The organism is Microbacterium sp. Nx66, from assembly GCF_904066215.1.
Lineage (GTDB): Bacteria > Actinomycetota > Actinomycetes > Actinomycetales > Microbacteriaceae > Microbacterium > Microbacterium meiriae.
This window is the reverse complement of record NZ_LR880474.1, coordinates 2312150-2368018: the sequence shown is the minus strand read 5'-3', so window position 1 is coordinate 2368018 and position 55869 is coordinate 2312150. Positions and strand designations below refer to the sequence as shown.

The window sequence follows — 55869 nt, the reverse complement described above, 5'->3', positions numbered from 1 at the left end:
CGACGACGACGCCACGCTCGCCCCGGACGTCACCGTGCTCCCGAACACGCAGATCCTGCGCGCGACGACGATCGCCGCGGGAGCGACGATCGGCCCGGACACCACGCTCGTCGACTGCGAGGTGGGGGAGGACGCGGTCGTCCGCCGCACCGACGCGACCCTGGCCGTGATCGGTGCCGAGGCGACCGTCGGCCCGTTCTCGTACCTCCGCGCCGGTACCGTGCTCGGCCCGAAGGGCAAGATCGGCGCCTACGTCGAGACGAAGAACGCCGAGATCGGCGAGGGCAGCAAGGTCCCGCACCTGTCGTACGTCGGTGATGCGACCATCGGCCGCGGGGTGAACCTCGGGGCGAGCACCATCACCGCCAACTACGACGACGTCAACAAGCACCGCACGGAGATCGGCGACGAGGTGCACACGGGCTCGCACACGGTGCTGGTCGCGCCCGTTAGGCTTGGTCCTGGTGCGAAGACCGGCGCCGGCGCCGTCGTCCGCAAGGACGTCCCGGCCGGTGCTCTGGCCATGAGCGTGGCCCCCCAGCGCAACATCGAGGGGTGGGTCGAGAAGAACAGAGCAGGGACGGGCGCGGCGGATGCCGCGGCCCGGGAGAATTCGGCGGAATAGGCGGAGCATGGCCCGGAAGAAGAAGACGGTCGACCTGGATCGCGACAACGGCGTGGCCCCCGGCCTCGTCGCCAAGACGAAGAAGCGTCTGGTCATCGCGGGTGGTCGATCGCATCCCGAGCTGACCGCGGCCGTCGCCGCCTCGCTCGGCACCGAGATCGCTCCGGTCGAGCACCGCACCTTCGCCTCCGGCGAGATCTACGCCCGCTTCGAGGTCTCGATCCGCGGCTGCGACCTCTTCCTCGTGCAGACGTTCGGCGAGCCGGTCAACGAGTGGCTCATGGAGACGCTCATCATGATCGACGCCGCCAAGCGCGCCTCGGCCAAGCGGATCACCGTCGTCGCCCCCTACTATCCGTATTCGCGTCAGGACAAGAAGGGCCGCGGCCGCGAGCCCATCAGCGCCCGCCTCGTCGCCGATCTGCTCAAGACGGCCGGCGCCGACCGCGTCATGAGCGTCGACCTGCACGCCGCCCAGATCCAGGGCTTCTTCGACGGCCCCGTCGACCACCTCTTCGCCAAGCCGGTGCTCCTCGACCACTTCGAGCGCACACTCACCCCGGAGGACCGCGAGATCCTCACGGTGGTGTCCCCGGACATGGGACGCGTCCGCGTGGCCGACACCTGGTCGGACAGCCTCGGGGCGCCGCTCGCGATCATCCACAAGCGCCGCGACCCGAAGGTCGCCAACCAGGTCTCGGTGCACGAGATCGTCGGCACCGTCGAGGGGCGCACCTGCCTCCTCGTCGACGACATGATCGACACCGGCGGCACGATCGTCAAGGCGGCGCAGGCGCTCAAGGCGAACGGCGCGCACCGCGTGATCGTCGCCGCGACCCACGCGATCTTCAGCGACCCGGCGTCCGAGCGGCTGCAGGACGCGGCCATCGACGAGGTCGTCGTCACGGACACCATCCCGCTCTCGGAATCGCGCCGCTGGGAGACGCTGACCGTGCTGCCGATCGCGCCGCTGCTGGCCCGCGCGATCCACGAGGTCTTCGAGGACGGCTCCGTCACGAGCATGTTCGGCGGGGACGCGTAACGCATCGGGACGGCACAGCCCGTGCATAGCCGGGCTGCTTACGGTCGAGTCATCGACGGAAGAGTCGACCGACGCCGACCACGGAGGACCCCATGATCCGCACGACCGTTCCCACCTCTGTCCGCACCGGCACTGCCCTCCTCGGGGTCGCAGGGCTGTTCGTCCTCGCCGGATGCTCGTCGACCGGCGACGCCGCAGACACCTCGACCGGCACCGACGAGACCGCGGGGTCGAGCTCCTCGTCCTCGTCGAGCGGGGGTGACGCCTCCGGCACCTACACCGACGGCACGTACACCGCCGACGGCTCGTACCAGACCCCGGAGACGGTGGAGGAGATCACCGTCACGCTCACGCTCGCCGACGGCGTCGTGACGGAGGTCGAGGTGTCGGGCGACCCGAAGGCCCCGGAGACCGAGCGGTACCAGGGCGAGTTCATCGACGGGATCGCCGACGAGGTCGTGGGGAAGCCGATCGACGAGCTGAACGTCAGCCGCGTCGCCGGGTCGTCGCTCACGAGCGGCGGCTTCAACGACGCCGTGGCCTCCATCAAGGAGCAGGCCGCCGCCTAGGCGCGAGGCGTCCTCATGGGGGAGTGGCGATTCGAGGCGATCGGCACCGGGTGGGAGATCGAGACCGGCGCCCCGCTCACGGATGACGTCCGCGCGGCCGTGACAGTGGAGATCGAGCGGTTCGATCGCGCCTGGTCCCGGTTCCGCGACGACTCCGATGTGGCCCGGCTCGGACGGTCGGGCGGCTCGCTGTCCTCGCCGGACGCGGGGCCGATGCTCGACGCCTATCGCGATCTCGATGCCGCCACGGCCGGTGCCGTGAACCCCCTGGTCGCCGACAGCCTGGAGGCCCTGGGCTATGACGCCGCGTATTCGCTGCGGGCCGGGGAGCCCCGCCCCGCTCCCGCGTCCTGGACATCCCTGCTGACCTGGTCGGCGGACACGGTCGAGGCGCACGATCCCGCCCTCCTCGACGTGGGCGCCCTCGGCAAGGGACGTCTCGTCGACCGCGTGATGGCGGTGCTGGCCGACATCCCCGGTGATGTTGTCGTGGATGCCGGTGGGGACATCCGCGTGCGGGGTGCCGGCGTGCGCATCGCGCTCGAGCACCCGTTCGATGCGCGGAAGGCGATCGGCGTCGTCGAGGTCGCTGACGGAGCGTTGTGCGCATCGGCCGTCAACCGAAGGGCCTGGGGCGAGGGCCTCCACCACGTGCTCGATGCGCGGACAGGACAGCCCGTCCGCACCTGGGCGGCGACGTGGGCACTGGCCCCGGAGGCGATGAGGGCAGATGCCGTGGCCACCGCGCTGTTCTTCGACGGCGGCCCGGAGCTGGCCACCCGCTGGGGCGTCGAATGGGTGCGCATGACCACCGACGGCCGTGTGCAGCGCTCGCCGGGCTGCCAGGCCGAGCTCTTCACCGCAGCTCGTGCGCGAGCCGCCGGAACCGTGGGAGACAGGACACCATGACCACTGCCTTCGCCGCCGCCCGCCAGCGCGTCCTCGCCGTCCTCGGCGCGCTGTCGATGTACCGCCTCGTGCTGTTCGCGCTGACGGCACTCGCGCTCATCGCCCTCGTGCTCTCCCTGCTCGGGGTGATCGTCTCTCCGACCCCGGTCGAGCTGCTGGCCTCCTTCGCGGTGCTGGCGGTGGCGATCGCCGCCGTGGACGCGGTCGCCCAGCGCCTGCTTCGCCTTCCGTGGCGCGTCGAGTCGTCCCTCGTCACCGCCCTCATCCTCTTGTTCGTGCTGCGTCCTGGTATCGAGCCGCCGGCCCTGCTCGGCCTCGCGATCGCCGGCGCGGTGGCGAGCGCGTCCAAGTACCTCATCGCCTGGCGGGGACGACACATCTTCAATCCGGCCGCGTTCGGCGCCGCGGTGGTGTCGATCCTCGGAGCGTTCGGCGCGTTCAGCTGGCTCGGCACCTCGTCGTCGTGGTGGGTCGGCACACCGGTTCTCGTGATCCCTGTCGTCCTCCTCGGGCTGGCCGTGCTGTGGCGCACGGAGAAGGTCGGCGTCGTCCTCCTGTTCCTCGTCGTCGCCGTGGCCACGTCGATCGTGCGGCAGGCGGTGCAGGCCGGGCAGTTCGACGTCTCCTTCGATCTCACGACGGCACTGTCGTTCGCAGTGCTCCAGTCGCCGTTCCTCTTCCTCGGCGCGTTCATGCTGTCGGAGCCGTTGACGCTGCCGCCGCGGCGTCGTCAGCAGCTCGTCGTCGCCGTCGTGGTCGGGCTCCTCGCGGGGTGGCCGATCTCGGTGGGGGGCCTCTTCACGCTCGGGCAGGAGCGCGCCCTGCTCATCGGCAACCTCGTGGCCTTCGCGTTCGCCCTCCGCGGTTCGGTGCGCCTCGTCCTCGAGCGCCGCGACTTCGTGACGCCGACCGCGCAGGAGCTCACGTTCCGGGCGAAGGGCCGCGTGCGGTTCCTGCCCGGGCAGTACCTCGAGCTCGATGTCCCGCATCGGCGCCCTGACGCGCGGGGGACGCGCCGCGAGTTCAGCATCGTGTCCGCCCCCGCCGACCTCCCGACACTCCGCATCGCCTACAAGAACGGCGACCAGCAGCATCCGTCGAGCTACAAGCGCGCTCTCGCGGCGGCCGCGCCCGGCGCGACCTTCGCGGTGACGGGCACCTGGGGCGATTTCATCCTGCCGCGTGGCGAGCAACCGGTACTCATGGTGGCGGCCGGCATCGGTGTGACACCGTTCGTCTCGCAGCTTCGGCAGCTCCAGGCGACGGGGCAGCGGCGTGACATCGTTCTCGTCTATGTGGCGTCCTCGGCGGAGGAGCTCGCCTTCCGGGACGAGCTGGCCGCGACGGGTGTGCGCACGGTCGTGTTCACCCGCGACGAGCCGGCCGACCTTCCTCCGCACTGGACGTGGGGGCAGGGGGCGCGCCTGGACGCGGGGACCCTGGAGAGCGCGGTGGACGACCTCTCGGCGCGGCACGCGTTCATCTCCGGCCCGCCGCGGCTCATCGCCGACCTCGCGCCCGCGCTGCAGAAGGCCCGTTCCCTCACCACGGACGCCTTCGCCGGCTACTGACCCGGATCGTCTTCCCTTCCCTCGGCCTGGGATTTGCGACGCCTGCACGACCCCGCGACACCCGCACGACGGAATCCCCGGTCTCGTCGTGCATCCGCCCCCGGATCGTGCAGGCGGCCCGGCCACGACAGAACGCGGACGGACGGATCGGTCGTGCGGACGGGACAGGATCGTGCGGGTGAGCACGGGCTCGGCTCGACCTCGGACACCGGCCGGGGGGCACCCGCAGGACCTGGCCACGGGTGCACGACGGGATGGACGGATCGGTCGTGCGGACGGGGTCGGGTCGTGCAGGTGGGCGCGACAGAAGTCGGAACCCCCGGGTCAGTCGGGCGGGGTCTCGCCGGGGGGAGTCATCGGGATACGGACCGTGAAGGTCGTGTCGCCGGGCTCGCTCTCGACCGAGATGCGGCCGTGATGACCCTCCACGATGGCCTTGACGATCGCGAGACCGAGCCCGGTGCCGCCGGTCTGCCGGGCGCGGGAGCTGTCCCCGCGGGCGAACCGGGCGAAGAGCTCGTCGCGGAGGGCGGGATCGATCCCCGGGCCGTCGTCGTGCACGCGCAGCACGGCCTCGTCGCCCTCCCGAGCCACGCTCAACGTCACCGTGGTCCCCGCGGGGGTGTGCGTCCGGGCGTTGGCGAGCAGGTTCGCGACGACCTGATGCAGGCGCCCCGCATCACCGACGACGGTCACCGGCTCGTCCGGCACCTCGATGTTCCAGTGATGGTCGGCCGCCGTCGGCCGCGCATCCGAGAGGCCCTCGAGGGCGAGCTGGGCGAGGTCGACCGTGCCGTACACGAGCTCACGGCCCTCGTCGAGGCGGGCGAGGAGCAGGAGGTCCTCCACGAGTCGCGTCATCCGCAGCGACTGCGCCTGGATGCGCTCCAAGGAGGAGGTCGTGCCCTCGATGACCGCGTCTTCCTTCGTCGCCTCCGGCGCCTGACGCAGTGCCCGCAGCGAGAGCTCCGAGTAGCCGCGGATCGAGGCCAGAGGCGTACGCAGCTCATGGCTCGCGTCGGCGACGAACCGGCGCATCTGCTCCTCGTTCTTCTGTCGCGCCGAGAGGGACGTGTCCACGTGGTCGAGCAGCTTGTTGAGCGCGGCGCCGACGAGCCCGGTCTCCGTCCGCGGATCGGCCTCGCTCGCCGGCACGCGCTCGGTGATGCTGACCTCGCCGCGGTCGAGCTGCTGATTGGCGACCCTCGTCGCGGTCGCTGCGACCGCGCGCAGCGGCCGCAGCCCCACGCGGATCGTGACCGCCGTGGTGAGGGCGAGGAGGATCAGGCCGCCCGCCGTGGCGAGCAGGATCACGGTGAGGAGCTGCGTGAGCTGATTCTGGACATCGTCGCGGGGGAGGCCCGTTACGACGACGACGCCGTTGCTCGCGGTGGTCGCGACGACCCGATACGAGCCGAGGCCGTCGAAGGAGACCGTGGCGGGGGTGCCGAGCGCGACCGTGCCGTAGAGCTGCTGCAGCTGATCGGGGGTGAGCGGCTGCGGCGCGCTGTTCAGCGCCCCGCGGCTGTCCTCGAAGGCGACGCCGCTCGGTCCCGCGATGGGGCTGCCGAGCGACAGCAGCAGCCCGGGCATGGGGTCCAGGCGATACAGGATGTTGTCGACAGTGGCCTCGGACGGCGCGATCCCCTCCACGATCCGATCCCTGATCGTCGCGGCGTAGCTCTTCACCTTGTTGTCGAGCTGGTCCTCCAGCGTGCTGCCGAGGGTGGCGCTGGTGATGACGGCGACGATGACGAGGATCAGCGACACGAACCCGATCACCGCGGTCATCAGCCGCGTCTGCAGGCTCATGGGCCGTCGCGTCACCGTCGCTCCGCTCACTGCGGGGCCTTGATCATGTAGCCGACGCCGCGCACAGTGTGCAGGAGGGGCGTGCGGCCGGCGTCGATCTTCTTCCGGAGATAGGAGATGTAGAGCTCCACGACCGACGACTTGCCACCGAAGTCGTAGCTCCAGACGCGGTCCAGGATCTGCGCCTTGGACAGCACCCGGCGCTCGTTGCGCATGAGGTACCGCAGCAGCTCGAACTCGGTCGCGGTCAGCTCGATCTCCACGCCGTCCCGGACGACCTCGTGGCTGTCCTCGTTGAGCGTGAGATCGGCGACCCGGAGGATCGACTGCCCGTCGTCGGCGCTGGCGTGCCCGGTGCGCCGGATGATCGCACGGAGCCGGGCGATCACCTCCTCCAGGCTGAACGGCTTGGTCACATAGTCGTCGCCCCCGGCGGTGAGCCCGGCGACGCGGTCGCCCACGGCGTCCTTCGCCGTCAGGAAGAGGACGGGGACGAGGTTGCCCGCTTCGCGGAGCCGCTTGAGCACGGCCATCCCGTCGAGGTCGGGCATCATGATGTCGAGCACGAGGGCGTCCGGCTCGAACTCCTTCGCGACCTGGAGCGCCTCGAGGCCGGAGGACGCGGTGCGCACCTCCCAGCCCTCCATGCGCAGGGCCATGGCGAGCAGATCGGTGAGCATCTGCTCGTCGTCCACGGCGAGGATGCGCAGAGGGGAGCCGTCGGGGCGGCGCAGTTCGGGCAGGTCGCTGGTCATGCCTCTATTCTGCGGAACTTCCTATGTGATTTCTATGGAACGGGCTATGGGTTCTCTGGGAGATGTCCGCCTCATAGAACCCTCATCATCCGTCCCTCGGATCCGCATAACGGTCGTCCCTAGCGTCGGTTCCGCGCCGCGATCGTCGCGGCGGGAGGAGAGACATGTACGGACGATATCTGCGGCGCGAACTCGCGTGCCGCAAGAAGCAGACGGCGATCGTGGCCATCGGGCTCGCGATCGCGATCGGACTGGTGATCGTGGTGAACGCCCTGACGACCGGTGTGCGCGACGCCCAGACCCAGTCGCTGGCAGCGGTCTACGGAGTGGGGACGGATCTCACCGTCACCGGCGCCGCCGCGGAACCGGGCGACGGGACGGGCCCGCGGTTCGACTTCGACGAGGACGCGGGGGAGAGCGACGGCGAGACCACGACCCTGGAGCAGTCGACCCTGCGCACGGACTTCGGCCGGACGACGCTCGATGCCGCGGTGCTGGACACGGTGGCCGGTACCGACGGCGTCGCCGCCGCGACCGGTGCGCTGAGCCTGACGAACTCGACCTTCTCCGGTGAGCTGCCGAGCGGCGGCTTCGGCGGGCAGGACGGCGCGGAGGGCGGCGAGGCGCCTGCGGAGGGCCAGGCTCCTCCGCAGGGCGGCGGTGGCGGTGGCGGTGGCGGTGCGTTCGGCATCGACTCGTTCACCGTCCTCGGCATCGACCCGTCCGCGACGGAGGTCGGCCCGCTGGCCTCCGCCGAGATCGGCGAGGGGCGTGGGCTGGACGCCGACGACAACGGAGCCCTCGTCGCGCTGGTGGACAGCACGTACGCCGCGAGCGAAGACATCGCCGTCGGCGACACCCTGGACGTCGCGGGTTCCGACGTCGAGGTCGTCGGCCTCCTCACCTCGGCGTCGGATGCCGCAGACACCGCGGCGGACGTCTACCTCCCGCTCGACACCGCGCAGGAGCTGGCCGGCGTGGAGGACGTGATCTCCACGGTGTACGTGCAGGCGGATTCGGCGGCGTCCCTCGACGAGGTGCAGACGGCCTTGGCGGAGGAGCTTCCCGACGCCACCGTCTCCTCCCAGTCCGAGCTCGCTGCGACCGTGTCCGGCTCGCTCTCGAACGCGACGGCGCTCGTCACGAATCTCGGCACCTGGCTGTCGATCATCGTCCTCGCCGTCGCCGTGCTGCTCTCGGTGCTCCTCACCCTCTCCGGCGTCGGCCGTCGCACCCGTGAGTTCGGCACCCTGAAGGCGATGGGGTGGTCGAACGGCCGCGTCGTGCGTCAGGTCGCCGGGGAGTCGATGGTGCAGGGACTCCTCGGAGGAGCGGCAGGTCTCGTGCTCGGCCTCGCCGGGATCCTGATCATCACCGTCGCGCAGCCGAGCGTAGCCGCCGGCTCCGCGGCCGTCGGCGGAGGCCCGGAGGGAGGAGGCGGCTTCGGTGGCCCCGGTGGCATGGCCCCGGGCGCGGAGACCGCCACCGACATCGTGCTGCAGGCACCGCTGACCCCCTGGGTGCTCGTCGCCGCCGTGGGCCTCGCGGTGCTGGGCGGGCTCGTCGCCGGCGCCTTCGGAGGCTGGCGGGCGGCGCGACTGAGCCCGGCAGAGGCCCTGCGGTCCGTCGCATGAGCGGCGTCGCGAACCACACAGGAGAGAAGGAGACCGAGATGACCACGATGACGGATTCCGAGGCCCGCGTTCCGGCCTCGTCGGCGGCGACCCCGCTGTACCGGGCGACGGGTGTCACGCGCACCTATACGCGGAGGGGACGGACGGTGACCGCGCTCACCGGCGTCGACCTGGAGATCATGCCCGGCGCCTTCGTCACGATCCAGGGGCCGACCGGAGGAGGCAAGTCGACGCTGCTGCAGCTGCTGGGGGCGCTCGACACCCCGACTGCTGGGACGTTGCAGCTGGACGGCCGTGAACTGTCGTCGGCGTCGCCGTCGGAGCTGGGACGGATCCGCGCGCAGGAGATCGGATTCGTCTTCCAGGGGTTCAACCTGATCCCGACGCTGACGGCGGTGGAGAACGTCGACATGGCCCTGGAGCCGCTCGGCATCGACCCGGCGGAACGACGCACGCGGGTCGCCGCCGCTCTCGCCCACGTCGGCCTGGCGGACCGCGGAGACCATCGTCCCGCAGAGTTGTCCGGCGGGCAGCAGCAGCGTGTCGCGATCGCGCGGGCGATCGTCAAACGCCCCCGAGTGCTGCTCGCGGACGAGCCGACGGGCAACCTCGACGAGAGCATGCGCGACGAGATCCTCGACCTCCTCGAACGGCTGTGCGCGGAGGGCATCACCATGGTCGTGGTCACGCACGACTCCGCGGTGGCGCGGCGGGCGACGAAACGGCTGCGTCTGACGCAGGGGACGGTGAGGGACATCACCCGGTAGTCGGCGGCGCGGGGGAGGGGCGGACGGCGAGCCGCCCCTCTTCCGCGATGTCCGACCCCGGGTCTACCGTGTGCTCATGGTCGACCACGTCGAATCCGCACAGCCCACCGTCCACCGTCCCTCCACCGTCTCCGAGGTCGCCGCGCTCGTCCGCGCCGCCGCGCAGGAGGCGGTCCCCCTGACCGTCGTCTCCGGCGGCCACGGGCCCTGGTCCCACGCCCCCGCTCCCGGTCTGCGCCTCGAACTCGGGGCGCTCTCCTCGATCGAGGTCGACAGCACCGCCGTGCGCATCGGCGGCGGTGCCGTGTGGGGCGACGTCGCGAAGACTCTCGCCGGCCACGGCCTCGCCCTGAGCTCCGGCGACACGGCCAGCGTCGGCGTCGGCGGTCTCACCCTCGGCGGCGGCATCGGCTGGATGGTGCGCGCCTGGGGTCTCGCCGTCGATCAGCTCGTCGGCGCCCAGGTCGTCACCGCGAGCGGAGACGTGGTGGAGGTCTCGGCCACGCAGCATCCCGACCTGTTCTGGGCGCTGCGCGGCGGTGGCGGCAACTTCGGCATCGTCACCCGTTTCGACTTCGAAGCGCATCGCCTGCCGGGGATCGCGCTGGCCGAGTCCGTCGTCGAGGGCGACGCGACGGCCGTGCTCCGGGCCGCGCGCGAAGTCCTCCGCGACGCCCCGCGCGAGCTGACCGTCACATATATGGACGTGCCGCCCATGGACCCGAGCGCTCCGGCCGGTGCCCGGCTGACCGCCGTGTGGGCCGGGCCCGACCCGGAGGCGCTGCGCGTGGAGCTCGCGCCGATCACCGCCCTCGACGGTGTCACGACGGAGATCACCGAACCCGCCTATCGGGAGATCCTGATGGAGATGCCGCAGCCCGAGGGCGGCGAGGCTCCCGCCCCTCCCGGGTTCCTCGGCGGGAACGGTCTCGTCGCCGACCTCGACGACGAGACGATCGATCGGCTGGTGGCCTATCGGCGGGAGTACCCCGCCTCGGTCGTCTTCCTCCGGTCCCTCGGCGGGGCGTTCGGCGACGTTCCGCAGGAGGAGACGGCCTTCCCGGCGCGCACCGCGACCTGGTTCGTCATGGCCGGTGCCTTCGATGTCCCGGGGATGCTCGACGAGGAGGGGCGGGCGAAGGCCGCCGCCGACGCGCAGCGGATCGTCGCGGGCCGCCTCGCCGAGTACAGCAACTTCGTCGACCGGGAGCGACCGGACGAGGTGTCCGGGATGTACGACGGCGACGGCTACGCGCGTCTGCGGGCGGTGAAGGCGCAGTGGGACCCGCAGAACGTGTTCCGCCGCAACCACAACATCCTCGTGTGACGCACGAAGGGCCGAGCACCGTACGGTGCCCGGCCCTTCGCAGACCCGAGGTCAGTGCGTGTCTTCGGCCTCGATCTCGGAGCGGTCGCCCGACCACAGCGTGTGGAAGGTGCCCTCCTTGTCGATGCGCTTGTAGGTGTGCGCGCCGAAGAAGTCGCGCTGACCCTGCACGAGAGCAGCCGGGAGGCGGTCGGCGCGGATGCCGTCGTAGTACGACAGCGACGACGAGAACGCCGGAGCCGGGATGCCGGACTGCGCCGCCGTGACCACCACGCGACGCCATGCCGCCTGGCCGCGGGTGAGTGCCTCGGCGAAGTACGGAGCCGTCATCAGCACGGGCAGGTCGGGGGTCTCCGCGTAGGCGTCGGCGATCCGGTTCAGGAACTGCGCACGGATGATGCAGCCGCCGCGCCAGATCTTCGAGATCGCACCGAGGTCGATGTTCCAGCCGTACTCGGCGGCGCCGGCACGGATCTCGTCGAAGCCCTGCGAGTACGCGACGATCTTGGAGGCATAGAGCGCCAGGCGGACGTCCTCGACGAAAGCGTCGACCTCGTCGGCCGGGACCGTGAACTCCTCGTCCGGACCGGGAAGCGCCGCGGCGACCGCGCGCTGCTCGGGGTGGGAGGAGAGGGACCGGGCGAACGTCGCCTCGGCGATGCCCGAGACCGGGACGCCGAGCGAGAGCGCGGTCTGCACCGTCCAGGCGCCGGTGCCCTTCGCGCCGGCCTGGTCCAGGATGACGTCGACCAGCGGCTTACCGGTCGCCGCGTCGACCTGGCGCAGCACCTCGGCCGTGATCTCGATGAGGTACGACTCCAGCTCTCCGCGGTTCCACTCGGCGAAGATCTCGGCGATCTCTGCGGGGGTCTTGCCGGTGCCGCGACGGATGAGGTCGTAGGCCTCGGCGATGAGCTGCATGTCCGCGTACTCGATGCCGTTGTGCACCATCTTGACGAAGTGGCCGGCGCCGTCGTGGCCGACGTGCGTCACGCAGGGCTCGCCCTCGGCGACTGCGGCGATGGACTTCAGGATCGGCCCGAGCGTGATCCAGGACTCGTCCGAGCCGCCCGGCATGATCGAGGGGCCGGTGAGGGCGCCCTCCTCGCCGCCGGAGATACCCGCGCCGACGAAGTTGATGCCGGTCTCGCGGACCGCCTTCTCGCGGCGGATGGTGTCGGGGAAGTAGGCGTTGCCGCCGTCGACGATGATGTCGCCCGGCTCGAAGACCTCCACGAGGGAGTCGATCACGGCGTCGGTCGGCGCTCCGGCCTTGACCATGATGATCGCGGTGCGCGGCTTCTGCAGCGAGTCGGCGAACTCCTGGTACGTCTTCGCGGGGATGAAGCCCGCCTCGGGATGCTCGTCGAGGAGGGTCTGGGTCTTCTCGTAGCTGCGGTTGAAGATCGCCACGGTGTTGCCCTCGCGGCTCGCGAGGTTGCGGGCGAGGTTCGACCCCATGACGGCGAGTCCGACGACTCCGATGTTCGCTGATGCTTCGGGCACGGAAGGCTCCTCGATCGTGAAGAAGGGTTGTCTTCAGCGTATCGCTGTGCGCCGGATGGAGGCGCACCCGATGACGCATCACCGTCATCGTCCGCGACGTCGGGCGGTCCGGAGGCTCCGGACCTCTACGCTGAAGGGAGCACAGGAGCTGGAGGGAGTCGGTCGTGACGGAGTCCGAGAAGAAGGTCCGCGCCGTCGTCGCGGTGCCGTTGACGGAGGAGCTGTGCGGGCTCATCGAGGAGCTCGAGCCGCGGCTCGAGGTCATCCAGGATGCATCGCTCGTGCCTCCCATGCGCGGTCCGGCCGACTGGTCGGGCGACCCCGACTTCACCCGCACGCCGGAGCAGCAGCGCGCGTTCGAGGCCCTCGTCGACTCCGCTGACGTGCTCTTCGGCATCCCCGACGTCGACCCCGACGCACTTGCTCGGACGGTCTCTGCGAACCCGCGGCTGCGGTGGGTCATGACCACGGCGGCGGGCGGCGGCAGCACGGTCAAGGCCGCGGAACTCGACCGCGCCGACCTCGACCGCATCGTCTTCACCACCAGCGCCGGCGTCCACGGCGGCACGCTCGCCGAGTTCGCCCTCTTCGCGGTGCTCGCCGGGGCGAAGGACCTTCCGCGCCTGCGGATCGATCAGGATCAGCGCATCTGGCCCGAGCGGTGGGAGATGCGCCAGGTCGACGAGATGACCGTGCTCGTGGTGGGACTCGGCGGCATCGGCGCGGAGTGCGCCCGCCGTTTCCACGCTCTCGGCGCTCGGGTGTGGGGGACCACTCGCTCCGGTCGTCCGGTCGAGGGCGTCGATCGCCTCATCGCGCTGGACGACCTCGTGGACGCGGTGGGGGAGGTCGACGCGATCGTCGTCACGCTTCCGGGCACGGAGCAGACCAGACATCTCATCGGCGAGGAGGTTCTGCGGGCAGTGAAGCCCGGGGTCATCCTCACCAACGTCGGGCGCGGGAGCGTGGTCGATGAGACGGCGCTGCTCTCCGCCCTCGACGACGGCCGCGTCGGCTTCGCCGGGCTGGATGTCTTCGAGCAGGAGCCGCTGCCCGCCGAGTCCCCGCTGTGGGCGCACCCGCGCGTGCTCGTCAGCCCGCACACCGCGGCGCTCAGCTCGAAGGAGGAGGAGCGCATCGCGCGGCGGTTCGCCGAGAACGCCACCCGGCTGCTCGACGGTCGGGAGCTGCGCGCAGTGGTCGACACGGTCGAGTTCTACTGAATCGGGATGCAGCAGGCATGAGCGTGCGCATCGTCGTGATGGGGCCGAGCGGATCCGGGAAATCGACGGTCGGTGCGGCGCTGGCGGAGAGCCTCGAGGCGCGCTTCATGGACGGTGACGATCTGCATCCGCTGACCAACGTCGAGAAGATGGCAGCGGGGATCGCCCTCGATGACGAGGACCGGATGCCCTGGCTGCGGGTGGTCGGACGGACGCTCGCCGCCGAGACGCACATCGTCGTCGCCTGTTCCGCGCTGCGGCGGCGCTACCGGGATGCCATCAGGGCGGAGGCGCCGGACGCCTTCTTCGTCGAGCTCGGCGTGGCACGGGAGACGCTCGCCCGGCGACTGGGTGGACGGCCCGACCACTTCATGCCGGCCTCGCTGCTCGATTCCCAGCTCGACGCGTGGGAACCGCTGACGGGTGACGAGCCCGGCGTCCGGGTCGATGCCGCGCTCCCGCTGGTGCAGGAGGTGGCGGCGATCCGGAAGGCGCTCGCCGCGGAGACGGGAACGCCGGGGGAGCCTCAGTCCTTGCGGTAGCCCGAGCGGCCGAGCGAGAAGAGAGCCGCACCCGTGGCGACGGCCGCGCACACCGACATGGCGCCGATCAGCCAGAGGAGGACGTGGGAGAGGAAGGCGCCGTCGAGCATGGGGGTACTCCGAATTTCTGCAGTGGGGACCGGTGTCCTCAGCCTATCGGGTCATCCGGTACCATGGAGGCGTACCTCGGCGAGGGACGCTTCTGCGCGTGCGCGGGCGTCCGTGATCGACGCGGCGAAGCAAGCCCGGTGGCTTTCCTCACGCGTCCGCGTTCGAGTCCACAATTCCAAGACCACCGCGCGGCGCCTTCGCTGCGTGCCCCGAAGGAGAACCTCATGTCTGAAGACACCACGGTCCACGCCGAGCTGCGCAGCAGCTTCGGCAAGGGCTTCGCCCGTCGTCTGCGCGCCGCCGGCAAGATCCCCGCGGTCATCTACGGCCACGGCACCGAGCCCGTGCACGTCGCGCTGCCCGGCCACCAGGTCTCCCTGATCATCCGTCGCGCCAACGCGCTGCTCGACCTCGACATCGAGGGCACCTCGCAGCTCGCGCTCGTCAAGGACGTGCAGAAGGACCCGGTGCACCAGATCATCGAGCACATCGACCTCCTGGTCGTGAAGAAGGGCGAGAAGGTCGCCATCGACGTCCCCGTCGTCGTCACCGGTGAGTCGGCCCCCGGCACCATCGTCAACCTCGATGCCACGACCATCCAGGTCGAGGCGGAGGCCACCCACATCCCCGAGAACATCGAGGTCTCGGTCGAGGGTCTCGAGGAGGGCGCGCACATCACCGCCGCCGACGTCACCCTCCCGAAGGGCTCGACGCTCCTCACCGACGCCGAGGTCCTCGTGGTCGCGATCTCCGTCCCGGCCGCTCCGGTCGAGGACGAGGAGACCGAGGGCGAGTCCGCCGAGGGTGCCGCCGAGGCGTCCGAGGAGGCCGCCGCGGAGTGATCTCCGCCTGCTTCATCACGGAGGGGACGCGATCGGATCGCGTCCCCTCCGTCGTATCCTGACCGGGGTGACGGCTCCGGCGAGAGAGGACGAGGAATGGCAGCCACCTGGCTCGTGGTCGGTCTCGGCAATCCGGGACCCCGCTATGAGGCGACCCGCCACAACATCGGCCAGATGGTCGTCGATGAGCTCGCGGCACGCCGCGGAGAGAGCTTCCGGGAGCACAAGGGGGGCGCGCGCGTCGTCGAGACCTGGCTCCGGCCCGGTGCCGACAAGCTCGTGCTCGCCAAGCCGAACACGTTCATGAACGTCTCGGGAACCCCTGTCGCAGCGCTCGCCCGGTTCTACTCCGTCCCTCTCGACCACGTGGTCGTCGTGCACGACGAGCTCGACATCCCGTTCGACACGGTCAAGCTCAAGACCGGAGGAGGGCACGGCGGGCACAACGGCGTGCGTGACATCGCGCGGGCCCTCACGAGCCCGGACTTCCCGCGGGTGCGGGTCGGCATCGGCCGACCGGCGGGGCGCCAGGATCCTGCCGACTGGGTGCTCTCCCCGTTCGGCAAGGACGAGCGTGCGAACCTTCCCCTGCTCGTGGGTGACGCCGCGGACGCCGTCGAGCTCCTCGTCGGGGAAGGCCTGCTCGCCGCGCAGCAGAAGCATCACGCACCGCGCTGACCGGCGCCCCGCGGGGTCAGGTGGTGAAGGTGGCGTATCCCGCGGCGCCGCCGACGGCGAAGGCCGTGAACACGGCGACGAAGAAGATGACTGCGCCGAGGACGGCGACGATCAGCGCGGCGATGCCCGCTCCACGTCCCTGCTTCCGGCGGATCGCGATGATGCCCAGCACGATCGCGGCGATGCCGAGAACCGTGCCGGCCCAGAACGACAGCTCCGTCCACAGCACCTGATCACGCGCGGGGGACAGGAACCCGAGATCTCCCGAGGAGCCGCTGATGCCCTGCGGGATGCGGCGGCCCACCTCGAACGCGCTGACGCCGCCGATGATCGGCATGACGACGGCCGCGAGGATCGAGAGGCCGAGGGCGAGCAGGCCGAGGAACCCCGAGGGCTTCGGCGCGGCATCCGGCGCGGTGTACGTGCCGGACGGTGCTGCGTAGCCGCCCACGGGCACCTGATACGCCCCCGGAGGCGCAGCCGGGGGTGCCGGCTGGCCGTATCCGCCGGCGGGCGGGTACGGTGCCGGAGCCCTCGGCGGTACGGACGCGTACGCGGGCGGCGGGATCGCACCGGAGACCGAGTCCTGCGGGACCGAGGGCGCCGGAGGGGCGGGCGGAACGGCGCCGGACGGAGGGGGCAGCTGCGGATCGGTCACGATGTCATCCTAGGGTGGCGCGCGGCTCAGACCCGGCGCAGCAGTCCGACGCGGTCGTACACGTCGGACAGCGTCCGATCGGCGACGGCATCGGCGCGGGCGGCGTTCTCGGCGAGGATCCGGTCGAGCTCGGCCGGGTCGTCGAGGAGTTCGAGAGCACGGTCGCGCACCGGAGCGAACTCCTCCACGACGACCTCGGCGAGGCCCTTCTTGAAGTCGCCGTATCCGCGACCCGCGTACTCGTCCTCGATCGCGGGGATCTGGCGTCCGGTCAGCGCGGCGTAGATGGTCAGGAGGTTCGAGACGCCCGGCTTGGCCTCGCGATCGAACCGCACGGTGCCCTCGTTGTCGGTCACCGCGCGCATGATCTTCTTCGCCGACTTCGCCGGGTCGTCCAGCATCCACAGCACGCCGGCATCGCTCTCGGCCGACTTCGACATCTTGGCCGTCGGATTCTGCAGGTCGTAGATGCGCGCCGTCTCCTTCTGGATGACCGGGACCGGCACCGTGAAGGTCTCGCCGAACCGCGAGTTGAAGCGCTCCGCGAGGTCGCGGGTGAGCTCGACGTGCTGCTTCTGGTCGTCGCCGACCGGCACGACGTCCGTCTGGTAGAGCAGGATGTCGGCGGCCATGAGCACGGGGTAGGTGAAGAGGCCGACGCTGGTCGCATCGGCGCCGTAGCGGGCCGACTTGTCCTTGAACTGGGTCATCCGTCCGGCCTCGCCGAAGCCGGTGATCGTGCTGAGGATCCAGGCGAGCTCGGCGTGCGCACGCACGTGCGACTGCACGTACAGCGTCGACTGCGAGGGCTCGATGCCCGCCGCGATGTACTGCGCGGCGGTACGTCGGGTCTTCTCGCGGAGCTCTGCCGGGTTCTGGGCGACGGTGAGGGCGTGCAGGTCGACGACGGAGAAGAACGCGTCGTACGAGGTCTGGAGCTCCCGCCACTGCAGGAGTGCGCCGATGTAGTTGCCGATCTGGAGGGAGTCGGCGGAGGGCTGCATTCCGGAATAGAGACGAGGCTTGTTCACCCGTCAATCCTATGCGTCCGCGCCGCGGACCCCTGCGCTGGCCGATCCCTTACGCTGACGTCATGACGAGCGGTGCGCCTCCGACGCGGGGACAGGTGTTCCTCGACGCGTTGGGCGCGGACGCCGAGCGTCTGCACCCGGAGATCCTCGCGCAGTATCGCGCTCCCGTCGCGGCGGGGCACGCGGAGGGGGTGTTCGCCGTCGCGGGGAGCCGCTTCGGTCGCGCAGCCGGTCTCGCGCGTCCGATCGTCGGGCCGGGTCTTCTGGTGCCGACATCGGGACGAGATGTCCCGTTCGTGCTCCGCACGGCCGCGGGGCGCACAGAGACCGGCCGCGCGACGCTCGACTCCATCCGCGAGTTCCGTTTCCCCGGACGGACCGCGCGGATCGTCGACCGGCTCACGGTGAGCGTGCGACCGGGACTGGTCCGGAACCTGCTCGGTGCCCGAGGCCGCGTCGAACTCATCGAGAAGTGCAGCGTAACGGCGGAGGGCTTCCTGCGGATGCGCACCGTCCGAGTCGCGCTGCGGCTGTGCGGTCGGCGGTTCGCGCTGCCCGGTCCGCTCGGCGTGCGCGTGGACCTGATCGACGGCTGGGACGCGGAGCACCGCCGGCGCACGATCGATATGCGTGCCGTGAACCCGCTGCTCGGCACCGTCTTGGAGTACCGCGGATGGTATCGGGAGTCGGAGCCGTCGCCCTCCGAGCAGCCCGACCCGGGTCAGTAGGTGTAGTCGACGACGACCGGCGCGTGGTCGCTCCAGCGCTGGTCGTACGCGGCCGCACGCGCCACGTGGTACGCCTGGACGCGCTCGGCGAGAGCGGGCGTGGCCAGGTGGTAGTCGATGCGCCATCCCGAGTCGTTGTCGAAGGCCTTCCCGCGCATGGACCACCAGGTGTAGGGCCCGTCCACCTCGCCGTGGAAGCGGCGGCCGACGTCCACCCAGCCCAGGCCGGTGCCGACCGAGCCGTCGACGCCGGTGACCCGGGTCCCGGCCTCACCGAGGAAGCGATCGAAGTAGGCGCGCTCACGCGGCAGGAAGCCGGCCTTGGTGCGGTTGCCGCGCCAGTTCTTGATGTCGAGCTCGCGGTGCCCCACGTTGAGGTCGCCGGTGACGAGGGCGAGGGCGCCGTCGGTGTTCAGGCTCGCCAGTCGCGCTTCGAACGCGTCGAGGAACTTCCACTTCTCGTCCTGCTTCGGGGTGTCGGCCTCGCCGGAGTGCACGTAGGCGCTGACGACGGTGAGCGGACGGTCGCCGATCAGGAAGTCGGCCTCGATCCAGCGCCCCTTGGAGTCGAAGTCCTCCGGGCCGAAGTCCGCCCGGGAGGCGAGCGCGGGGAGGCGGCTGGCGATCGCGACGCCCGCTCGCCCCTTGGCCGTGGCCTCGTCGTGGACGAAGGTCCAGCCGGGGAGGGCGGCCTCGATGTGCTCGTCCTGCCCGCGCACCTCCTGAAGGGTGAGGATGTCGATGTCCGCGGCGTCCAGCCACGTGCTCATCCCGTTGCGGGCGGCCGCCCGGATCCCGTTGACATTGACCGAGGCGATACGCAGGTGAGGCATTCCTCCAGCCTAACGAGCACCGCCGACATCGCGGTTCTGACGGTGATCGAGCTCGGAGAGCAGGCGCTGCGCGAGAGGGGAGGTCGGGGGTGCGGGCGGGGGAGCAGAGGTCTCCAGTCGCGCGACCTCGTCCTCCGCCTCGCGGACGGCGTGCCCGGCCGCCCAGCTCCGATACCACGGGGCCTCGTCTTGCGCGGCTCGGGCGTCGCGCAATCGGATCCGCGCCGCCGCGAGCAGGGTGGCGTGCTCCGCCACCCGCCGCTCGGCCTCCGTCGGCAGCAGGAGCGGGAGGTCGCGGTCCTGCGCGGCGACGGCGATCCAGGAGGCGGCGACGAGCATGACCACCCCGTTGACCCGGAACCACAGCAGCAGCCCGACGAAGATCGCGAAGGTCGCCAGCAGGGGATTCGACGGCGTGTAGCTCAGGAGGAACCCGACCCCGAACTGCAGCACCGTCATGGCCGCGCCGCCGAGGAGGGCGCCCGGCCAGATGGTGCTCCAGTGCAGCGAGGTGCCGGTGAGGAAGCGCACCATCGCCGCCAGCGCCCCCGTCAGCAGGACGAACGACACGAGCACCGTGCCGATCCGGATGCCGAGGTTGAGGCCGTCCGATCCCGCGTCCCAGCCGAGGAGCGAGAGCACCCAGCTCAGCACGGCGGCACTGGCCGAGCTGAGGGCGGAGCCGAGGATCAGCGAGACACCGAAGATGAGGGCGGCGAGGAGGTCGCGCGCTTTGAGGAGGAGGTAGCTGCGGCGGTCGGGCTCGAGGCCGAAGATGTCCCGCACGGCTCGCCGGGAGAAGGTCACCCAGCCGATCGCCGTCCAGATGACCGTGCCGAGCGCGATGAGGCCGGTGATTCCGAGGAACCCGGTGGTGTTCGACGCGATCTCCTGCACCTGTGCGGGCGTGAAGACGCCGCCCTCGTCGAGGATGAGGTTCGGGATGTAGTTGTTGATGATGTCGATGAGCCCGTTCACGGCCTCCTCGCTGCCGCCGAGCCAGAGCCCTGTGATGGCGAACGCGAGGTACACCGCGGCGAAGATGGCGAACAGCGCCTGGTAGCTCACCCCGGCGGCGAGCAGGAAGCCGTTGTGTTGCAGGAAGTGGCGCCACACCCGCACCGGGAAGAGACCGAGGGTCCGCCGCGTCAGCGCGGTCGCGCGCTCGACTGCGGCATCGAGGCGACCATCGGTCGCCGAACCGGGCTCGGACACGCCCCCACCCTACCCAAGACCGGTCACGCCCTTCCGCGAGAACAGGCACAGACGCGAGAACAGGCGGCCCCGTCCGGGACCGCCTGTTCTCGCGTGGGTGCCTGTGTCGGTGCGTCAGGGACGGCCGCGGAGGACCGCCTGCTTGACCTCGGCGATGGCCTTGGTGACCTCGATGCCGCGGGGGCACGCCTCGGAGCAGTTGAAGGTCGTGCGGCAGCGCCAGACGCCTTCCTTGTCGTTGAGGATGTCGAGGCGGACCGCAGCGTTGTCGTCACGCGAGTCGAAGATGAAGCGATGCGCGTTGACGATGGCCGCCGGACCGAAGTACTGTCCGTCCGTCCAGAACACCGGGCATGACGACGTGCACGCGGCGCAGAGGATGCACTTGGTGGTGTCGTCGAAGATCTCGCGGTCGGCGATGGACTGCGTACGCTCCTTGCCCTTCTCCGGCACGGAGTTCGCGACGAGGAACGGCTGCACCTCGCGGTACGACGCGAAGAACGGCTCCATGTCGACGACGAGGTCCTTCTCCAGCGGCAGGCCCTTGATGGCCTCGACGTAGATCGGCTTCGAGATGTCGAGGTCCTTGATCAGCGTCTTGCACGCCAGGCGGTTGCGGCCGTTGATGCGCATGGCGTCGGAGCCGCAGATGCCGTGGGCGCAGGAGCGCCGGAAGGTGAGCGAGCCGTCGACCTCCCACTTGATCTTGTGCAGGGCGTCGAGGACGCGGTCGGTGGAGTAGAGCTCCACGTCGTAGTCGACCCAGTGCGGCTCGGCGTCGATCTCCGGGTCGAACCGACGGATGTTGAAGGTGACGATGAAGGACTGGATCCCGGTCTCTTCCGTCGTGTCTGCCGGGGCCTCGGCGAGGGCGTTGGACATGCTCAGTACTTCCTCTCCATCGGCGGGTAGTTGAACTCGCCCTTGTCGTTCTTGGTGAAGACGACGGGCTTCCAGTCGAGCTTGATGTGGTCGCTCGGGTCGGAGGAGTGCGGGTCGCCCGTGAGGTACGCCATGGTGTGCTTCATGTAGTTCTCGTCGTCGCGCTTCGGGAAGTCGTCGCGCATGTGGCCGCCGCGGCTCTCCTCGCGGTTCTGTGCGGCGTAGACGACGACCTCGGCGATGTCGAGCAGGAAGCCCAGCTCGACCGCCTCGAGCAGGTCGGTGTTGAACCGGTGGCCCTTGTCGTCGACGTGCACGTTCTTGTAGCGCTCACGGAGCTCGGCGATCACGCCGAGGACGTGCTGGAGGGATTCGTGCGTGCGGAACACCTGCGCGCCCTTGTCCATCTCGTCCTGCAGCGTCTTGCGCAGCACGGCGATCCGCTCGGTGCCCTGGTTGTTGCGCAGGCCCTCGAGCATGTCGGAGACGAACGCCGCGGGGTTCTCCGGAAGCGGGACGAAGTCCGCCGTCTTGACGTACTCCACCGCGTTGCGACCCGACCGCTTGCCGAACACGTTGATGTCGAGCAGCGAGTTCGTGCCGAGACGGTTGGCGCCGTGCACCGAGACGCAGGCGCACTCACCGGCGGCGTAGAGGCCGGGGACGACGGTGTCGTTGTCCGCGAGCACCTCGCCGTTGTTGTTCGTGGGGATGCCGCCCATGGCGTAGTGCGCGGTCGGCATGACGGGCACCGGCTCGACGACCGGGTCGACGCCCAGGTACGTGCGGGCGAACTCGGTGATGTCCGGGAGCTTGGTCTCGAGCACCTCGGCGCCCAGGTGCGTGCAGTCCAGCAGCACGTAGTCCTTGTGGGGACCGGCGCCGCGGCCCTCCGCGACCTCCTGGACCATGCAGCGCGCGACGATGTCTCGGGGCGCCAGGTCCTTGATGGTGGGGGCGTAGCGCTCCATGAACCGCTCACCGGAGGCGTTGCGGAGGATCGCGCCCTCACCGCGGGCGCCCTCGGTGAGGAGGATGCCGAGGCCGGCGAGACCGGTCGGGTGGAACTGGAAGAACTCGAGGTCCTCGAGGGGGAGGCCCTTGCGCCAGACGATGCCCACGCCGTCGCCGGTGAGCGTGTGCGCGTTGGAGGTCGTCTTGAAGATCTTGCCGAAGCCGCCGGTCGCGAAGATCACGGCCTTGGACTGGAAGACGTGCAGCTCGCCCGTGGCGAGGTCGTACGCGACGACGCCGGCGACCTGCGTCGCCCCCGCCGCGTCCTTCACGGTGATGAGGTCGAGCACGTAGAACTCGTTGAAGAAGTTGATGCCGAGCTTGACGCAGTTCTGGAACAGCGTCTGCAGGATCATGTGGCCGGTGCGGTCGGCGGCGTAGCACGCGCGTCGGACCGGGGTCTTGCCGTGCTCGGCCGTGTGGCCGCCGAAGCGGCGCTGGTCGATCTTGCCCTCAGGGGTGCGGTTGAAGGGGAGGCCCATGTTCTCGAGGTCGATGACCGCGTCGATGGCCTCCTTCGCGAGGATCTCCGCCGCGTCCTGGTCGACGAGGTAGTCGCCGCCCTTCACGGTGTCGAAGGTGTGCCACTCCCAGGAGTCCTCCTCGACGTTCGCGAGGGCCGCCGCCATGCCGCCCTGCGCGGCACCGGTGTGCGACCGCGTCGGGTACAGCTTGGAGATCACGGCCGTCTTCGCGCCGGGGCCGGCCTCGATGGCCGCCCGCATGCCGGCGCCGCCGGCGCCCACGATGACGATGTCGAACTGGTGGTAGTGCACGCCGTCACGGACGACGGGATCCTGCGTCTGGGTAGTCACTTCTCGTTTGCCTCTTCTTCTAGCCCTGCGCCTGGCAGGTCTCCCACAGCGTGCTCGACTCGGTCACACCCAGGCACGGGTCGAACGTGAAGACGACCAGGGTGCCGAGGAGGATGAGCAGGCCCGCGGCCAGGCCGAGGGCCCAGACGAGCGCCTTGCGCGCGGTGGGGTTGGTCACGTAGTCGTTCACGATCGTGCGCATGCCGTTGGCGCCGTGGATGAGGGCGAGCCAGAGCATCAGCACGTCCCACCACTGCCAGAACGGCGTGGCGAACTTGCCGGCGATGAAGGCGAAGTCGAGGGCGTGGATGCCCTCGCCGACCATGAGGTTGACGAAGAGGTGGCCGAAGATCAGCACGACGAGCACGACGCCCGAGACGCGCATGAAGACCCAGCCCCACTTCTCGAGGTTGATGCCGCGCTGACGGCGGGCGGGAGCGGCGACGGTCTGCGCGCTCATCAGTGTCCTCCTCCGAAGCCGGCGAACGCGAGCATCAGGTGACGCGGCACGAAGCCGGCCATGATGATGCCCCACACGAGCAGCACGCCCCAGAACAGCTGGCGCTGGTACTTGGCGCCCTTCGACCAGAAGTCGACGGCGATGATGCGCAGGCCGTTCATGGCGTGGAACACGATGCCCGCCACGAGCACGACCTCGCCGATCGCCATGACCGGGTTCTTGTACGTGCCGATGACCGCGTCGTACGCCTCCGGCGACACCCTGATCAGCGCCGTGTCGAGCACGTGCACCAACAGGAAGAAGAAGATGGCGACTCCGGTGATGCGGTGAAGCACCCACGACCACATGCCTTCGCGACCCCGGTAGAGGGTGCCGCGGGGGGTCTTGGACGTGGTTTCCGAAATCGACGGTGTCAAGCGAGCGCTTGTGGACACGGTCGTCCTCCCTGGATCGATGTGTTTCGGTCGCGTGCGCTGCTTCGTCCACATCTGGCCTGGAGGAGGGTCAGGCACGCCCGATCGGAGTCCATCCTATTCCCGTGCGGACGCCGCGGGCGACGAAGGGGACCCTAAGTCGAACCCGCCGCTACGCTGGCCTGCATGAGCGAGCCGATCGAAGACTTCTATGCGGTCATCCCCGCCGGTGGCATCGGCAGTCGGCTGTGGCCGCTGTCCCGCGCGGACGCCCCGAAGTTCCTGCACGACCTCACCGGCTCCGGCCATTCGCTGCTGCGCGATACGTGGGACCGGCTGGAGTCGCTCGCCGGACCGGACCGGATCGCGGTGGTCACCGGCCGCGCCCACCGAGCTGCGGTGGAGGCGGAGCTGCCCGGCATCGCCGACCTCAACGTCTTCCTGGAGTCCGAGCCCCGCGAGTCCGCGGCGGCGATCGGGCTGGCCGCGGCCGTGCTGCATCGGCGCAACCCGGACGTGATCATCGGCTCGTTCAGCGCGGACCACGTCATCCGGGGCACGCGGGTCTTCGAGTTCGCCGTCCGCGACGCCGTCGAGGTCGCCAGGGAGGGCTACATCTGCACGATCGGCATCGCGCCGACCGAGCCGGCGGTCGGCTTCGGCTACATCAAGAAGGGGCCGGAGCTGGTCGTGGAGCGCGCCAGGGAGGCGGCCCTCGTCGAGAGCTTCGTCGAGAAGCCGGATCTGGAGACGGCCAGGGCCTACCTCGCCGAGCGCACCTACCTGTGGAACGCGGGCATGTTCATCGCGAAGGCGAGCGTCCTGCTGGACGAGCTCGCGGCCAACGAGCCCGCCCTGCACGCCGGTCTTCTCGAACTCGCCGAGGCCTGGGACGACCGGGAGCTCCGCGGGCCCGCCGTCGACCGCATCTGGCCACGGCTGAAGAAGATCGCGATCGACTACGCCGTCGCGGAGCCGGCGGCGCGGCGCGGGCGTCTCGCCGTGGTCCCCGGGCACTTCGACTGGGACGACGTGGGGGACTTCGCGTCGCTGACGAAGCTCATCACGAACGGCCGCAAGAACGACCTCGCCGTCCTCGGGCCCCGCGCCCGGGTGCTGACCGACGCGGCCAGCGGCATCCTCGTCAGCCAGACCACCCGCGTGATCAGCCTGGTGGGGGTGCAGGACATCGTCGTGGTCGACACCCCGGACGCGCTCCTGGTCACGACGGTCGAGAACGCGCAGCGGGTGAAGGGCGTGGTGGAGTCGCTCAAACTCAACGGCCAGGGCGACGTGCTCTGATGAGCAGCGCTCCGTGCTCATCGGCAGGGTTGATTTCAGCTTTGTAACCATTGGCCCGGCCGCCCGGGGCCGACGTGCACGAACGTCGAAACACTAGGTAACTTTGATCGATCCGCGATGGCCGCGGGTTCGTTGAGGGAGGCATCCGTGACCATCTCCACCACCAAGAAGCTGCTCGGCGCGACGGTCGCCGCCGGTGTCGTCTTCGCTCTTGCCGGCTGCGGTCAGGCGCCGACCGACGAGTCCGAGGGCGGATCCGCCCCCGTCGACTCCGACTTCAAGCCGTGCCTCATCTCCGACGCCGGCGGCTGGAACGACAAGTCGTTCAACCAGTCGGCCAAGGAGGGCATGGACAGCGCCGCCGACGAGCTCGGCATCAAGCCGCTGGAGTTCGAGTCCGCCAACGACAACGACTACGCGCCGAACCTCGAGACCGCCGTCTCCGAGGGCTGCTCGCTCATCGTCTCGGTCGGCTTCAAGCTGTCCGCAGCCACGGTCGAGTCCGCGCTCGCGAACCCCGAGATCGACTACGCGATCATCGACGACTGGGCTGACAACGACTTCGACGGCACCACCGACGCGCCGAACATCAAGCCCCTCGTCTTCGACACCGCTCAGGCTGCCTACCTCGGCGGCTACGCCGCGGCCGCCTGGTCCGCAGAGGCCGGCGTGAACAAGGTCGGCACCTTCGGCGGCATGCAGATCCCGTCGGTCGCCGTCTTCATGGACGGCTACCAGCTCGGTGTCGAGAAGTACAACGAGGACAAGTCGGCCGACGTCCAGGTCTTCGGTTGGGACGCCGCCACCCAGAAGGGCTCCTTCACGGGCGGCTTCGACGCCAACGACACGGCCAAGCAGACCGCCCAGGGCGTGCTCGACCAGGGTGTCGACGTCATCCTCCCCGTCGGCGGCCCGGTCTACCAGAGCGCCGCAGCGGCGATCAACGACAGCGGCAAGGACACGCTGATGCTCGGTGTCGACAGCGACCTCGCCGTCGCCGACCCCAGCGTCGCCGACATCACGCTCGTCTCCATCATGAAGGCCATCGACGTGGCCGTCCGCGACGCGACGCTCGCGGCCGCCGCCGGCGAGTTCGATCCGGAGCCCTACATCGGCACGCTCGAGAACGAGGGCGTGAAGCTCTCCGGCTTCGGCGACTTCGAGGCGGACCTGCCCGAGGGCCTCACGGACGAGCTGTCCGCTCTCCAGGAGCAGATCATCTCCGGCGACATCACGGTGGAGTCCGAGAACTCTCCCACCCGCTGAGTCGGAGCCGTACCCAGCACGGGGCGAGTGGCGCAGGCTGCCACTCGCCCCGCACTGTGGGCGGCGACGATTCTCCTCGGTGACTCTTCTGGATAAGGTGCAGATATGAAGCTCGAACTTCGCGGCATCACCAAGCGATTCGGCAGCCTCGTGGCGAACGACCACATCGATCTCGTGGTCGAACCCGGTCAGATCCACGCTCTCCTCGGCGAGAACGGTGCAGGCAAGTCGACGCTGATGAACGTGCTCTACGGCCTGTATCAGGCCGACGAGGGCGAGATCCTCCTCGACGACGTCGTGCAGCACTTCCGCGGCCCCGGAGACGCGATGGCCGCGGGCATCGGCATGGTGCACCAGCACTTCATGCTCGTGCCGGTGTTCACGGTGGCCGAGAACGTCATGCTCGGTCACGAGCAGACCAAGGGCCTCGGCACGCTCGACATCGCGAAGGCGCGCGAGCACGTGCGCGCGGTCGCGGCGCGGTTCGGGTTCGACATCGATCCGGACGCCGTCGTCGGCGACCTGCCCGTCGGTGTGCAGCAGCGCGTCGAGATCATCAAGGCGCTGTCCCGCGACGCCAAGGTCCTCGTCTTCGACGAGCCCACCGCGGTGCTGACGCCGCAGGAGACCGACGAGCTCATGGCCATCATGCGCCAGCTCCGGGACGAGGGCACCGCGATCGTGTTCATCACGCACAAGCTGCGCGAGGTGCGCGAGGTCGCCGACCGCATCACGATCGTCCGGCTCGGACGAGTGGTGGGGGAGGCCTCGCCGACCGCCACCAACGCCGAGCTGGCCTCGCTCATGGTCGGCCGCGCGGTCGAGCTGACCGTGCAGAAGGAGGCGCCCCGCCTCGGCGAAGGCGGCCTGGAGGTCCGCAACCTCCGGGTGCTCACCTCGACCGGAGCCATCGTCGTGGACGACGTCGACTTCACAGTCCGCCCCGGTGAGGTCCTCGCCATCGCCGGTGTGCAGGGCAACGGCCAGACCGAGCTCGTCGAGGCCATCGTCGGCCTCGCCGCACGCGTCGAGGGGAACATCATCCTCGACGGCACCGAGCTCGTGGGCAAGAGCGTCCGCGGCATCCTCGACGCCGGTGTCGGGTTCGTGCCGGAGGACCGTACCGAGGACGGCCTCGTCGCCGGATTCTCGGTCGCCGAGAACCTCATCCTCGACCGCTCCGACGATCCCGCCTTCAGCCGGGCCGGGACGCTGCGTCGCGGCGCCCTGGAGGACTTCGCCAAGGAGCGCATCGCGGAATACGACATCCGCACGCAGGGCCCGGACACCCCCGCGGGAACCCTCTCCGGAGGCAACCAGCAGAAGGTCGTGATCGCGCGCGAGATGAGCCGGGAACTGCGGCTCTTCGTCGCGGCCCAGCCGACGCGCGGGGTCGACGTGGGCTCGATCGAGTTCATCCACAAGCGCATCATCGAGACGCGGGACGCGGGCATCCCCGTGATCGTCGTCTCGACCGAGCTCGACGAGGTCGCCGCCCTCGCCGACCGGATCGCGGTCATGTACCGCGGCACCATCGTCGGCATCGTCCCCGGTGACACGCCCCGGGAGACACTCGGACTCATGATGGCCGGAGCGGCCGATGCGGAGGTGACCGCGTGAGCGGCGCGACACCCGGTGCAGGAGACGTCACGAAGGGGCTGCCCCCCGAGCAGCTCCCGCCCAGCACGGGCCTGGCGGACGAGGTGCCGCCGCCCCCGCGCGGCAACGCCGTCCTCAAGGAGATCCTCCGCGGGAGTGCGGTCACGACGATCCTGGCGATCGTCCTGGCGCTCATCGTCGGCGGCATCCTCATCGCCTTCACGAACGAAGACGTGCAGAAGGCCTCCGGGTACTTCTTCGCCAAGCCGAGCGACACGTTCGTCGCGGCCTGGAACGCGGTCTACAACGGCTACGAGGCGCTGTTCCGCGGAGCGATCTTCAACGCCCGCGGCGCCGACTTCGCCGCGCAGATCCGACCGCTGACGAACACGCTGGGCTTCGCGGCTCCGCTGATCGCCGCCGGTCTGGGCGTCGCGCTCGCCTTCCGCGTCGGCCTGTTCAACATCGGTGCCCGCGGTCAGATGCTCGTCGGCGTCGCGGTCGCGGCCCTGCTGACGTTCAACCTCGACCTGCCGATCTGGTTCCACCTGCCCGTCACCCTGCTGGCCGGTATCGCCGGCGGTGCGCTCTGGGGCGGCATCGCCGGTCTCATCAAGGCACGCACGGGCGCGCACGAGGTGATCCTCACGATCATGCTCAACTACATCGCGTACTACCTGCTGCTGTGGATGATCCGCACGCCCGGGCTCCTGCAGAAGCCGGGGACCAACCAGGCGCTGGGTTCTGCGACGCCCGAGAGCGCGCAGTTCCCGACCCTGCTCGGCCCGCAGTTCCCGCTCCTGGACCTCGGCTTCGTCATCGTGGTCATCGCGACGGTGTTCGTGTGGTGGCTCATCGAGCGCTCCTCGCTGGGCATGCGCATGCGCGCGGTGGGGGAGAACCCGCACGCCGCTCGCGCCGCGGGCATCAGCGTCAAGCGCGTCTACGTCTACGCGATGCTCTTCGCGGGTGCCCTCGCCGGCCTCGCCGGCATGAACCAGCTCCAGGGCGCCGTCACCACCGGCGTCACCGAGACCATCGACGCCGGCATCGGCTTCGACGCCATCACGGTCGCCCTCCTCGGACGCAGCCGCGCGTGGGGGACCTTCGCGGCCGGGATCCTGTTCGGTGCCCTCAAGGCGGGCTCGTTCTCCATGCAGGCGCAGGACATCCCCGTCGACATCGTGCTCGTCGTGCAGTCGCTCGTCGTGCTGTTCATCGCCGCGCCGCCGCTGCTGCGCACGGTGTTCTTCCTCCCCAAGTCCGACGCAGAGAAGGCGGCGAAGGCGAGAGCCAAGGCCGCGAAGAAGGCGGTGACCGCATGATGTCGCTCGTGCAGACCGAAGCCGCCGACGGCACGGTGCAGCTCGCCACCGTCCGGGAGCGCCACCTCAAGGCGCCGATCAGCCTCGCGATCGTCACCGCGCTGCTGGCGGTGCTCTTCCTCGCCGTGCCGCGCAGCGGTATCAGCACCTTCCACCTCGGCGACCGCACGTCGGCCTTCGAGCTCCCCGACGTGGAGCTGCCCACCGCGCCGACCTTCTGGGTCGTCTTCGCCGTGCTCGTCGTCCTCACCGTCGGGGCCTTCCTCCGGGCATGGACGTACCGTGCGCCGTCGATCTGGCTCATCGTCGCCTACGGCGTGCTCGCGGTCTTCGCGTTCCTGGTCTGGGCCGCAGCCGGGGGCCTCGTCCCCGTCACGAGCCTGCTGTTCGGTGCCGTGTCGCTGTCGGTGCCGCTCGTGTTCGGCGCGCTCGGCGGCGTCATCGGCGAACGGGCCGGTGTCGTCAACGTGGCCATCGAGGGGCAGCTGCTCCTCGGCGCCTTCTCGGCGGCGCTGCTGTCCAGCATCACCGGCAACGCTTTCGTCGGCCTGATCGGCGCCATGATCGGCGGCGTGCTCGTCGCGAGCGTGCTGGCGGCGTTCGCCATCAAGTACCTCGTCGAGCAGGTCATCGTCGGTGTCGTGCTCAACGTCCTCGTCACCGGGCTCACCGGATTCCTCTACGGAGCGCTCCTCGCCCCGAACGAGGCCGAGCTGAACACCCCGGTCCGCTTCTCCCGCATCGAGATCCCGGTGCTGAGCGACATCCCGATCATCGGTCCGGTGCTGTTCAACCAGACCTTCATCGTGTACCTCATGTTCATCACCGTGGCCGTCGTCGCGTGGGGCCTGTACCGCACCAAGTGGGGCCTGCGCCTCCGCGCGGTGGGCGAGCACCCGCAGGCGGCCGACACGGTCGGCATCCGGGTCAACCCGACCCGCTTCTGGAACGTGCTGCTCGCGGGCGCGATCGCCGGCATCGGCGGTGCGTACTTCACGCTCGTGTCGGTCCCGCAGTTCGGCAAGGAGATGACGGCAGGTCTCGGCTTCATCGCTCTCGCCGCCGTGATCTTCGGCCGCTGGGACCCGATCCGCGCGACGCTCGCCGCCCTGCTCTTCGGATTCGCGACGAACCTGCAGAACCTGCTGTCGATCCTGAAGACGCCGATCCCCGGCGAGTTCATGCTCATGCTGCCGTACGTCGTCACGCTGCTCGCGGTCGCCGGATTCGCCGGTCAGATCCGGGGCCCTGCCGCCAGCGGCAAGCCGTACATCAAGTCGTAGAACCCGCAGGGAAGAAGGAACCACCACCATGACGGACATCGACTGGGATGAGCTGCGGCAGGTCGCCGCGGATGCCATGACCAAGGCGTACGCGCCGTACTCGCGCTACCGCGTGGGAGCGGCGGCTCTCGTCAGCGACGGGCGGATCGTCGCCGGCTGCAACGTCGAGAACGCCTCCTACGGCGTCACGCTGTGCGCCGAGTGCGCGCTCGTGGGCGATCTGTTCATGTCCGGCGGCGGGCAGCTCGTCGCCTTCGTGTGCGTCAACAACGACGGCGAGACGATCATGCCGTGCGGCCGGTGCCGCCAGCTGCTGTTCGAGCATGCCGTACCCGGCATGCTGCTGGAGACCGTCTCCGGCATCCGCACGATCGACGAGGTGCTGCCCGACGCGTTCGGGCCGCGCGACCTGGAGGACGCACGATGACCGCGGGACAGGCTCAGGGAGCCATCGAGCAGTTCGACGCGATCGACGTGATCCGGGCCAAGCGCGACGGAGGCGTGGTCCCGGAGCCGGCCCTGCGCTGGATGGTGGACGCCTACACGCGCGGCTACGTGTCCGACGCGCAGATGGCCTCCTTCGCGATGGCGATCTTCCAGCGCGGCATGGAGCGCGACGAGATCCGCGTGCTCACCGACGCGATGATCGCTTCGGGGGAGCGGATGAGCTTCGCGACTCTCGGCAAGAAGACCGTGGACAAGCACTCCACGGGTGGCGTGGGCGACAAGATCACCCTGCCGCTCGCGCCGCTCGTCGCCTCGTTCGGCGTGGCGGTGCCGCAGCTCAGCGGCCGCGGCCTCGGCCACACCGGCGGCACGCTCGACAAGCTGGAGTCCATCCCCGGCTGGCGCGCTGCGCTCAGCAACGAGGAGATGTTCGCGCAGATGCAGGGCGACGTCGGGGCCGTGATCTGCGCTGCGGGGTCGGGTCTCGCGCCCGCCGACAAGAAGCTCTACGCGCTCCGCGACGTCACCGGCACCGTGGAGGCCATCCCGCTGATCGCCTCCAGCATCATGTCGAAGAAGATCGCCGAGGGGACCGACGCTCTCGTCCTGGACGTGAAGTTCGGTTCCGGCGCCTTCATGCAGGACATCGACAGGGCTCGGGAGCTCGCGCGCACGATGGTGGCGCTCGGCACGGACTCCGGTGTCGCGACCACGGCACTTCTGACCGATATGAACGTTCCCCTGGGCCGCGCGATCGGCAACGCCAACGAGGTCCGCGAGTCGGTCGAGATCCTCGCCGGCGGGGGACCCGCCGACGTCCGGGAGCTGACCGTCGCGCTCGCGAGGGAGATGCTCGCCCTCGCCGGTCAGCCTGACGCCGACGTGGAGGCAGCGCTCGACGACGGCCGCGCCATGGACACGTGGAAGGCGATGATCCGTGCGCAGGACGGCGACCCCGACGCGGCCCTCCCGGTCGCGCGGGAGACGCACGTCGTCACGGCGCCCGCGGACGGCGTCGTGACCCGCATGGACGCGCTTCCCTTCGGCATCGCCGCCTGGCGTCTGGGCGCCGGGCGTGCGCGCGCGGAGGACCCGGTGATCTTCGAGGCGGGGATCGATCTGCATGCGAAGCCGGGGGACCGGGTGTCGGCGGGGCAGCCGCTGTTCACGCTCTCGGCAGCCGACGAGGCGCGCTTCCCCCGGGCGATCGAGGCGCTCGAGGGCGCCTGGGAGCTCGGCGACGAGGCTCCGACCGTGGGACCGATCGTCCGCGAGCGCATCACGGCGTGAGGCCCGGGCGCTAGCCTGGACGAACACCCCGCGACCGAGAGGATCCCCATGTCGATCGATGCGAGCGGCGACGTCGCCATCCAGGGCGTCTCCCTGCGGAGTCTGCCGAAGGTGTCGCTGCACGACCACCTGGACGGCGCGGTGCGCCCGGCCACGATCATCGAGCTCGCCGACGCGATCGGTCTCGAGGTCCCGGCATCCGACCCTGCCGCGCTCGGTTCGTGGTTCGCGAAGAAGAGCGACGCGGGATCGCTGGTGGAGTACCTGAAGACGTTCGAGCTCACCACCGCGGTCATGCAGACCCGTGAGGGGCTGACGCGCGTCGCGCGAGAGTTCGTCCAGGACCTCGCGGCGGACGGTGTCATCTACGGTGAGATGCGCTGGGCGCCGGAGCAGCACCAGGCGCGCGGTCTCTCGCTGGAGGACGCCGTCGAGGCGGTGCAGCAGGGCATCGAGGAGGGTGAGGACGCTGTCGACCGCGACGGCCGCAGCATCCGCGTCGGCCAGCTCCTCACCGCGATGCGGCACACCGACCGCGCACGGGAGATCGCCGAGCTCGCGGTGGACTTCCGCGGACGGGGTGCCGTGGGCTTCGACATCGCCGGCCCCGAGGACGGCTTCCCTCCGTCGGACCACCGCGCGGCCTTCGACTACCTCGCCGAGAACTTCTTCCCGGTGACCGTGCATGCGGGGGAGGCGGCCGGGCTCGCCTCGATCCGCTCCGCCCTCCTGGACGGGCGTGCGCTCCGACTCGGACACGGCGTGCGCATCGCGGAGGACCTCGAGGTCGTCACGCAGGAGGGCGACGAGGTGCAGGTGCGCTTCGGTGACCTCGCCCGCTGGGTGCGCGATCGGGAGATCCCGCTGGAGCTCTCCCCGTCGTCGAACCTGCAGACCGGAGCCGTCGCGGCGTGGGGGCAGACCCTCGCCGATCATCCGTTCGACCTGCTGTACCAGCTCGGGTTCGCCGTGACGGTGAACGTGGACAACCGCACCATGAGCGCGACCTCCCTCACGCGGGAGCTGGCGCTGCTCGTGCAGACGTTCGAGTACGACCTCGACGACCTCGAGGCCTTCCAGTTCAACGCCGCCGCTGCGGCGTTCCTCCCCGTCGAGGAGCGCGAGGAGCTCGTCGAGATGATCGCCGAGGGCTTCGGCGCCTGACCCGGCGGCCGACACGACCCGTCGCGGCCGACACGACCCGTCGGCACGGCCGGAACGGGATGCGGGACGCGAGGATGGGGGCATGCCCGCCTCCGTCTTCCTCGCCGGTCCCGCCTCGTGGAACCGGATGGTCCTGCTCGACCGGCTCCCCGAGCCCGTGCCCCACATGCAGTTCGCGCACGCGAGCTGGGAGACGGTCGGCGGCACGAGCGCCGGCAAGGCGCTGAGCCTGACGACGCTGGGGCGGCCGGTCGTGCTGCATGGCATCGCCGGAGAGGACGAGGACGGGCTGCGCGTCCGCGAGGCGCTGCAGGCGGCCGGAGTGGTCGCGCACTGGACGGACGGGATCACCGAGCGGCACCTCAACCTGATGACGCCGCGCGGTGAGCGGGTGTCGCTGTACCTCTCGACCCCGGCGGAGACGACGGGGGAGGCGGACGGGGCGCACGCGGCGGAGATGGCTGGAGCCGACGCCGTCGTCCTCGACCTGGCCGCCGAGCCGCGACGGCTGCTCCCGCTCGCAGTGGCCAGCGGCACGCCGCTGTGGGTCGACGTGCACGACTACGACGGCGTCGGGGAGTACCACCGGCCGTTCCTCGCGGCAGCCACGGCGGTCTTCTGCAACGCGGACCGGCTGGACGCGCCGGTGGAGTTCCTCCGCGCCGTCGTCGCGGAGGGAGCGGCGTTCGCGGTGTGCACGCTCGGCGCCGAGGGAGCGGTCGCGGTGGGGGCGGACGGTGCCGAGTTCCGGGTGCCCGCCGTGCCGACCACCGTCGTCGACACCAACGGCGCCGGCGACGCGTTCTTCGCGGGCGTCCTCGACGCGCGGCTGGGAGGCGCGGACCTGGCGTCGGCGCTCTCGGCGGGCGCACGCTCGGCCGCCGGAGTGCTGACCACCCGGCATCTGCACCCGCTGCTCGACCCGATCCTCGGGGATCCGCGGGCGGCCTAGGGCGCGACCTGCTCCAGGAACCCGCCGACGACCTCGGTGACCTCGGCATCCATCTCGTCGTCGTCGATGGACGGCGTGCCGTCGCCGGCCTGCGGTCCGTAGTCGCCGAAGGAGGCATGGGAGGCGCCGTCGATCTCGACGAACTCGGCGTCCGCGGGGAGTTCGGGGCGGGCGTCGGCGATCTTCTCGGGCGTGGAGAGGCCGTCCTCGCTGCCGGACACGCTCAGCACCGGGAGATCGGAGCCTGCAAGGTCCGTCGCGCAGTAGGAGGCGAAGAGCACGAGGGCGTCGGCATCCGTGGCGAGCTGGCAGGCGCGCACGCCCCCGAGGGAGTGTCCGCCGACGGCCCAGACGCCGACGTCGGGCGCGGCGCTCGTGAACGAGTTGAGCCCGCGGGGATCGAAGAACGCCAGATGGAGCCAGGGCCGCGTGATCACGACCGTGGTGCCCTCCGCCGCGAGCCCCTGGAGGATCGACGCGTAGGCCCAGGGGTCGACCTTCGCGCCGGGGATGAAGACGAGTCCCCGGTCGGAGGAGCCGTCCGCGGGCGCCAGGACGATCCCCTCATCGGCGTCGGTCACCGTGATCGCCGGGTTCTCGCGGACGGCGGTCAGCGGTGCGGGCTCCGCGGCCATGACGCCGACCTGGCTCCAGACGAGGATTCCGCCGATGGCGAGGAGGATGACGATCGCCACGCTCCACAGGACTCGCTTCAGGACGCGGCGCCGGGGCTTCTTCTGCACAGCAGCAACGCTACCCCGGCCCCGACGCCGCGTCCTCTCAGCCGGCGAGCGCCGCTTGACGGAGGGCCACCGCGTCGCGGACGGCGGGGAAGAGCGGGTGCTCCGGATCGAGGCCGGTGGTGCGGACGGTGAAGCCCGCCGCGTTCTCCGTGCGCAGAAGGGTCTGCAGCTCGACCGACTGCTCGTCGGCGGCGTCGTCGAACTCCAGCGCGGCGGCGACCGCGGCCACCAGGGCATCCGTCGGCAGTCCGTGCTCGGCTGCCATCGCCGCGGGGCCGATGAACCGCTCGTGCCGGGAGATCTTCCGCAGGGGCTGACGGCCGACGCGCTGCACGGTGTCCACGAGCTCCGGGTTCCGGAACCGCTCCAGGATGGTCGCACGGTACTGCGCGAGGTCTGCGGGGTCGAGCCCGTGCTCGACGACCAGCACCGCCGAGGTCTCCTCGAGGGCGGCCGACACCTGCGCGGCGATCGCGTCGTCCGCGAGGGCGTCCGAGATCCGCTCGATGCCCGCCCGTGCGCCGAAGTACGCGGTGGCGGCATGACCGGTGTTCACCGTGAAGAGCTTGCGCTCGATGTACGGCGCGAGGTCGTCGACGAAATGGGCGCCGGGGATGCGCGGCGGGGTGTCGCCGAACGGCCGGGCCTCGATCGCCCACTCGAAGTATGGCTCGACCGTGACGTCGATGCCCCCACCGTCCGGCTGCGCCGGCACGATGCGGTCGACGGCGGTGTTCGCGAACACCGCACGCGCGAGGAGGATGTCGGCATCCGGCCCCGCCGCCGCGACGATCTCCTGCCGCAGCTGATCGGTGGCGCCGATGGCGTTCTCGCAGGCCATCACCTGCAGAGGCGCGGCCTCGGGGGAGCGCAACGCGAGCCCGGCGACGATCGACGGGGCGACGAACCGCAGCACGGTGGGGCCGACGGCGGTCGTGACGACGTCGGCCGTCGCCACCTCCTCCGCGACCACGGCGGGGTCCGTGCGGCTGTTCACCGCACGGAACCCGGAGACGACGTGGTCGGTCCCTCCGGGGCCGGCTTCGTGCACGGTGTACGAGTCCGCCCGGTCGATCGCCTCCACGAGTGCGTCGGCGACGTCGCTGAACACGACCTCGTACCCGCCCTCGTGCAGGAGCAGGCCGACGAAACCGCGCCCGATGTTGCCCGCCCCGAAGTGGACCGCCTTCATCCCTCGTTCACCTCCGAGAGGAGAGCGAACAGCTCGTCCGGCGTCGCCGCCGCTTCCAGCCGGGCGACGTCGTCCTCCTCCGAGAAGAGGATCGCGATGCGGGACAGGATGTCCAGGTGCTCATCGCCGACGCCGGCGATGCCGATCACGAACCTCGCCTGCTCGCCGTCCCAGTCGACGCCGCCGTCGTAGCGGACGACGGAGAGCGCGGACGCCAGGATCGTGTCCTTCGCCTCGTTCGTGCCGTGCGGGATGGCCAGGCCGTTGCCCATGTACGTCGACACGGTCTCCTCGCGCTGACGCATCGCATCGACGTACGCCGGGGTCACCGCACCGGCGGCGACGAGGATGTCCGTCGCCTCCTGGAGCGCGTCGTCCCGCGACGCGCCTCCCGGGTGGATGCGGACCTGCTCGGCTGTGAGAACGCTCATTCTTCGTCCTTTCGCTGTTCCTTGACCATCTCGACGACCTCGTCGTACTTCGGCGAGTTCATGAAGTTGTCCACCGAGACGTGCAGGGAGTCCGGCGACTTCGCCGTGGCCCGGTCGGTGAGCTGCTGCTGCGTGATGACCACGTCGGCGGCGCCGTCGAGGTTGGCGATGGCGGCGTTCGTGACGGTGATGCCCTCGATGCCGGCCTTCTTCAGCTTGTTCCGCAGCACGCTGGCGCCCATGGCGGACGAGCCCATACCGGCGTCGCACGCGAACACGATGGTCTCGATCGGGGCCGCCGCGACCGCAGTGGTGGCGGGAGCGGGCGTGGACTCCGGTGCCGCCGTCGCGGTCGAGGTGCGCAGGGCGTCCATCGCCGCGGACGACTTGCCCTTGTTCGCCTCGGTCTGCGCGATGGCCGCACCGAACGTGTCGCCCTCGGCGGCGAGGTCGCGCTTGCGCGAGGCCCGCAGGATGACGCCGGTGATGAGGAAGGTCACCGTCGCGGCGATGATGACCGACAGGTACACCACGAGGAGGTTGGCGACGCCGGGGCCGATGGCCGCGGCGGTCACGGCGATGATGCTGCCAGGGGCGGCCGGGAAGGCCAGTCCGCCGCCGAGGACCATGTTCGTGGTGACGCCGGCCGCTCCACCCGCGATGAGCGCGAGGATCGTGGTCGGCTTGCTGAGAGCGTACGGGAAGTAGATCTCGTGGATGCCGCCGAAGAACTGGATGATGGCGGCACCGGGAGCCGAGGCCTTCGCGGCGCCGACCCCGAAGAAGGTGAAGGCGAGCAGCAGGCCGAGGCCGGGGCCGGGGTTCGCCTCGATGAGGAAGAGGATCGACTTGCCCGTCTCCGCAGCCTGCTCGATCCCCAGCGGGGTGAACACGCCGTGGTTGATGGCGTTGTTGAGGAACAGCACCTTGGCCGGCTCGACGATGATCGACACGAGCGGCAGCAGGTTGAGCGACACGAGCCAGTCGACGGCGGCGCCCAGCGCGGCGCTGATGCCCAGCATGACCGGACCGAAGGCGAAGAACCCGACGATGGCGAGGAGCATGCCCAGGATGCCGGCGGAGAAGTTGTTGACGAGCATCTCGAAGCCGGGGCGGATCTTGCCGTCCCACAGCCTGTCGACCTGCTTCATGATCCAAGCGGCGATCGGGCCCATGATCATCGCGCCCAGGAACATCGGGATGTTCGTGCCGACGATCACACCGACGGTCGCGATCGTGGCGACCACGCCGCCGCGCTCGCCGTAGACCATGCGGCCGGCCGTGTTCGCGATCAGGAGGGGCAGCAGGTAGGTGACCATCGGGCCGACCAGGCCCACGTAGGCCAGGATGTTGCCGTCTGCGCCTTCGGCGACCGCGGTCATCGCGCCTTGCCAGCCGAGGACGGCGGAGTCGCCGCCGCCGCCGATGATCTCGGCGACGCCGGCCCAGTGCCAGCCGAACGGGCTCTCGGCGCCGAAGAAGCCCTTCGGGATGAAGAGCATCGTGATGAAGCCCCAGGCGATGAAGGCCGCGATGTTCGGCATGATCATGCCGGAGAGGAACGTGCCGAAACGCTGCACGCCCACGCGGAGGCCACCGGGGGCGGTGGCGGCGGGTGACGTCGTCGTCATGATGTGGTCTCTTTCTGATGAGGGGGGAGTGCCGCGGCGAGGGTCGCCGCAGCGGTGCGGGCGGAGGGGGCGTCGTCCGCGGCGAGCGCGGCTTCCGCGAGGCGGAGGGCGTCGTCGCGAGTGCGGGCGGCGAGCGCCTGGCGGACGTCCGCGAGGGCGGACGGCGCCATGGAGAGGCTCGTCGCACCGAGCCCCACGAGGACGACCGCGAGCAGCGGGTCGGCCGCGGCCTCGCCGCAGATGCCGACCGGCTTGCCGAGGCGGGCACCGGCCGTGCCGACCTCGCGCACCAGCCGCAGCACCGCGGGGTGCCAGGGGTCCTGGAACGAGGCGACCGAGCCGAGCAGCCGGTCCGCGGCCATCGTGTACTGCGTGAGGTCGTTGGTGCCGATGGACGCGAAGTCGGCGTGGGCGAGGACGCGGTCGGCGAGCAGGGCGCTGGACGGCACCTCGACCATGACGCCGGCCGTCTTCAGGCCGTACTCGCGGGCGAGGCCTGTGAAATACACGGTCTCCTCGACGGTGGCCACCATGGGCGCCATGACCCAGAGATCGGCGTCGGTCGCGGCGTCGGCCTCGGCCAGCGCGGTCAACTGCTCGCGGAGGATGTCCTCGCTCGCGCGGAGAGCCCGCAGACCGCGCAACCCCAGGGCCGGATTCTCCTCGTGCGCGTCGTTGAGGAAGGCCAGGGGCTTGTCGGCCCCTGCGTCGAGCATCCGCACGACGACCTTCTTGCCGGGGAATGCCCCCAGGAGCTCGCGATAGGACTCCCGCTGCTGGGCCACGGTCGGCGCCTGCGACGCGGAGAGGAACAGGAACTCGGTCCGGAACAGCCCGACGCCCTCGGCCCCGCGTGCGACCGCGTCGGCGGCGTCGGCGGGCTTCCCCAGGTTCGCGAGGAGGGCGACCGGTGTGCCGTCGGCGAGCGCACCGGGCGTGAGCGGCGCGTCGTCCGCGACCAGTCTGGCCGCGGCGCGCTCGGCGGCGCGGCTGCGCTCCTCGGCGGTCGGTTCGCGGGTGATGACGCCTGCGGCGGCATCGACGATCACGGTCTCCCCGGTCGTCAGCGCGTGCCCGTCGCCGACGCCGACCACAGCCACGATGCCCTTCTCCCTGGCGAGGATCGCCGTGTGGGAGGTGGGGCCGCCGTCGGTGGTGACGAGGGCGAGCACCTGGTCGAGGTTCAGCAGCGCCGTGTCGGCGGGCGCGAGGTCGCGTGCCACGAGGACGAACGGGTGCCCGGGATCGGGCACGCCGGGGGCGTCCACCCCGCGCAGCCGGGCCAGCACCCGCTGCGCGATGTCGTCGAGGTCGGCGGCGCGCTCGCCGAGGTAGCCGCCGACGGCCTCGAGCGTGGCCCGGAAGCCCGCGAAGGCGTCGTGAACGGCCCATTCCGCGGTGGCCCCGGCATCGATCCTCGCGTCGACCTCGTCCTGCAGCGTCGGGTCCTCGGCGATCATCGCCTGCGCCTCCAGCACCTCCTGCGCGGCGCCGCCGGCGGCCTCGCCACGCTGCGTCAGCTCCTGCGCGACGACGGCGACGGCCTCGCGGACCCGCGCGCGCTCGGCATCGGCCCCGGCGGTGCTCGGGACGTTCTCGGGCGCGGGCAGCGCCTCGGTCATGCGGACGACCGGTCCCTGCGCGACGCCGAGACCGATGCCCACGCCTCGCAACGCGCTCATCCGGCCGCGTCCTGGTCGTGGTCGGTCGTCAGCAGCTCGGTGAGCGTGTCCAGTACGCCCTCGGCGCCGTCGCCGTCGGCCGTGAGCGTCACGTAGTCGCCGTGCTCGATGGCCAGCGCGATCACCCCGAGGATGCTCGCGGCGTTGACCGGCGTGCCGGAGTCCTTGGCGATCGTGACCGCGAGCCCGGAGTCCTTCGCGGCCTGCGCGAAGATCTTTGCGGGCCGGGCGTGCAGTCCGTGCGAGGAGCCGATGCGGACGGTGCGGGTGGCGGTCATGGTGTTCCTTTCGGGGCCCCGCCGGCGGCGGCGAGGGTCGACTGGGCGAGAAGAAGGGTGCGGACGCCGTCGCGGTCCGCGAACACGTCGTCCGGCAGGACGGCGACGGGCGCGCGGGTCAGGTCGCGGATGGCGTCGAGGCGCTCACGCAGATGCGGGCCCACGAGGACGAGGTCGTGTCCGCCGAGGGGGACGGTGCTCTCGACCCCGGCACCCGCATCCCAGTCCAGGCCTGCTGCCGCTGCGGCAGTGCGCAGGCGCTGAGCGACGAACGTGCTCGACGCGCCGGCGCCGCAGACCACGAGAATCCTCATCGATGTCACCCTTCCTGAGAACAGTCTGGGAAACGTGACCACGGCGGCACCAACACGTTCTCTTCCGCCCCTGCGGAATGCTCCTCGCCGCGCCCGTGTCGCCGGAGGCTGTCATCATGGAGAGCAGTCGGACAGTGCCGTCAGCACGGGAACTCGGAGGGACCATGTCGCGCCAGCGTCAGGACCAGCTCCTCGCCGCGCTGCTGCGCGAGGAGGGCTGGGCGACCGCAGGCACGCTGGCCGATCTCCTGGGTGTGACCCCGCGGAGCATCCGCTCCTACGTCGCGGCACTGAACGCCCGCACGCCGGGCGCCGCGGTCGTCGAGTCCGGCCCCGCGGGCTATCGGGCGGGCCCCGGCGCCCGCGGCGCGCTGCGCGTCCGGCAGGGCGGCGACTCCGCCCCGCGCGAACGGCTGCACGCCCTCGTCCGGCTGCTCCTGGACGAGCCGGAGGGGATCGACGTCTTCGACACCGCGGATGCGCTGCACGTGAGCGAGGCGACGCTGGAGGCGGACCTGGTCCGCGTCCGCGGTCTCCTCGACGGGACCGACCTGACGCTCGACCGGGCCCGTGAGCGGGTGCGGCTCCACGGAGACGAGGCCGCCCAGCGCCGCCTGCTCAGCCGCCTCGCCCACGACGAGATGGACGACGCGTCGTTCCACCCGGAGATCTTCCGGCGGGCCCTCTCCGGGACCGCGGTCGATGCGCAGGCGGTCGGACCCTTCAAGTCGGCCCTCGTGCGCGAGCTCGGCGAACTCGGCTACTACGTCAACGAACTCGCGATCGCCGACGTGCTCCTGCACATCGCGATCGCCGCCGAGCGGGTGGCCGCCGGCCGTGCCCTCGAGGCACCCCCCGTGGGAGCTCGACCGGAGATCCCGCGGGTGGGAGCGGTGATCGCCCGCCTCGCCGCCGAGCACTTCGCCGTGGTCCTGGGCGAGGGCGACAGCGGTCACCTCGCCTCCCTGGTCCTGACGCGGATCGTCGCGCCGGGTGGCGAGGCGGCGCAGGAGCTCGCCCGCAGCGGCGTCGCCCCGGACGTGGAGGCGGCGGTCAGAGCGGAGATCGCGCGGGCCGCGGAGGACTACCGCGTCGACCTCGTCGACGAGACGTTCGTGCTCCGCCTCGCGCTGCACGTGCAGAACCTCCTGCGCCGCGCCGAGGAGAGCGCCCTCACCCGGAACCCGCTGACCCGCTCGCTGAAGACGACCTATCCGATGATCTTCGAGGTGGCGGTGTCGATCGCGAGCGGTCTGCACGACCGGCTCGGCACGCCCATCCACGACGACGAGATCGCCTACATCGCCATGCACGTCGGGGGACGGCTGGAGCGGAGCCGCAAGGCGGAGTCCATCCTCACCGCGACCATCGTCTGCCCCGGCTACTACGAACTCCACGAACTCCTGCGTTCGAGCGTGGACCGCTCGCTGGGTTCCGCGATCGAGGTCACCAGCGTCGTCACGAACGTCGACCCGGACTGGGCGTCGTTCGACACCGACCTCGTGCTGAGCACGATCGAACCCGGGGCTTCCGGCGACCGGTTCGTGCGCATCCAGCCGTTCCTCACGGACGCCGACGTCGACCGCATCCAGCAGGCCGCAGGGCGGCTGCGCCGCGGTCGACGGCTCGCCCGGCTGCGGGAGGAGCTCGCGCGGTACTTCCACCCCGATGCCTTCGTGCACCCGCTCCCTGACGAGGGCGAGGAGACCATCATCCGGCGGCTCGGCGCGCCGCTGGTCCGGGCCGGTCTGATCGGAGACGACTACGTGGAGAACACGATCGTGCGCGAGCGCATGTCGTCCACAGCCTTCACCGACGCACTCGCCGTGCCGCACGCGCTGCAGATGACCGCGACCCGGACGGCGATCGCGCTCGGCGTCGCGGACGGGTCGGCGGCCTGGGGGGACGGACGCGTGCAGGTCGTCGCGCTCGCCGCCTTCAGCGAGAGCGACAGAGCGGCCTTCCAGACCGTGTTCGAGCAGCTCGTCGAGGTGTTCAGCGAGCGGGAGAGCGTGCAGCGGATCGTCCGCCGCGGGGCGACTTTCGAGGGCTTCCTCGACGAGCTCGTCGCCGTGATCGACGGCTGAGACTCAGGCGTCGGGCGCGAGCACCAGGGCGAGCTGCGCGAGGACGCGCTCGGACGACGGACCCGGCGGCGTCTCCAGGGTCACGGCGTCCCCGGGGGCGAGGGCGAGGTCCATCACCGCGAGGACGCTGCGCAGATCCACGGCCGTGCCGCCGGCGGTGCGCAGCGTGACCGGGAGCTCGTGCGCCTGCGCGAGGCGCACGAGCTCCGCGACCGGTCGTGCGTGCACCCCGTTGTGGGCGCTGACGACGACGTGGCGGACGGGCATGGTCAGGAGCGCTCGTCCAGGAGGACCCGGACGCCGGCCTCCAGCTCGGCGACGGCGGCCGCCGCACCCTCCGCGGAGTCGGCTGCGGCGTCGATGTAGACCTTGAGCTTCGGCTCTGTTCCGCTCGGGCGCACGATGACCCGGGATCCGTCGGAGAGCCGGTACCGCAGCACGTCCCCGGAGGGCTGCCCCGGTGCGCTCTGCAGCAGGTCCTCGGTCGACGCGATCGAGCGTCCGCCGATCTGCGTGGGCGGAAGCGAGCGCAGCGACAGCATCACCGTGCCGATGAGCGACAGGTCAGCCACCCGCACCGACACCTGGGAGCTCGCGAAGTGACCGTACGTGTCGCCCACCTCGCGGACGAGATCGGCGAGGGTCAGCCCGCGCTCCTGCGCCTCGGCGGCCAGCCCGAGCACGGCGACCGCGGCGGAGATGCCGTCCTTGTCGCGCACGGTCTCGGGGTTGACGAGGTAGCCCAGGGCCTCCTCGAAGCCGAAGACGATGCCGGGAGCCCGCGAGATCCACTTGAACCCGGTGAGCGTCTCGTGGAAGTCCAACCCGTGGTGGGCGGCGATGGCGCCGAGCCCGGGGGAGGAGACGAGCGAGCACGCGAGCGAGGCCCCGGGAGTTCCGGCCGCGGCACGCGCGGCGCGGGCGCCGAGCAGCAGTCCGACCTCGTTGCCGGTCAGACGTCGCCAGCCGTCCGCGGCGGTGTCGTCGGGGACGGCCACGGCGAGCCGGTCGGCGTCCGGATCGTTGGCGAGGATGAAGTCCGCCTTCGCCCTCCGGGCCGTGGCGAACGCCAGGTCCATGGCGCCCGGCTCCTCCGGGTTGGGGAAGGACACCGTGCGGAACGTCGCGTCCGGGTGGAGCTGCTCGTCGACCACGATCGGCCGCGGGTAGCCGGCAGCGTCGAGGATGCGCGCGAACGTCTCCCAGCCGACGCCGTGCATCGCGGTGTAGACCCAGCGCAGGCGGCGGCCTGCCGCGGGTGCGGGGGCGACGGCCGCGGTGGCGGCGACGTAGGCCTGGACGAGATCCTCGCCCGCGGTCTCGTAGGCGCTGGACCGCGGCAGGGCACGCACGTCTCCGCCGTCCGCGACGCGCTGGATGTGGGCGGCGATCTCGGCATCGGCGGGAGCCACGATCTGCGAGCCGTGATCCGCGCCGCCGAGGTACACCTTGTAGCCGTTGTCGTCCGGCGGGTTGTGGCTCGCGGTCACCATCACGCCCGCGTCGGCGCCGAGGTGCCGCACCGCGAAGGCCAGCACGGGGGTGGGGAGCAGGCGGGGGAGCAGGATCGCGCGCAGGCCGGCACCGGCGAACAGCTCCGCGGAGTCCTGGGCGAACACCCGGGAGTTGCGGCGGCCGTCGTAGCCGATCACCACGGTCGGGGTCGCGCCCGCGGCCCGCTCGCGCAGATACGCCGCGAAGCCCGCCGCGGCCTGGGAGACGAGCACCCGGTTCATCCGGTTGCTTCCCGCCCCGAGCGCGCCGCGGAGCCCGGCCGTGCCGAACGCGAGACGACTGCCGAAGCGGTCGTCGAGCTCCGCCGTGGCGGCCTCATCCCCGGAGGCGGCGCGGGTGATGATGCCGGCCAGCTCGTCGCGGGTCTGCGGGTCGGGGTCCTGGCGCAGCCAGGCGCGGGCCTGGGCGAGCCGCTCCTCGCTCACAGGGCCTCGACCACCCGGGCCAGCAGGTCGGAGATCACCGGCTCCGCCTCGCGTCCGGCCTCGATGACCTCGGCGTGGCTGAGCGGGGTCTGCTGGATCCCGGCCGCGAGGTTCGTGATGAGCGAGAACCCGAGGATCTCCATGCCGGCCTCGCGCGCCGCGATCGCCTCGAGCGCGGTCGACATGCCGACGATGTGGCCGCCGATGTGCTTGGCCATCTGCACCTCGGCCGGGGTCTCGTAGTGCGGGCCGCGGAACTGCGTGTAGACGCCCTCGTCGAGGGCGGGGTCGACCGTACGGGCGATGTCGCGCAGGCGCTTCGCGTAGAGGTCGGTGAGGTCGATGAACGTCGCGCCCTCCAGCGGGGAGTCGGCGGTGAGGTTGATGTGGTCGCTGATCAGCACGGGCTGGCCGGGCTTCCAGGTCTCCCTGATGCCGCCGGCGCCGTTGGTGAGCACCATGATCTTCGCGCCGGTGGCTGCGGCGGTGCGGACGCTGTGCACGACCCGGCGGACGCCGTGGTCCTCGTAGTAGTGCGTGCGGGCACCGATGACGAGGACGTTCTTCCCGCCGGGCGTCCGGATGCTGCGCAGCGTGCCGACGTGGCCCTCCAGAGCGGGCTTCGAGAACCCGGTGACCTCCGTGGCGGGGATCGTCGCCACGGTCTCGCCGATGAGGTCGGCGGCCTTGCCCCAGCCGCTGCCGAGCGTGAGGGCGATGTCGTGCTTCTCGACGCCGGTCAGCCGCGCGATGTCGGCGGCGGCTTCGGCTGCGACCTCGAACGGGTTCGCAGAGGGGTCGTCGAGGGGGTTGCTGTGGGTTTCAGGCATGGATCCACTCTAGGAAGTGGCAGGCTCCGGTGCCAGGATTGCGGAAGAATGGAGAGCATGTCTTCCACCACTTTCGAGCGCACTCAGCGCGTCGCCGTCCTCGGCGGCGGACCCGGCGGTTACGAGGCGGCCCTGGCGGCCGCCCAGCTCGGAGCGGAGGTCACCCTCGTCGAGCGCGTCGGTGTCGGCGGATCCGCCGTGCTCACCGACGTGGTGCCCTCGAAGAGCCTCATCGCGACGGCGGACGCCGCGGTCGCCATCTCCGAGGCCAGCGACCTCGGCGTGAACTTCTACGCCAAGGGCGAGAACGGCAAGCCCCTCAAGCCGGAGATCGCCATCAACCTCGCGGCGGTGAACAAGCGCCTCGTGGCGCTGGCCGGTCAGCAGTCCGAGGACATGCGCACCACCCTCCTCGACGCAGGCGTGCGCATCCTCTCCGGTCACGGCCGTCTGGAGGGTCCGAACGCCATCGTCGTCTCCACGGGCGAGCGGGGCACGGACTTCGACCGCGTCGAGGCCGACACCATCGTCGTCGCGGTCGGCGCCTCGCCGCGCGAACTCGACTCCGCCAAGCCCGACGGCAAGCGCATCCTCACGTGGACCCAGCTCTACGACATGAAGGCGCTGCCCGAGCACCTCATCGTCGTCGGCTCCGGCGTGACCGGTGCCGAGTTCGCCTCCGCCTACATGAACCTCGGGGCGAAGGTCACGCTCGTCTCCAGCCGCGAGCAGGTCCTCCCCGGCGAGGACCAGGACGCGGCGCGCGTGCTCGAGAAGGTGTTCAAGCGCGGCGGCATGCAGGTGCTGTCCAAGTCGCGCGCCGAGAAGGTCGAGGTCACCGGAGACGGCGTCACGGTGACCCTGTCCGACGGTCGCACTGTCGAGGGCAGCCACTGCCTCATGGCGGTCGGCTCGATCCCGAACACGGCCGGCATCGGTCTGGAGGAGGCCGGTGTCGAGCTCGACGACTCCGGACACGTCCGCGTGAACCGCGTCGCGCGCACCTCGGTGCCGAACGTGTACGCGGTCGGGGACTGCACGAACTTCTTCCCCCTGGCCTCGGTGGCCTCGATGCAGGGTCGCACGGCGGTGTTCCACGCGCTGGGCGACATCGTCATCCCGCTCGAGCTCATCAAGATCACCTCCAACATCTTCACCGCGCCGGAGATCGCGACCGTCGGCTACGGCGTCAAGGACGTGGAGGACGGCCTCGCGGACGGCATGGTCTACAAGCTCCCGCTCGCCGCCAACCCGCGCGCGAAGATGATGGGCATCAAGGACGGCTTCGTCAAGCTCATCGCGCGCAAGGGCTCCGGCACCGTGATCGGCGGCGTGATCGTGGCACCGAAGGCCTCCGAGCTCATCTACCCCATCGCGATCGCGGTCGAGCGTCGCCTCACCGTCGACCAGGTCTCCCGGGTCTTCGCCGCGTACCCCTCGCTCTCGAGCAGCATCACCGACGCGAGCCGCGCGATGCACCTCGTGAACATCTCCTGACCCGAGACCCCGCGCAATCGCCGAGACCCCGGGCTGCAGACATCTGCAGCCCGGGGTCTCGGCGTGAAAGCGGGGTCTCGCGGGTCAGGAGATCGTGAGGAGCTGGTGGCCGGCGGACACCGTGGTGCCAGCGGCGGCGTCGATGCTGCCGACGACGCCGTCCTTGTGCGCCTGCAGCGGCTGCTCCATCTTCATCGCCTCGAGGACGACGACGAGGTCGCCCTTGACGACCTGCTGCCCTTCCTCGACGGCGACCTTGACGACCGTGGCCTGCATCGGCGACTTCACCGCGTCGCCGGAGGCCCCGGCGTTGGCGACCGTGGCGTGGCTGCGACGCGACGGCGGCACCGCCGCAGGGCGTCCCGTGGTGCCGGGGGCGACGGCGACGCGATCGGGCAGGCTGACCTCGAGCCGCTTGCCACCGACCTCGACGACCACCGTGTGCCGGGCGTTCGCGGGGGCCGGAGCCTCGAGCTCGCCGTCCCACGCGGGGATGTCGTTGTCGAACTCGGTCTCGATCCACCGCGTGTAGACGCCGAACGTCCCGTCCTCGGCCGTGAAGGCGGGGTCGCGGACGACCTTGCGGTGGAAGGGGATGACGGTGGGAAGGCCTGCGACCTCGAACTCGTCCAGGGCCCGACGCGCGCGCTCCAGGGCCTCGGCGCGGTCCTTGCCGGTGACGATGATCTTGGCGAGCAGCGAGTCGAACGCGCCGGAGACCGCGTCCCCGGCGGTGACACCGGAGTCGAGGCGGATGCCGGGGCCGCCGAAGGTCTTGAAGACGTGGATGGGGCCGGGCTGGGGGAGGAATCCACGACCCGGGTCCTCGCCGTTGATGCGGAACTCGATGGAGTGGCCCTGCGGCTGGGGGTCGTCGTAGTCGATCGTGCCGCCGGCGGCGATGCGGAACTGCTCGCGGACGAGGTCGATGCCGGTGACCTCCTCGGACACGGGGTGCTCGACCTGGAGGCGGGTGTTCACCTCGAGGAAGGAGACCGTGCCGTCGGCGCCGATGAGGAACTCGCACGTGCCCGCACCGACGTAGCCGACCTCCTTGAGGATGGCCTTGGACGCCGAGTAGAGCTTCTCGTTCTGCTCGGGCGTGAGGAACGGGGCGGGTGCCTCTTCGACGAGCTTCTGGTGTCGACGCTGCAGCGAGCAGTCGCGGGTCGAGATGATGACGACGTTGCCCTCGGCATCGGCGAGGCACTGGGTTTCGACGTGACGGGGCTTGTCGAGGTACTTCTCCACGAAGCACTCGCCGCGGCCGAACGCGGCGACCGCCTCGCGCGTGGCGGACTCGAACAGCTCCTCGACCTCGTCGAGCTCACGGGCGACCTTGAGGCCGCGACCGCCGCCGCCGTAGGCCGCCTTGATCGCGATCGGCAGACCGTACTCCTGCGCGAAGGCGACGACCTCGTCGGCACCGGAGACCGGGCCGGGGGTGCCGGGCGCGAGGGGCGCGCCGACCTTCTCGGCCACGTGGCGGGCGGTGACCTTGTCGCCGAGCGATTCGATCGCCTCCGGGGAGGGGCCGATCCAGATCATCCCGGCGTCGATCACGGCGCGCGCGAACTCGGCGTTCTCCGCGAGGAACCCGTAGCCCGGGTGCACGGCGTCGGCGCCGGCGCGGCGGGCAACGGAGAGGATCTTCTCGATCTGGAGATAGGTCTCGGCGCTGGTCGCGCCACCGAGCGCATACGCCTCGTCAGCGAGGCGCACGTGCAGCGCGTCCCGATCCTGGTCGGCGTAGACGGCGACCGAGGCGATCCCGGAGTCACGAGCGGCACGGACGATGCGGACGGCGATCTCGCCGCGGTTGGCGACGAGCACCTTCGCGATTTCAGGCATGGTTGCCAGCCTAGCGAGTAGCATCCCGATACTTTTGACGACTCTCGACAAGAAAGAGGGAAAAACGTGGAGGGGAGTCTACGACCACAGATCCGTCCAACGCACTCCGAGATCGGCAGCGAGACGGCGCACGGTGGAGAGTGACATCCCCACGACGGTGGAGGGATCGCCCTCGACCCGGGTGATGAAGGCGCCGCCGAGGCTGTCCACGGTGAAGGCTCCGGCGACGTGCAGCGGTTCCCCCGATGCCACGTACGCGGCGATCTCCTCATCGCTGATGTCCTCGGCGAACGTCACGGCGGCCTCCGCGACAGCGGTCGCCTCGACGGGCTCGGCGCCGGGGGAGACGCGGAACACGGAGTGCCCGGAGTGCAGCACGCCGGTGGCGCCGCGCATCTCCTGCCACCGGCGCGTGGCCTCCTCCGGCGTGTAGGGCTTGCCGTAGACCCGGTCCCCGAGCGCGAACATGGAGTCCCCGCCGATCACGATGCCGTCGAACACGCCCTCGGCGGCCAGCCGCTCGGCGACGGCGGCGGCCTTGGCGCGGGCGAGCAGCAGCACGAGGTCGGCGGGTGCGACGGGGCCCATGCGCTCCTCCGCGGCGGCGGCCAGGGCGTCCTCGTCCACCTCCGGCGACCGCGTGAGGGGCTCGATGCCGGCCTGACGCAGCAGCATGAGCCGGGCGGGGGAGGTGGAGGCGAGGCAGACGCGCATGGAGACCACCGTATCCTCGAAAGATGACTTCCTCCGCAGCCGACGTGCTCGATCTCGACATCACCGGCATCGCCCACGGAGGCACCTTCATCGCCCGTCACGAGGGACGCGTGGTCTTCGTCTCCGATGCGATCCCGGGGGAGCGCGTCCGGGCACGCCTGCTGGATCCGTCCGCCGGCGCCGGGGAGCCCGACACCCGCAGCTTCTGGCGCGCCGAGACGATCGAGGTCCTCGAGGCCTCCCCGCATCGGCGGCCGCACATCTGGCCGGAGGCGGACGTCGCGCACGACCCCGCCCAGCGGCCCGGGGGTGCCGACCTCGGGCACATCGACCTCGGGCACCAGCGCGTGCTCAAGCGACAGGTTCTCTCGGAGGCGTTCGACCGCTTCGCCGGTCCCGGACTCGAGGCGCCGGAGATCGAAGCCGTGGAGTCCGGGGATGGGACGGGGTGGCGGACGCGGGTGACCCTGCACGTGGACGACGAGGGACGGATCGGCCCCTTCGCAGCCCGCAGCCACCGCGTCGTCCCGGTGTCGACGCACCCGCTCGCCCGCCGCGCGATCGCCGAGGCCGCCCTGGCCCTGCAGGGCGAGAAGGCCGGACGCATCGAGCTCGTGGAGCCCGCGGACGGCCGGGTGCGCATCCTCCGCCACCCCGAGGCCGAGCGGCGCTCACCGCGGGATCGTCGTCCTCGGCCGACACCCGAGGTCGTGCAGGAACGCGTCGGTGACCGCACGTTCGACGTCGACGCCGGAGGGTTCTGGCAGGTGCACCCCCGTGCCGCCTCCGTCCTCGACGGTGCCGTGTACGGGCTGCTCGACGGGCATGTGGAGCCGGACGCGACGCACTACGACCTGTACGGCGGCGTCGGCCTCTTCGCGCGGACCCTCGCGGATCTCGGCGGCACCGATGTCGTCACGGTGGAGTCCAGCCGCCGAGCGACGCAGCACGCCGCCGCGAACCTCGCCCCGCTCGACGTGACGGCGGTCACGGCTCGGGTCGACCGCTTCCTGCAGCAGCCTCGACGCGGAGGCGTCACGGGAGCCGTCGTGCTCGATCCGCCGCGGTCGGGGGCCGGGCGGGCGGTCGTGGAGGGCGTGCATGCGCTGAGTCCGTCCGCGATCGCCTACGTCGCCTGCGACCCGGTGGCCCTCGCCCGCGACCTCGGCACCTTCCGCGGCCTGGGGTGGGAGGTCGGTGCCCTCCGCGGCTTCGATCTGTTCCCGCACTCGCATCACTTCGAGGTCGTCGCCCTGCTCACCCGGTGAGCGCATTCCCGGCGCCGGGTCCGCGACTCACTAGGCTGTGGGCATGAGCACCGTCGCCCTCATCGACGACCACGAGTCCGTCCGCCTCGGCCTCGAGGCCGCGTGCGCCAGGGACGGGCAGACCGTCGTGTTCACCGGGAGCACGGTCGGCTCCTACCTCGTGTGGCGCTCGTCCACCGGCGCTCCGCCCGCAGACGTCGTCGTGCTCGACCTCACGCTGGGGGACGGGACGACGGTCACGGAGAACGTCGTGTCCCTCGTCGCCGACGGCGCCAGCGTGGTGATCCACAGCGTCGCCGACCGTCCGGCAGCCGTGCGCGAGGCGCTGGCGGCCGGCGCGGCCGGAGTCGTCAGCAAGTCCTCCGCCCTCGACGACGTGCTGGATGCGATCCGCACCGTGGCGCAGGGTGAGGCTCTGAACAACGTCGAATGGGCCAGCGCGGTCGACGGCGACCGCGCGTTCGCCGACGCCCAGCTGTCCACCCGGGAGCGGGAGGTGCTGCGCCTGTACGCGACCGGCCTGCCGCTGAAGGCCGTGGCCGAGCGCCTCGGCGTCGCGTACTCCACCGCGAAGGAGAACATCACCCGGATCCGGGTGAAGTACGTCGAGGTCGGTCGGCCGGCGCCCACCAAGGTCGACCTGCTGCGGCGCGCGATGGAGGACGGCATCGTGACGGCCGACGGGGCGCCGAGTGCCCGCTGAGCCGCTGAGCGTCCGCGACGCCTGGAGCAAGATCCCGTCTCCCGGCAGCGCGGAGAACGGCTTCGAGCGGTTCACCGGGAAGCGGATGGAGCGCATCCTCGCGATCGTCGTCGCCCTGGGCTCCGCCGTGCTCGGGGCGCAGGCGCTGATCGCGGCCGTGCACACGATGTCCCGCGCGGACGTGCCGCACATCGCGATGCTCATCGCCGTGTTCGTGCCGTTGGCGGCGATGCTCGTCGCCTGCCTGGTCGGACGCGGCGTGCGCCTGGCCGCGGGGGTCTTCGCCGTCGTGTACGTCCTCGCGCTCGCGGCATGGCCGGTCGTCGTCGATCCCACCGACAAGGTGGCGGGGGACCAGCCGTGGATCTTCTTCCTCGTGAACGTCGGAGTCGTGGCGGCGATGCTGGCCTTCCCCGTGCGGCTGCAGTTCGCGTGGGCGGTCGGGGTGCCGTTCGTCTACGGGTACGTGCGTCTGGTGCAGGGCGACTTCTCGCGGGAGTTCTGGGTGACCACCGCGTTCGACGTCTCCTTCACGCTCATCCTCGGCGTCGTGATCGTCTCGCTCGGCTGGATGTTCCGCTCGGTCGCCGCGGGCGTGGACGAGGCGCGGGGCACGGCGGTGGCGTCGTATGCGACGGCGGCGGCCGCCGCGGCGGCGGAGGAGGAGCGTGTGGCGATGTCGGCGCTCATGCACGACAGCGTGCTGGCCGCACTCATCGCCGCCGAACGCGCGGAGGGCGAGCGGGCGAGAGAGCTCGCCGTGGCGATGGCGCGGGAGGCGCTCACGCGGCTCGCGAACACGGAGGCGGCGGTCGCGGAGGAGGGTAGCGATGAGCCGGTGGGCGCCGCGCAGATCGTCGTGGAGCTGCGACGGGCCCTCTCCGAGCTCGGCGCGGACGCGATCGTGGAGGAGCGCGGCGGGAGCGGCCTCATCCCGGGGCGCGCAGCGAGGGCTCTCGTGCTCGCGGCGCGGCAGGCGATCGGCAACGCGGTCGCGCACGCCCACGGGCGCGGCCTGCACATCCTCGTGGTCGGTCACGGCGACGAGGGCATCGCCGTGACGGTCTCCGACACCGGGAACGGGTTCGACGTCGACACGATCGGTCCGGATCGGCTCGGCATCCGCGCCTCCATCCTCGCCCGTATGGCCGGTGTCGCCGGCACCGCGCGGATCTCCTCCGACGAGGGCGGCACCGTCGTCACCCTGGGCTGGGAGCGCTCATGAACCGGACCGTGCGGAGTGTCGCGACCTCGCTCGCCGTCGGGTTCGCGCTGTACTTCGTCGCCCGCGGGATCTGGTGGATCGAGCAGCCGACGGCACCGCTGCTCATGGTCCTCGCGATCGCCGCGTACCTCGTCGTGGTGAACATCGCGATCCTCGGCAGCCCGGCCACGGTCCGGATGCCGCTGTGGTCGGCTCTCCTCGCGCTGGCCGTGAGCGCGGTGATCCCGGCGCTCGTGACCCTCTCGCTGGAACCGGACGATCGCACGGCGCCGTTCGCCACCTGGTACATCGGCGCTCTCGGGCTGCTCGGCGTGGTGTGCGTGGTCCGGCGCCGGCCCTGGGTGGGCTGGACGACGCTCGCCGTGCTCGTCGTCTCCGCGTCGCTCGCGCTGGGCATGGGCGTGGCGATGAACCTCGGCGTGGTGGGCTCGATCATGTGGGTGGCGGTCGCCCAGCTGCTGGTGATGTTCTGGGATCGCGCCGTCAGCGACACGGAGCGCCTGTCCGAGATCCAGCAGGCCGTGTCGGCCTGGCATGCGACGCAGCGCGTCCGCCAGCGCGAGCGTCGGCTGCGGACGCAGTTCGCCCTCGCGGTCGCCGGCCCGATCCTCAGCAGGGTGGTGGCCTCACGCGGGCTGCTCGACGACGACGAGCGCCTGGAAGCCCGGCTCGCTGAGGGACGTCTGCGCGACGAGCTGCGCGGCGCGGACCTGTTGAACGACGACGTCCGCAATGCGATCGACGCCGCGCGCCGCCACGGTGCCTCGGTGACCGTGTTCGACGAGGGTGGGCTCGACGGCGTGGACGAGGGGCGGCGCATGGAGATCCGGGACGAACTCGCGGCGGTCCTGCGCAGCGCGGGTACCGGCCGGATCATCATCCGCTCCGCACGGGATCCGCTCGTGGCGGTGACGGTCGTCGGCCGCGCGGGCCTGCGGGCCTCGGACGACGACTCCGTGGACCTGTGGCACGAGATCGCCAGAAAGCGGCGTGAGACCGCCTCCGACGCACGGAAGTGAGAGTGGGCGAGGGGCGGCGAATCCGCCTGCCCCTCGCCGTGCGGACAGTTACCCGAAAACCGTCCGCTGGTGGCCGATCAGCGTCTGTCTACCCTGGGACAGAGAGACCAGCCGAACGCGAAGCGTCCCCTTCAGTCTGCGGGGTCGTGCAACGGTTGTCTGTAGGTATTTTGGGGGACAAAACACGACGACCCGATTCAGCCGGCGAAGCGTCCCCAGGGGATGTCGCGACGCAGCGGTCGGCGCAGCGGGCGCTGCGTGCGCGTCCACGCCGACACCCGCGGCTCCTCGACCGTCGCCTCCGCCTGCTCGGTCTCGTAGGCGTCGCCGAGCACCGCGATGAGGGCCGCGAGTTCCTCCTCCGTGGCGGCGCCGCGCGTGATCTCCAGAAGGAGCGGCGCGGGGGCCGTCCCGTCGACGGCGGATTCCTGCGCGCTCACAGCGGGATGTTCCCGTGCTTCTTCGGCGGCAGCTCTGCGCGCTTGCCGCGGAGCGCGCGCAGCGCCTTCGCGATCGCGACGCGCGTGTTCGCCGGTTCGATGATGCCGTCGAGCTCGCCGCGCTCGGCCGCGAGGAAGGGCGAGGCGACGTTGTAGGTGTATTCGTTGGCCAGACGCGTGCGGACCGCCGCCACGTCCTCGCCGGCTTCCTCCGCCTTGCGGATCTCGCCGCGATAGAGGATGTTGACGGCGCCCTGGCCGCCCATCACGGCGATCTCCGCGGTGGGCCAGGCGAGGTTCACGTCGGCGCCGAGCTGCTTCGACCCCATGACGATGTACGCGCCGCCGTACGCCTTGCGCAGGATCACCGTCACGAGCGGCACGGTGGCCTCCGCGTACGCGTAGAGGAGCTTGGCGCCGCGGCGGATGACGCCTGTCCACTCCTGGTCGGTGCCTGGCAGGTATCCCGGCACGTCGACGAGGGTCACGATCGGCAGCGAGAACGCGTCGCAGAACCGCACGAACCGGCTCGCCTTCTCGCCGGCCTCGATGTTGAGCGTGCCCGCCATCTGGGACGGTTGGTTGGCGATGATGCCGACCGAGCGGCCCTCGATGCGGCCGAAGCCGATGACGATGTTGGGAGCGAACAGCGGCTGCACCTCGAGGAAGTCGCCGTCGTCGACGACATGCTCGATCACCGTGTGGATGTCGTACGGCTGGTTCGGGGAATCCGGGATGAGCGTGTTGAGCGTGCGGTCGGCGTCGGTCGTCTCGAACTCGAACGCGCTCTCGTAGGACGGCAGCTCCGCCATGTTGTTGTCCGGCAGGAATCCGAGGAGCGTGCGGGCATAGTCGATCGCGTCGTCCTCGTCCTCCGCGAGGTAGTGGGCGACACCGGAGCGCGTGTTGTGCGTGTAGGCGCCGCCGAGCTCTTCCATGCCGACGTCCTCGCCGGTGACCGTCTTGATCACGTCGGGCCCGGTGACGAACATCTGGCTGGTCTTGTCGACCATGATGACGAAGTCGGTGAGGGCGGGCGAGTAGACGGCGCCGCCGGCGGCCGGGCCCATGATGATCGAGATCTGCGGGATCACGCCGGAGGCGCGGGTGTTCAGACGGAAGATCTCGCCGTACTTGCCGAGCGCGACCACACCCTCCTGGATGCGCGCCCCGCCGGAGTCGAGGATGCCGATGCAGGGCATGCCGCCGGCCAGGGCGAACTCCATGACCTTGACGATCTTCTCGCCGGCGACCTCGCCGAGCGACCCGCCGAAGGTCGAGAAGTCCTGCGAGTACACCGCCACGGTGCGGCCGTGGATGGTGCCGACGCCGGTGACGACGGAGTCGCCGTAGGGGCGCGAGCGGTCCATCCCGAACGCGGTGGTGCGGTGGCGCACGTACTCGTCGAACTCGACGAAGCTGCCGGGGTCGACG

The 55869-nt window shown here is 70.8% G+C and carries 54 protein-coding genes (2 of these 54 only partly in view); 28 read left to right on the top strand and 26 right to left on the bottom strand.

The genetic code is table 11. The features are described from left to right. From glmU to MICNX66_RS11290, 5 genes are all read left to right on the top strand, one after another. Window positions 1-625 carry the final stretch of a bifunctional UDP-N-acetylglucosamine diphosphorylase/glucosamine-1-phosphate N-acetyltransferase GlmU gene (gene glmU, locus MICNX66_RS11310; RefSeq protein ID WP_187661964.1) on the top strand. The gene continues 806 nt to the left of window position 1, outside the view, so the window shows 625 of its 1431 coding nt (coding positions 807-1431); its start codon lies off the left edge, out of view; the stop codon is at window positions 623-625. Window positions 626-632: 7 nt separating this feature from the next. Then, a complete protein-coding gene (locus tag MICNX66_RS11305; protein ID WP_187661963.1) occupies window positions 633-1667 on the top strand; it encodes a ribose-phosphate diphosphokinase in 1035 nt (344 codons plus the stop codon). Window positions 1668-1759: 92 nt separating this feature from the next. Then, entirely contained in the window at window positions 1760-2236 is a 477-nt protein-coding gene (locus tag MICNX66_RS11300) for an FMN-binding protein (RefSeq protein ID WP_187661962.1), read from the top strand. A gap of 15 nt (window positions 2237-2251) precedes the next feature. Next, a complete protein-coding gene (locus MICNX66_RS11295) occupies window positions 2252-3145 on the top strand; it encodes an FAD:protein FMN transferase (RefSeq protein WP_187661961.1) in 894 nt (297 codons plus the stop codon). Then, a complete protein-coding gene (locus tag MICNX66_RS11290) occupies window positions 3142-4716 on the top strand; it encodes an FAD-dependent oxidoreductase (RefSeq protein ID WP_187661960.1) in 1575 nt (524 codons plus the stop codon). The genes MICNX66_RS11295 and MICNX66_RS11290 overlap by 4 nt, the downstream gene beginning before the upstream one ends. A gap of 324 nt (window positions 4717-5040) precedes the next feature. Here MICNX66_RS11290 and MICNX66_RS11285 read toward each other — a convergent pair whose 3' ends face one another. Together MICNX66_RS11285 and MICNX66_RS11280 are read right to left on the bottom strand one after the other, a co-directional pair. Then, window positions 5041-6528, bottom strand: coding sequence for a sensor histidine kinase (locus MICNX66_RS11285; protein ID WP_187661959.1), 1488 nt, complete (start codon window positions 6526-6528; stop codon window positions 5041-5043). 26 nt (window positions 6529-6554) lie between these two features. After that, a complete protein-coding gene (locus MICNX66_RS11280) occupies window positions 6555-7283 on the bottom strand; it encodes a response regulator transcription factor (RefSeq protein ID WP_136051691.1) in 729 nt (242 codons plus the stop codon). A 164-nt stretch (window positions 7284-7447) separates the two neighbouring features. Between MICNX66_RS11280 and MICNX66_RS11275 the strand changes: the two genes are divergently transcribed. The 3 genes from MICNX66_RS11275 (at window position 7448) to MICNX66_RS11265 (ending at window position 11011) form a co-directional block, all read left to right on the top strand. Next, on the top strand, window positions 7448-8917 hold the full coding sequence (locus tag MICNX66_RS11275; protein WP_187661958.1) for an ABC transporter permease: 1470 nt from the start codon (window positions 7448-7450) through the stop codon (window positions 8915-8917). 47 nt (window positions 8918-8964) lie between these two features. Next, window positions 8965-9684: an ABC transporter ATP-binding protein gene (locus MICNX66_RS11270; RefSeq protein WP_187664191.1), complete on the top strand. Its 720-nt coding sequence runs from the start codon at window positions 8965-8967 to the stop codon at window positions 9682-9684. A 76-nt stretch (window positions 9685-9760) separates the two neighbouring features. Beyond that, complete coding sequence (locus MICNX66_RS11265; protein ID WP_187661957.1) at window positions 9761-11011, top strand: FAD-binding oxidoreductase; 1251 nt, start codon at window positions 9761-9763, stop codon at window positions 11009-11011. 51 nt (window positions 11012-11062) lie between these two features. Here MICNX66_RS11265 and gndA read toward each other — a convergent pair whose 3' ends face one another. Continuing rightward, window positions 11063-12517, bottom strand: a complete 1455-nt coding sequence (gene gndA / locus MICNX66_RS11260; RefSeq protein ID WP_187661956.1) for an NADP-dependent phosphogluconate dehydrogenase — start codon at window positions 12515-12517, stop codon at window positions 11063-11065. Window positions 12518-12681: 164 nt separating this feature from the next. Between gndA and MICNX66_RS11255 the strand changes: the two genes are divergently transcribed. Further along, window positions 12682-13740 carry a D-2-hydroxyacid dehydrogenase gene (locus tag MICNX66_RS11255; RefSeq protein ID WP_187661955.1) on the top strand — a complete coding sequence of 353 codons (1059 nt, stop codon included), beginning with the start codon at window positions 12682-12684 and terminating at the stop codon, window positions 13738-13740. 17 nt (window positions 13741-13757) lie between these two features. Further along, window positions 13758-14282 (top strand): gluconokinase, encoded by a 525-nt coding sequence (locus MICNX66_RS11250; RefSeq protein WP_187661954.1) that lies wholly within the window; start codon window positions 13758-13760, stop codon window positions 14280-14282. Here MICNX66_RS11250 and MICNX66_RS16990 read toward each other — a convergent pair. Then, complete coding sequence (locus tag MICNX66_RS16990; protein WP_259954603.1) at window positions 14267-14392, bottom strand: hypothetical protein; 126 nt, start codon at window positions 14390-14392, stop codon at window positions 14267-14269. The genes MICNX66_RS11250 and MICNX66_RS16990 overlap by 16 nt on opposite strands. 225 nt (window positions 14393-14617) lie before the next feature. Here MICNX66_RS16990 and MICNX66_RS11245 point away from each other — a divergent pair, with 225 nt between their 5' ends. Both MICNX66_RS11245 and pth read left to right on the top strand, forming a co-directional pair. Then, window positions 14618-15235: a 50S ribosomal protein L25/general stress protein Ctc gene (locus MICNX66_RS11245; protein ID WP_187661953.1), complete on the top strand. Its 618-nt coding sequence runs from the start codon at window positions 14618-14620 to the stop codon at window positions 15233-15235. Between the two features lie 96 nt (window positions 15236-15331). Continuing rightward, window positions 15332-15913: an aminoacyl-tRNA hydrolase gene (pth, locus tag MICNX66_RS11240; RefSeq protein WP_187661952.1), complete on the top strand. Its 582-nt coding sequence runs from the start codon at window positions 15332-15334 to the stop codon at window positions 15911-15913. A gap of 16 nt (window positions 15914-15929) precedes the next feature. Here pth and MICNX66_RS11235 read toward each other — a convergent pair whose 3' ends face one another. Together MICNX66_RS11235 and trpS are read right to left on the bottom strand one after the other, a co-directional pair. Then, window positions 15930-16571: a hypothetical protein gene (locus MICNX66_RS11235; protein ID WP_187661951.1), complete on the bottom strand. Its 642-nt coding sequence runs from the start codon at window positions 16569-16571 to the stop codon at window positions 15930-15932. Between the two features lie 26 nt (window positions 16572-16597). Further along, window positions 16598-17602 carry a tryptophan--tRNA ligase gene (gene trpS, locus MICNX66_RS11230; RefSeq protein WP_082749972.1) on the bottom strand — a complete coding sequence of 335 codons (1005 nt, stop codon included), beginning with the start codon at window positions 17600-17602 and terminating at the stop codon, window positions 16598-16600. 62 nt (window positions 17603-17664) lie between these two features. Between trpS and MICNX66_RS11225 the strand changes: the two genes are divergently transcribed. Continuing rightward, window positions 17665-18330, top strand: coding sequence for a DUF4166 domain-containing protein (locus MICNX66_RS11225; protein WP_232089052.1), 666 nt, complete (start codon window positions 17665-17667; stop codon window positions 18328-18330). Here the strand turns inward: MICNX66_RS11225 and MICNX66_RS11220 are convergent. The 6 genes from MICNX66_RS11220 to sdhC form a co-directional block, all read right to left on the bottom strand. Next, window positions 18324-19163, bottom strand: coding sequence for an exodeoxyribonuclease III (locus MICNX66_RS11220; RefSeq protein WP_187661949.1), 840 nt, complete (start codon window positions 19161-19163; stop codon window positions 18324-18326). The genes MICNX66_RS11225 and MICNX66_RS11220 overlap by 7 nt on opposite strands. Before the next feature lie 9 nt (window positions 19164-19172). After that, window positions 19173-20378 carry a YihY/virulence factor BrkB family protein gene (locus tag MICNX66_RS11215; RefSeq protein ID WP_187661948.1) on the bottom strand — a complete coding sequence of 402 codons (1206 nt, stop codon included), beginning with the start codon at window positions 20376-20378 and terminating at the stop codon, window positions 19173-19175. 114 nt (window positions 20379-20492) lie between these two features. After that, complete coding sequence (locus tag MICNX66_RS11210) at window positions 20493-21260, bottom strand: succinate dehydrogenase iron-sulfur subunit (protein ID WP_187661947.1); 768 nt, start codon at window positions 21258-21260, stop codon at window positions 20493-20495. Window positions 21261-21262: 2 nt separating this feature from the next. Further along, a complete protein-coding gene (sdhA, locus tag MICNX66_RS11205) occupies window positions 21263-23089 on the bottom strand; it encodes a succinate dehydrogenase flavoprotein subunit (RefSeq protein WP_187661946.1) in 1827 nt (608 codons plus the stop codon). A 19-nt stretch (window positions 23090-23108) separates the two neighbouring features. Continuing rightward, a complete protein-coding gene (locus MICNX66_RS11200; RefSeq protein ID WP_149085820.1) occupies window positions 23109-23549 on the bottom strand; it encodes a succinate dehydrogenase hydrophobic membrane anchor subunit in 441 nt (146 codons plus the stop codon). Further along, the gene (gene sdhC / locus MICNX66_RS11195) at window positions 23549-23983 is read right to left on the bottom strand and encodes a succinate dehydrogenase, cytochrome b556 subunit (RefSeq protein ID WP_082758508.1); all 435 of its coding nucleotides are present in this window, start codon (window positions 23981-23983) and stop codon (window positions 23549-23551) included. Before sdhC ends, MICNX66_RS11200 begins: the two co-directional genes overlap by 1 nt. Window positions 23984-24148: 165 nt before the next feature. Here sdhC and MICNX66_RS11190 point away from each other — a divergent pair, with 165 nt between their 5' ends. The 9 genes from MICNX66_RS11190 (at window position 24149) to MICNX66_RS11150 (ending at window position 34590) form a co-directional block, all read left to right on the top strand. Beyond that, window positions 24149-25264, top strand: a complete 1116-nt coding sequence (locus tag MICNX66_RS11190; protein ID WP_187661945.1) for a mannose-1-phosphate guanylyltransferase — start codon at window positions 24149-24151, stop codon at window positions 25262-25264. Window positions 25265-25411: 147 nt separating this feature from the next. After that, window positions 25412-26530: a BMP family lipoprotein gene (locus MICNX66_RS11185; RefSeq protein WP_187661944.1), complete on the top strand. Its 1119-nt coding sequence runs from the start codon at window positions 25412-25414 to the stop codon at window positions 26528-26530. A 105-nt stretch (window positions 26531-26635) separates the two neighbouring features. Continuing rightward, window positions 26636-28150 carry an ABC transporter ATP-binding protein gene (locus MICNX66_RS11180; protein ID WP_187661943.1) on the top strand — a complete coding sequence of 505 codons (1515 nt, stop codon included), beginning with the start codon at window positions 26636-26638 and terminating at the stop codon, window positions 28148-28150. Further along, window positions 28147-29454 carry an ABC transporter permease gene (locus MICNX66_RS11175; protein ID WP_187661942.1) on the top strand — a complete coding sequence of 436 codons (1308 nt, stop codon included), beginning with the start codon at window positions 28147-28149 and terminating at the stop codon, window positions 29452-29454. The genes MICNX66_RS11180 and MICNX66_RS11175 overlap by 4 nt, the downstream gene beginning before the upstream one ends. Further along, window positions 29454-30737, top strand: a complete 1284-nt coding sequence (locus MICNX66_RS11170) for an ABC transporter permease (RefSeq protein ID WP_396654780.1) — start codon at window positions 29454-29456, stop codon at window positions 30735-30737. Before MICNX66_RS11175 ends, MICNX66_RS11170 begins: the two co-directional genes overlap by 1 nt. A gap of 28 nt (window positions 30738-30765) precedes the next feature. After that, window positions 30766-31164 (top strand): cytidine deaminase, encoded by a 399-nt coding sequence (locus MICNX66_RS11165; protein ID WP_187661940.1) that lies wholly within the window; start codon window positions 30766-30768, stop codon window positions 31162-31164. Beyond that, window positions 31161-32474 (top strand): thymidine phosphorylase, encoded by a 1314-nt coding sequence (locus MICNX66_RS11160; RefSeq protein ID WP_187661939.1) that lies wholly within the window; start codon window positions 31161-31163, stop codon window positions 32472-32474. Before MICNX66_RS11165 ends, MICNX66_RS11160 begins: the two co-directional genes overlap by 4 nt. A gap of 48 nt (window positions 32475-32522) precedes the next feature. Continuing rightward, window positions 32523-33638: an adenosine deaminase gene (locus MICNX66_RS11155; RefSeq protein WP_187661938.1), complete on the top strand. Its 1116-nt coding sequence runs from the start codon at window positions 32523-32525 to the stop codon at window positions 33636-33638. Between the two features lie 82 nt (window positions 33639-33720). After that, window positions 33721-34590, top strand: a complete 870-nt coding sequence (locus MICNX66_RS11150; protein WP_187661937.1) for a carbohydrate kinase family protein — start codon at window positions 33721-33723, stop codon at window positions 34588-34590. Here the strand turns inward: MICNX66_RS11150 and MICNX66_RS11145 are convergent. Genes MICNX66_RS11145 through MICNX66_RS11115 form a run of 7 tightly spaced genes read right to left on the bottom strand, consistent with a single transcriptional unit; the run spans window position 34587 to window position 40861 of the window. Then, the gene (locus tag MICNX66_RS11145) at window positions 34587-35333 is read right to left on the bottom strand and encodes an alpha/beta hydrolase (protein WP_187661936.1); all 747 of its coding nucleotides are present in this window, start codon (window positions 35331-35333) and stop codon (window positions 34587-34589) included. The genes MICNX66_RS11150 and MICNX66_RS11145 overlap by 4 nt on opposite strands. A 37-nt stretch (window positions 35334-35370) precedes the next feature. Then, window positions 35371-36525, bottom strand: a complete 1155-nt coding sequence (locus MICNX66_RS11140; protein WP_187661935.1) for a mannitol-1-phosphate 5-dehydrogenase — start codon at window positions 36523-36525, stop codon at window positions 35371-35373. Further along, a complete protein-coding gene (locus MICNX66_RS11135; RefSeq protein ID WP_187661934.1) occupies window positions 36522-36956 on the bottom strand; it encodes a PTS sugar transporter subunit IIA in 435 nt (144 codons plus the stop codon). Before MICNX66_RS11135 ends, MICNX66_RS11140 begins: the two co-directional genes overlap by 4 nt. Continuing rightward, window positions 36953-38587, bottom strand: a complete 1635-nt coding sequence (locus tag MICNX66_RS11130; RefSeq protein ID WP_187661933.1) for a PTS mannitol transporter subunit IICB — start codon at window positions 38585-38587, stop codon at window positions 36953-36955. The genes MICNX66_RS11135 and MICNX66_RS11130 overlap by 4 nt, the downstream gene beginning before the upstream one ends. Next, the gene (gene ptsP, locus MICNX66_RS11125) at window positions 38584-40269 is read right to left on the bottom strand and encodes a phosphoenolpyruvate--protein phosphotransferase (protein ID WP_187661932.1); all 1686 of its coding nucleotides are present in this window, start codon (window positions 40267-40269) and stop codon (window positions 38584-38586) included. The genes MICNX66_RS11130 and ptsP overlap by 4 nt, the downstream gene beginning before the upstream one ends. After that, window positions 40266-40547, bottom strand: coding sequence for an HPr family phosphocarrier protein (locus tag MICNX66_RS11120; RefSeq protein WP_187661931.1), 282 nt, complete (start codon window positions 40545-40547; stop codon window positions 40266-40268). The genes ptsP and MICNX66_RS11120 overlap by 4 nt, the downstream gene beginning before the upstream one ends. Beyond that, complete coding sequence (locus MICNX66_RS11115; protein ID WP_187661930.1) at window positions 40544-40861, bottom strand: PTS sugar transporter subunit IIB; 318 nt, start codon at window positions 40859-40861, stop codon at window positions 40544-40546. The genes MICNX66_RS11120 and MICNX66_RS11115 overlap by 4 nt, the downstream gene beginning before the upstream one ends. A 164-nt stretch (window positions 40862-41025) precedes the next feature. Here MICNX66_RS11115 and MICNX66_RS11110 point away from each other — a divergent pair, with 164 nt between their 5' ends. Beyond that, window positions 41026-42948: a BglG family transcription antiterminator gene (locus tag MICNX66_RS11110; RefSeq protein WP_187661929.1), complete on the top strand. Its 1923-nt coding sequence runs from the start codon at window positions 41026-41028 to the stop codon at window positions 42946-42948. Between the two features lie 3 nt (window positions 42949-42951). On the opposite strand, the gene MICNX66_RS11105 is transcribed toward MICNX66_RS11110, so the two are convergent. Genes MICNX66_RS11105 through MICNX66_RS11095 form a run of 3 tightly spaced genes read right to left on the bottom strand, consistent with a single transcriptional unit; the run spans window position 42952 to window position 45718 of the window. Beyond that, window positions 42952-43215, bottom strand: coding sequence for an HPr family phosphocarrier protein (locus tag MICNX66_RS11105; protein WP_187661928.1), 264 nt, complete (start codon window positions 43213-43215; stop codon window positions 42952-42954). A 2-nt stretch (window positions 43216-43217) separates the two neighbouring features. Next, entirely contained in the window at window positions 43218-44888 is a 1671-nt protein-coding gene (locus MICNX66_RS11100; protein WP_187661927.1) for a phospho-sugar mutase, read from the bottom strand. Further along, window positions 44885-45718, bottom strand: a complete 834-nt coding sequence (locus MICNX66_RS11095; protein WP_187661926.1) for a purine-nucleoside phosphorylase — start codon at window positions 45716-45718, stop codon at window positions 44885-44887. Before MICNX66_RS11095 ends, MICNX66_RS11100 begins: the two co-directional genes overlap by 4 nt. A gap of 48 nt (window positions 45719-45766) precedes the next feature. Here MICNX66_RS11095 and MICNX66_RS11090 point away from each other — a divergent pair, with 48 nt between their 5' ends. After that, a complete protein-coding gene (locus tag MICNX66_RS11090; RefSeq protein WP_025105680.1) occupies window positions 45767-47215 on the top strand; it encodes an NAD(P)H-quinone dehydrogenase in 1449 nt (482 codons plus the stop codon). Between the two features lie 84 nt (window positions 47216-47299). Here the strand turns inward: MICNX66_RS11090 and MICNX66_RS11085 are convergent, their stop codons facing one another. Next, window positions 47300-49066 carry an acetyl/propionyl/methylcrotonyl-CoA carboxylase subunit alpha gene (locus tag MICNX66_RS11085; RefSeq protein ID WP_187661925.1) on the bottom strand — a complete coding sequence of 589 codons (1767 nt, stop codon included), beginning with the start codon at window positions 49064-49066 and terminating at the stop codon, window positions 47300-47302. Between the two features lie 78 nt (window positions 49067-49144). Beyond that, window positions 49145-49780 carry a Maf family protein gene (locus MICNX66_RS11080; RefSeq protein WP_187664190.1) on the bottom strand — a complete coding sequence of 212 codons (636 nt, stop codon included), beginning with the start codon at window positions 49778-49780 and terminating at the stop codon, window positions 49145-49147. A 23-nt stretch (window positions 49781-49803) separates the two neighbouring features. Here MICNX66_RS11080 and MICNX66_RS11075 point away from each other — a divergent pair, with 23 nt between their 5' ends. The 4 genes from MICNX66_RS11075 to MICNX66_RS11060 are packed head-to-tail and all read left to right on the top strand — an operon-like array spanning window position 49804 to window position 53995. Continuing rightward, on the top strand, window positions 49804-51048 hold the full coding sequence (locus MICNX66_RS11075) for a class I SAM-dependent RNA methyltransferase (protein ID WP_187661924.1): 1245 nt from the start codon (window positions 49804-49806) through the stop codon (window positions 51046-51048). A gap of 43 nt (window positions 51049-51091) precedes the next feature. After that, on the top strand, window positions 51092-51751 hold the full coding sequence (locus tag MICNX66_RS11070) for a response regulator transcription factor (protein ID WP_071329676.1): 660 nt from the start codon (window positions 51092-51094) through the stop codon (window positions 51749-51751). After that, window positions 51741-52976 (top strand): ATP-binding protein, encoded by a 1236-nt coding sequence (locus MICNX66_RS11065; protein ID WP_187661923.1) that lies wholly within the window; start codon window positions 51741-51743, stop codon window positions 52974-52976. Before MICNX66_RS11070 ends, MICNX66_RS11065 begins: the two co-directional genes overlap by 11 nt. Continuing rightward, window positions 52973-53995, top strand: coding sequence for a hypothetical protein (locus MICNX66_RS11060; RefSeq protein ID WP_187661922.1), 1023 nt, complete (start codon window positions 52973-52975; stop codon window positions 53993-53995). Before MICNX66_RS11065 ends, MICNX66_RS11060 begins: the two co-directional genes overlap by 4 nt. Window positions 53996-54192: 197 nt before the next feature. Here the strand turns inward: MICNX66_RS11060 and MICNX66_RS11055 are convergent, their stop codons facing one another. After that, on the bottom strand, window positions 54193-54435 hold the full coding sequence (locus tag MICNX66_RS11055) for an acyl-CoA carboxylase subunit epsilon (protein WP_187661921.1): 243 nt from the start codon (window positions 54433-54435) through the stop codon (window positions 54193-54195). Continuing rightward, window positions 54432-55869: the 3' portion of an acyl-CoA carboxylase subunit beta gene (locus MICNX66_RS11050; RefSeq protein ID WP_370428473.1), read on the bottom strand. 152 nt of this gene lie beyond the right edge of the window; the window shows 1438 of its 1590 coding nt (coding positions 153-1590); its start codon lies beyond the right edge, outside the window; its stop codon occupies window positions 54432-54434. The genes MICNX66_RS11055 and MICNX66_RS11050 overlap by 4 nt, the downstream gene beginning before the upstream one ends.

Excerpts from the sequence above, each read along its gene's own strand:
- MICNX66_RS11170 (WP_396654780.1), top strand. The coding sequence starts at position 29,454 with ATGTCGCTCGTGCAGACCGAAGCCGCCGACGGCACGGTGCAGCTCGCC.
- MICNX66_RS11150 (WP_187661937.1), top strand. The coding sequence starts at position 33,721 with ATGCCCGCCTCCGTCTTCCTCGCCGGTCCCGCCTCGTGGAACCGGATG.
- MICNX66_RS11140 (WP_187661935.1), bottom strand. The coding sequence starts at position 36,525 with ATGAAGGCGGTCCACTTCGGGGCGGGCAACATCGGGCGCGGTTTCGTC.
- MICNX66_RS11160 (WP_187661939.1), top strand. The coding sequence starts at position 31,161 with ATGACCGCGGGACAGGCTCAGGGAGCCATCGAGCAGTTCGACGCGATC.
- MICNX66_RS11225 (WP_232089052.1), top strand. The coding sequence starts at position 17,665 with ATGACGAGCGGTGCGCCTCCGACGCGGGGACAGGTGTTCCTCGACGCG.
- ptsP (WP_187661932.1), bottom strand. The coding sequence starts at position 40,269 with ATGAGCGCGTTGCGAGGCGTGGGCATCGGTCTCGGCGTCGCGCAGGGA.
- MICNX66_RS11265 (WP_187661957.1), top strand. The coding sequence starts at position 9,761 with ATGGTCGACCACGTCGAATCCGCACAGCCCACCGTCCACCGTCCCTCC.
- MICNX66_RS11300 (WP_187661962.1), top strand. The coding sequence starts at position 1,760 with ATGATCCGCACGACCGTTCCCACCTCTGTCCGCACCGGCACTGCCCTC.
- MICNX66_RS11090 (WP_025105680.1), top strand. The coding sequence starts at position 45,767 with ATGGAGAGCATGTCTTCCACCACTTTCGAGCGCACTCAGCGCGTCGCC.
- MICNX66_RS11070 (WP_071329676.1), top strand. The coding sequence starts at position 51,092 with ATGAGCACCGTCGCCCTCATCGACGACCACGAGTCCGTCCGCCTCGGC.
- MICNX66_RS11285 (WP_187661959.1), bottom strand. The coding sequence starts at position 6,528 with ATGAGCCTGCAGACGCGGCTGATGACCGCGGTGATCGGGTTCGTGTCG.
- MICNX66_RS11210 (WP_187661947.1), bottom strand. The coding sequence starts at position 21,260 with ATGTCCAACGCCCTCGCCGAGGCCCCGGCAGACACGACGGAAGAGACC.
- MICNX66_RS11290 (WP_187661960.1), top strand. The coding sequence starts at position 3,142 with ATGACCACTGCCTTCGCCGCCGCCCGCCAGCGCGTCCTCGCCGTCCTC.
- MICNX66_RS11155 (WP_187661938.1), top strand. The coding sequence starts at position 32,523 with ATGTCGATCGATGCGAGCGGCGACGTCGCCATCCAGGGCGTCTCCCTG.
- MICNX66_RS11245 (WP_187661953.1), top strand. The coding sequence starts at position 14,618 with ATGTCTGAAGACACCACGGTCCACGCCGAGCTGCGCAGCAGCTTCGGC.
- MICNX66_RS11180 (WP_187661943.1), top strand. The coding sequence starts at position 26,636 with ATGAAGCTCGAACTTCGCGGCATCACCAAGCGATTCGGCAGCCTCGTG.
- MICNX66_RS11115 (WP_187661930.1), bottom strand. The coding sequence starts at position 40,861 with ATGAGGATTCTCGTGGTCTGCGGCGCCGGCGCGTCGAGCACGTTCGTC.
- MICNX66_RS11275 (WP_187661958.1), top strand. The coding sequence starts at position 7,448 with ATGTACGGACGATATCTGCGGCGCGAACTCGCGTGCCGCAAGAAGCAG.
- MICNX66_RS11190 (WP_187661945.1), top strand. The coding sequence starts at position 24,149 with ATGAGCGAGCCGATCGAAGACTTCTATGCGGTCATCCCCGCCGGTGGC.
- MICNX66_RS11060 (WP_187661922.1), top strand. The coding sequence starts at position 52,973 with ATGAACCGGACCGTGCGGAGTGTCGCGACCTCGCTCGCCGTCGGGTTC.
- MICNX66_RS11165 (WP_187661940.1), top strand. The coding sequence starts at position 30,766 with ATGACGGACATCGACTGGGATGAGCTGCGGCAGGTCGCCGCGGATGCC.
- MICNX66_RS11080 (WP_187664190.1), bottom strand. The coding sequence starts at position 49,780 with ATGCGCGTCTGCCTCGCCTCCACCTCCCCCGCCCGGCTCATGCTGCTG.
- MICNX66_RS11220 (WP_187661949.1), bottom strand. The coding sequence starts at position 19,163 with ATGCCTCACCTGCGTATCGCCTCGGTCAATGTCAACGGGATCCGGGCG.
- MICNX66_RS11095 (WP_187661926.1), bottom strand. The coding sequence starts at position 45,718 with ATGCCTGAAACCCACAGCAACCCCCTCGACGACCCCTCTGCGAACCCG.
- MICNX66_RS11075 (WP_187661924.1), top strand. The coding sequence starts at position 49,804 with ATGACTTCCTCCGCAGCCGACGTGCTCGATCTCGACATCACCGGCATC.
- MICNX66_RS11105 (WP_187661928.1), bottom strand. The coding sequence starts at position 43,215 with ATGCCCGTCCGCCACGTCGTCGTCAGCGCCCACAACGGGGTGCACGCA.
- MICNX66_RS11305 (WP_187661963.1), top strand. The coding sequence starts at position 633 with ATGGCCCGGAAGAAGAAGACGGTCGACCTGGATCGCGACAACGGCGTG.
- MICNX66_RS11270 (WP_187664191.1), top strand. The coding sequence starts at position 8,965 with ATGACGGATTCCGAGGCCCGCGTTCCGGCCTCGTCGGCGGCGACCCCG.
- MICNX66_RS11120 (WP_187661931.1), bottom strand. The coding sequence starts at position 40,547 with ATGACCGCCACCCGCACCGTCCGCATCGGCTCCTCGCACGGACTGCAC.
- MICNX66_RS16990 (WP_259954603.1), bottom strand. The coding sequence starts at position 14,392 with ATGCTCGACGGCGCCTTCCTCTCCCACGTCCTCCTCTGGCTGATCGGC.
- MICNX66_RS11135 (WP_187661934.1), bottom strand. The coding sequence starts at position 36,956 with ATGAGCGTTCTCACAGCCGAGCAGGTCCGCATCCACCCGGGAGGCGCG.
- MICNX66_RS11200 (WP_149085820.1), bottom strand. The coding sequence starts at position 23,549 with ATGAGCGCGCAGACCGTCGCCGCTCCCGCCCGCCGTCAGCGCGGCATC.
- MICNX66_RS11130 (WP_187661933.1), bottom strand. The coding sequence starts at position 38,587 with ATGACGACGACGTCACCCGCCGCCACCGCCCCCGGTGGCCTCCGCGTG.
- MICNX66_RS11110 (WP_187661929.1), top strand. The coding sequence starts at position 41,026 with ATGTCGCGCCAGCGTCAGGACCAGCTCCTCGCCGCGCTGCTGCGCGAG.
- MICNX66_RS11250 (WP_187661954.1), top strand. The coding sequence starts at position 13,758 with ATGAGCGTGCGCATCGTCGTGATGGGGCCGAGCGGATCCGGGAAATCG.
- pth (WP_187661952.1), top strand. The coding sequence starts at position 15,332 with ATGGCAGCCACCTGGCTCGTGGTCGGTCTCGGCAATCCGGGACCCCGC.
- MICNX66_RS11295 (WP_187661961.1), top strand. The coding sequence starts at position 2,252 with ATGGGGGAGTGGCGATTCGAGGCGATCGGCACCGGGTGGGAGATCGAG.
- MICNX66_RS11280 (WP_136051691.1), bottom strand. The coding sequence starts at position 7,283 with ATGACCAGCGACCTGCCCGAACTGCGCCGCCCCGACGGCTCCCCTCTG.
- MICNX66_RS11085 (WP_187661925.1), bottom strand. The coding sequence starts at position 49,066 with ATGCCTGAAATCGCGAAGGTGCTCGTCGCCAACCGCGGCGAGATCGCC.